At 45.0% G+C, this 49,354-nt stretch carries 46 protein-coding genes, 1 pseudogene and 1 riboswitch; of the genes and pseudogenes, 9 read left to right on the top strand and 38 right to left on the bottom strand.

Annotated features, from left to right (window positions below):
• Positions 1–107 precede the first annotated feature (107 nt).
• From FYJ57_RS16320 to ilvD, 5 genes are all read right to left on the bottom strand, one after another.
• Positions 108–197 (bottom strand): DUF6783 domain-containing protein, encoded by a 90-nt coding sequence (locus FYJ57_RS16320; protein ID WP_408636470.1) that lies wholly within the window; start codon positions 195–197, stop codon positions 108–110.
• 158 nt (positions 198–355) lie between these two features.
• Positions 356–772: a helix-turn-helix domain-containing protein gene (locus FYJ57_RS11020; protein ID WP_118316314.1), complete on the bottom strand. Its 417-nt coding sequence runs from the start codon at positions 770–772 to the stop codon at positions 356–358.
• On the bottom strand, positions 765–1,853 hold the full coding sequence (locus FYJ57_RS11015; protein ID WP_235904561.1) for an acyltransferase family protein: 1,089 nt from the start codon (positions 1,851–1,853) through the stop codon (positions 765–767). Before FYJ57_RS11015 ends, FYJ57_RS11020 begins: the two co-directional genes overlap by 8 nt.
• Before the next feature lie 126 nt (positions 1,854–1,979).
• A complete protein-coding gene (locus FYJ57_RS16315) occupies positions 1,980–2,081 on the bottom strand; it encodes a TetR family transcriptional regulator (protein ID WP_154432676.1) in 102 nt (33 codons plus the stop codon).
• 297 nt (positions 2,082–2,378) lie between these two features.
• Positions 2,379–4,124: a dihydroxy-acid dehydratase gene (gene ilvD, locus FYJ57_RS11005; protein ID WP_154432675.1), complete on the bottom strand. Its 1,746-nt coding sequence runs from the start codon at positions 4,122–4,124 to the stop codon at positions 2,379–2,381.
• 370 nt (positions 4,125–4,494) lie between these two features.
• Between ilvD and FYJ57_RS11000 the strand changes: the two genes are divergently transcribed.
• On the top strand, positions 4,495–5,136 hold the full coding sequence (locus FYJ57_RS11000; RefSeq protein ID WP_328597475.1) for a FadR/GntR family transcriptional regulator: 642 nt from the start codon (positions 4,495–4,497) through the stop codon (positions 5,134–5,136).
• A gap of 84 nt (positions 5,137–5,220) precedes the next feature.
• Here the strand turns inward: FYJ57_RS11000 and FYJ57_RS10995 are convergent, their stop codons facing one another.
• From FYJ57_RS10995 to FYJ57_RS10955, 9 genes are all read right to left on the bottom strand, one after another.
• Positions 5,221–5,670: a DUF3592 domain-containing protein gene (locus FYJ57_RS10995; protein WP_154432673.1), complete on the bottom strand. Its 450-nt coding sequence runs from the start codon at positions 5,668–5,670 to the stop codon at positions 5,221–5,223.
• Between the two features lie 595 nt (positions 5,671–6,265).
• Positions 6,266–8,080, bottom strand: coding sequence for a Na/Pi cotransporter family protein (locus tag FYJ57_RS10990; protein WP_118568114.1), 1,815 nt, complete (start codon positions 8,078–8,080; stop codon positions 6,266–6,268).
• Positions 8,081–8,494: 414 nt separating this feature from the next.
• Positions 8,495–8,929, bottom strand: coding sequence for a hypothetical protein (locus FYJ57_RS10985; RefSeq protein WP_117525696.1), 435 nt, complete (start codon positions 8,927–8,929; stop codon positions 8,495–8,497).
• A 130-nt stretch (positions 8,930–9,059) separates the two neighbouring features.
• Positions 9,060–9,557 (bottom strand): DNA-deoxyinosine glycosylase, encoded by a 498-nt coding sequence (locus FYJ57_RS10980; RefSeq protein WP_106492830.1) that lies wholly within the window; start codon positions 9,555–9,557, stop codon positions 9,060–9,062.
• Between the two features lie 84 nt (positions 9,558–9,641).
• Complete coding sequence (locus tag FYJ57_RS10975; RefSeq protein WP_154432672.1) at positions 9,642–10,826, bottom strand: MFS transporter; 1,185 nt, start codon at positions 10,824–10,826, stop codon at positions 9,642–9,644.
• 43 nt (positions 10,827–10,869) lie between these two features.
• Entirely contained in the window at positions 10,870–11,310 is a 441-nt protein-coding gene (locus tag FYJ57_RS10970) for a GNAT family N-acetyltransferase (RefSeq protein ID WP_154432671.1), read from the bottom strand.
• Between the two features lie 175 nt (positions 11,311–11,485).
• Positions 11,486–12,418 (bottom strand): GTP-binding protein, encoded by a 933-nt coding sequence (locus tag FYJ57_RS10965; protein ID WP_154432670.1) that lies wholly within the window; start codon positions 12,416–12,418, stop codon positions 11,486–11,488.
• Positions 12,419–12,501: 83 nt separating this feature from the next.
• Positions 12,502–13,002, bottom strand: coding sequence for a nitroreductase family protein (locus tag FYJ57_RS10960; RefSeq protein WP_106492834.1), 501 nt, complete (start codon positions 13,000–13,002; stop codon positions 12,502–12,504).
• 276 nt (positions 13,003–13,278) lie between these two features.
• Positions 13,279–14,679, bottom strand: coding sequence for a sodium-dependent transporter (locus tag FYJ57_RS10955; RefSeq protein WP_154432669.1), 1,401 nt, complete (start codon positions 14,677–14,679; stop codon positions 13,279–13,281).
• Between the two features lie 308 nt (positions 14,680–14,987).
• Here FYJ57_RS10955 and FYJ57_RS10950 point away from each other — a divergent pair, with 308 nt between their 5' ends.
• Entirely contained in the window at positions 14,988–16,115 is a 1,128-nt protein-coding gene (locus tag FYJ57_RS10950; protein WP_154432668.1) for an ROK family protein, read from the top strand.
• Positions 16,116–16,281: 166 nt separating this feature from the next.
• Here FYJ57_RS10950 and FYJ57_RS10945 read toward each other — a convergent pair whose 3' ends face one another.
• The 6 genes from FYJ57_RS10945 to FYJ57_RS10920 form a co-directional block, all read right to left on the bottom strand.
• A complete protein-coding gene (locus FYJ57_RS10945) occupies positions 16,282–17,160 on the bottom strand; it encodes a serine hydrolase domain-containing protein (RefSeq protein ID WP_154432667.1) in 879 nt (292 codons plus the stop codon).
• Between the two features lie 32 nt (positions 17,161–17,192).
• Positions 17,193–17,975 (bottom strand): alpha/beta hydrolase, encoded by a 783-nt coding sequence (locus tag FYJ57_RS10940; RefSeq protein WP_154432666.1) that lies wholly within the window; start codon positions 17,973–17,975, stop codon positions 17,193–17,195.
• Between the two features lie 20 nt (positions 17,976–17,995).
• On the bottom strand, positions 17,996–19,024 hold the full coding sequence (locus FYJ57_RS10935) for a LacI family DNA-binding transcriptional regulator (RefSeq protein ID WP_154432665.1): 1,029 nt from the start codon (positions 19,022–19,024) through the stop codon (positions 17,996–17,998).
• Positions 19,025–19,344: 320 nt separating this feature from the next.
• On the bottom strand, positions 19,345–20,199 hold the full coding sequence (locus FYJ57_RS10930; RefSeq protein WP_117525691.1) for a carbohydrate ABC transporter permease: 855 nt from the start codon (positions 20,197–20,199) through the stop codon (positions 19,345–19,347).
• Entirely contained in the window at positions 20,199–21,086 is an 888-nt protein-coding gene (locus tag FYJ57_RS10925) for a carbohydrate ABC transporter permease (RefSeq protein ID WP_154432664.1), read from the bottom strand. Before FYJ57_RS10925 ends, FYJ57_RS10930 begins: the two co-directional genes overlap by 1 nt.
• Positions 21,087–21,192: 106 nt before the next feature.
• A complete protein-coding gene (locus tag FYJ57_RS10920) occupies positions 21,193–22,563 on the bottom strand; it encodes an ABC transporter substrate-binding protein (protein WP_205839962.1) in 1,371 nt (456 codons plus the stop codon).
• A 497-nt stretch (positions 22,564–23,060) separates the two neighbouring features.
• On the opposite strand from FYJ57_RS10920, the gene FYJ57_RS10915 reads away from it, so the two are divergent.
• On the top strand, positions 23,061–24,368 hold the full coding sequence (locus FYJ57_RS10915; RefSeq protein WP_154432662.1) for a carboxylesterase/lipase family protein: 1,308 nt from the start codon (positions 23,061–23,063) through the stop codon (positions 24,366–24,368).
• 498 nt (positions 24,369–24,866) lie between these two features.
• On the opposite strand, the gene uxuA is transcribed toward FYJ57_RS10915, so the two are convergent.
• From uxuA to FYJ57_RS10880, 7 genes and pseudogenes are all read right to left on the bottom strand, one after another.
• Positions 24,867–25,943: a mannonate dehydratase gene (gene uxuA, locus FYJ57_RS10910; protein WP_154432661.1), complete on the bottom strand. Its 1,077-nt coding sequence runs from the start codon at positions 25,941–25,943 to the stop codon at positions 24,867–24,869.
• Positions 25,944–25,960: 17 nt separating this feature from the next.
• A complete protein-coding gene (locus tag FYJ57_RS10905) occupies positions 25,961–28,069 on the bottom strand; it encodes a glycoside hydrolase family 3 C-terminal domain-containing protein (protein WP_154432660.1) in 2,109 nt (702 codons plus the stop codon).
• A 201-nt stretch (positions 28,070–28,270) separates the two neighbouring features.
• Positions 28,271–29,071, bottom strand: coding sequence for a DUF3169 family protein (locus FYJ57_RS10900; RefSeq protein WP_154432659.1), 801 nt, complete (start codon positions 29,069–29,071; stop codon positions 28,271–28,273).
• Complete coding sequence (locus FYJ57_RS10895; RefSeq protein ID WP_022170760.1) at positions 29,061–29,276, bottom strand: helix-turn-helix transcriptional regulator; 216 nt, start codon at positions 29,274–29,276, stop codon at positions 29,061–29,063. Before FYJ57_RS10895 ends, FYJ57_RS10900 begins: the two co-directional genes overlap by 11 nt.
• Positions 29,277–29,471: 195 nt before the next feature.
• Positions 29,472–30,845, bottom strand: a complete 1,374-nt coding sequence (locus FYJ57_RS10890) for a sodium-dependent transporter (protein ID WP_154432658.1) — start codon at positions 30,843–30,845, stop codon at positions 29,472–29,474.
• Positions 30,846–31,019: 174 nt separating this feature from the next.
• Positions 31,020–33,029 carry an ABC transporter permease gene (locus FYJ57_RS10885; RefSeq protein ID WP_154432657.1) on the bottom strand — a complete coding sequence of 670 codons (2,010 nt, stop codon included), beginning with the start codon at positions 33,027–33,029 and terminating at the stop codon, positions 31,020–31,022.
• Positions 33,022–33,788, bottom strand: a pseudogene (locus FYJ57_RS10880) (ABC transporter ATP-binding protein). Before FYJ57_RS10880 ends, FYJ57_RS10885 begins: the two are co-directional and overlap by 8 nt.
• Between FYJ57_RS10880 and FYJ57_RS16310 the strand changes: the two are divergent.
• Positions 33,752–34,207 (top strand): DUF6783 domain-containing protein, encoded by a 456-nt coding sequence (locus FYJ57_RS16310; protein ID WP_408636469.1) that lies wholly within the window; start codon positions 33,752–33,754, stop codon positions 34,205–34,207. The pseudogene FYJ57_RS10880 and the gene FYJ57_RS16310 sit on opposite strands and share 37 nt — an antisense overlap.
• Positions 34,208–34,218: 11 nt before the next feature.
• Here FYJ57_RS16310 and FYJ57_RS10875 read toward each other — a convergent pair whose 3' ends face one another.
• From FYJ57_RS10875 to FYJ57_RS10840, 8 genes are all read right to left on the bottom strand, one after another.
• Entirely contained in the window at positions 34,219–35,208 is a 990-nt protein-coding gene (locus FYJ57_RS10875) for a sensor histidine kinase (protein ID WP_328597473.1), read from the bottom strand.
• Positions 35,209–35,303: 95 nt separating this feature from the next.
• On the bottom strand, positions 35,304–35,975 hold the full coding sequence (locus FYJ57_RS10870) for a response regulator transcription factor (RefSeq protein ID WP_154432656.1): 672 nt from the start codon (positions 35,973–35,975) through the stop codon (positions 35,304–35,306).
• A gap of 268 nt (positions 35,976–36,243) precedes the next feature.
• On the bottom strand, positions 36,244–36,765 hold the full coding sequence (locus FYJ57_RS10865; RefSeq protein ID WP_022170766.1) for a nitroreductase family protein: 522 nt from the start codon (positions 36,763–36,765) through the stop codon (positions 36,244–36,246).
• A gap of 194 nt (positions 36,766–36,959) precedes the next feature.
• The gene (locus FYJ57_RS10860) at positions 36,960–38,549 is read right to left on the bottom strand and encodes an AAA family ATPase (protein WP_154432655.1); all 1,590 of its coding nucleotides are present in this window, start codon (positions 38,547–38,549) and stop codon (positions 36,960–36,962) included.
• 44 nt (positions 38,550–38,593) lie between these two features.
• Positions 38,594–40,186 carry an AAA family ATPase gene (locus tag FYJ57_RS10855; protein WP_154432654.1) on the bottom strand — a complete coding sequence of 531 codons (1,593 nt, stop codon included), beginning with the start codon at positions 40,184–40,186 and terminating at the stop codon, positions 38,594–38,596.
• A 157-nt stretch (positions 40,187–40,343) separates the two neighbouring features.
• Positions 40,344–40,763 (bottom strand): hypothetical protein, encoded by a 420-nt coding sequence (locus FYJ57_RS10850; RefSeq protein ID WP_227338771.1) that lies wholly within the window; start codon positions 40,761–40,763, stop codon positions 40,344–40,346.
• Entirely contained in the window at positions 40,760–41,203 is a 444-nt protein-coding gene (locus tag FYJ57_RS10845) for a GNAT family N-acetyltransferase (protein WP_154432653.1), read from the bottom strand. Before FYJ57_RS10845 ends, FYJ57_RS10850 begins: the two co-directional genes overlap by 4 nt.
• A gap of 65 nt (positions 41,204–41,268) precedes the next feature.
• Positions 41,269–42,225, bottom strand: a complete 957-nt coding sequence (locus tag FYJ57_RS10840; protein WP_154432652.1) for a ketopantoate reductase family protein — start codon at positions 42,223–42,225, stop codon at positions 41,269–41,271.
• A gap of 367 nt (positions 42,226–42,592) precedes the next feature.
• Between FYJ57_RS10840 and FYJ57_RS10835 the strand changes: the two genes are divergently transcribed.
• From FYJ57_RS10835 to folK, 5 genes are all read left to right on the top strand, one after another.
• Positions 42,593–43,729 carry an ROK family transcriptional regulator gene (locus FYJ57_RS10835; protein ID WP_154432651.1) on the top strand — a complete coding sequence of 379 codons (1,137 nt, stop codon included), beginning with the start codon at positions 42,593–42,595 and terminating at the stop codon, positions 43,727–43,729.
• A gap of 209 nt (positions 43,730–43,938) precedes the next feature.
• Positions 43,939–44,051: riboswitch (THF riboswitch) on the top strand.
• Between the two features lie 221 nt (positions 44,052–44,272).
• On the top strand, positions 44,273–44,830 hold the full coding sequence (gene folE / locus FYJ57_RS10830; protein ID WP_022171856.1) for a GTP cyclohydrolase I FolE: 558 nt from the start codon (positions 44,273–44,275) through the stop codon (positions 44,828–44,830).
• Between the two features lie 7 nt (positions 44,831–44,837).
• Positions 44,838–45,338, top strand: a complete 501-nt coding sequence (locus FYJ57_RS10825) for an HD domain-containing protein (protein ID WP_235904560.1) — start codon at positions 44,838–44,840, stop codon at positions 45,336–45,338.
• Positions 45,339–45,376: 38 nt separating this feature from the next.
• Complete coding sequence (gene folP / locus FYJ57_RS10820) at positions 45,377–46,183, top strand: dihydropteroate synthase (protein ID WP_154432650.1); 807 nt, start codon at positions 45,377–45,379, stop codon at positions 46,181–46,183.
• Between the two features lie 10 nt (positions 46,184–46,193).
• Positions 46,194–47,021, top strand: coding sequence for a 2-amino-4-hydroxy-6-hydroxymethyldihydropteridine diphosphokinase (folK, locus tag FYJ57_RS10815; protein WP_154432649.1), 828 nt, complete (start codon positions 46,194–46,196; stop codon positions 47,019–47,021).
• A gap of 46 nt (positions 47,022–47,067) precedes the next feature.
• On the opposite strand, the gene FYJ57_RS10810 is transcribed toward folK, so the two are convergent.
• The 3 genes from FYJ57_RS10810 to FYJ57_RS15125 are packed head-to-tail and all read right to left on the bottom strand — an operon-like array spanning position 47,068 to position 48,782.
• Positions 47,068–47,409 (bottom strand): hypothetical protein, encoded by a 342-nt coding sequence (locus FYJ57_RS10810; RefSeq protein ID WP_205839961.1) that lies wholly within the window; start codon positions 47,407–47,409, stop codon positions 47,068–47,070.
• Between the two features lie 6 nt (positions 47,410–47,415).
• Positions 47,416–47,868 (bottom strand): carbohydrate-binding domain-containing protein, encoded by a 453-nt coding sequence (locus tag FYJ57_RS10805; RefSeq protein WP_154432647.1) that lies wholly within the window; start codon positions 47,866–47,868, stop codon positions 47,416–47,418.
• Positions 47,817–48,782 (bottom strand): polyphosphate polymerase domain-containing protein, encoded by a 966-nt coding sequence (locus tag FYJ57_RS15125; RefSeq protein ID WP_205839960.1) that lies wholly within the window; start codon positions 48,780–48,782, stop codon positions 47,817–47,819. Before FYJ57_RS15125 ends, FYJ57_RS10805 begins: the two co-directional genes overlap by 52 nt.
• Between the last annotated feature and the right edge of the window lie 572 nt (positions 48,783–49,354).

Raw genomic sequence — 49,354 nt, 5'->3', positions numbered from 1 at the left:
AGATAATTGAACTCTATTTTTCTTAGGGCGTGCCATAATAATAACCTCCATAGACATATTTTATCATCTATGGCAATTATATCAAGAAAAGAACATTAATTCAAATATCAACGTGTCAGTACACTAGAGCGTGTCTGAAAAAGGCTTTTCGTGAGCTGCGAGTCCCAGTTTGTGGGAGATTTTATCCGAATGAGGATAACATATACCGCAAACTGGGGCTTGCAGATTGCGGAAATGATTTTTCAGACACGCTCTAATTTCGCCTAGAAGTTTCTGACAGTATTCCGGGGACTTCATGCGGATTGCTTCATAGAAAAATTGTGAGCTTTTTAGTACCCTTTATATTTCAGTGCTCTTATTCCTTTCCGTTTAATATCTCCACCAGTCTTTTTTCTTTGATAATAGCAATTCCCTGACTTTCATCGCCCAATATGATCAGATTATCACCTGGCTGAATATCAAATATTTTTCTTGCTTTTGCCGGTATCACAATCTGACCTTTCTCTCCCACTTTCGTGATTCCAAAAACATGCTTTCCCTTTGGCGGAACACCAAGACCAAGATTATTGCTGTTTTCTCTGTCATAATTTACAAGATCATCCAGACTTACATCCAATACTTCTGCCAGAAGTTTGCCCTTCTCAATATCCGGTAGGGATTCTCCTGTTTCGTATTTTGAAAGTGTCTGTCTACTTACACCAATCTTTTCAGCCAGTTCATCCTGCGAAAAGCCATGCATTTTACGTGCGGATACAAGGTTGTCTTTAAACATGTTTTCCCTCCTTTTTCAGACCCAATACACACCAGCGGATAATCGGTATCCTGCTGATGATTTCGTATAAAAGCAATGCACCTGCAAATGCACTGATTCCCACGACTATATATACAATCCCTGCCGGAAGTTCTGAAGCAAAACACCTCAGATAATAAGCTACACAAGCTAATGGAAGATAATGAAAAACATAAATTCCCCAGGATTTTTTTGACATCCATCTTGATACTTTGTTTTCCAAGTTTCCATATTTTTTCATAAATGCCAAAATTGCAAGAATTGAAAACCAACAATAAATACAGGCAGACATATTATTAAGTACAGGCTCTACCGCATAGTTTTCGCCATAATAATATATCGTGTAGAATATTCCTGTTGCACCGGCTGCGATCAGAAAAATCGCCCACCATTTACTTAAGCACTCAACAACCGCATCATGCGAAAAAATGAAATAACCTGTAAAAAAACAGAACCCGTAAATTCCAAACCGGTACACAGTTACTATCGGCGTATTAAGAACTTGTGCGAATCCATATACACAGACAGTTAACAAAATCAGCAACCAGACTGGTGTTTTTTCTCCTCTTTTCCAGATACGATCCCTTTCAAATTTTCTCACTAGTAACAGAAGCATCGAAAAAATCCATAACACTTGTATATACCACAGAACACCGATTCCTGATATAGCCATGACCACATACCGAACTATTCCCGGAACTGATTCAAAACTTTCAAAAGCACCGCTGATTTTCATATTATAATATCCTAGTATCCATTGAAATACAAAAAGTCCAATGGTGGAAGGAACCAACAGCTTGCGTGTTTTATCTCGAATACATTCTTTTAAATTATGCTTTTCCAGGTAATATCTGACTGTCATACCTGACACCGTAAATAACAATGCCATCATCCATGGATATACGAGATATTGGAAAGCATCCTGCAACTGTTCTTCTTTAAACGGACCGATTACTCCAAACGGCTGGACACCATTGTACATATAAATCACATGGTAAATAACAACAATACAAACCGTAATCCAGCGAATATTATCCAGATATATTCTTCTTGTGTTATCCATACTTTTCCCACCTTTGCAATTATTTTTAACATATTTTACCATAAAAAATGTGGTCTTACGACCAACTCCCCTTAACATTTTCTGCTGAATTTTGTTAAAAATCGTTGCATTATGCTATACCTTCGTTTACGACTCATTTTCATAATGTCTGTATAGCGATCCCTTAGTCATTCCAAGGGTCCCTACAATCCGACTCACAGATACAGCTTCATATCCTTGTAAACACAATAGATTTGACTGATGGTATGCTCTATAACTGTGATATGCATAATTTCTATGCTATCATAGACCTTGTTAAATTTGTTCGGTATATAATTCATTTTTTGCGCTTATTATACTTTTACATAAAAATATCCCTCAGGGCTTCAAACCCTGAGGGGCATCTCCATTCAACTTAAAGACACTACTTTTATTTACATCGCCCTCTTCGTGATTCTTTTCATTTTTCCGGAGATGATAGGGTTCGATTCCAAACAGGACATCGATATACGGAAGACACAGTGTACAGAAATCTCTGTTTCGTCATCAATACTCCAGGTAAGCCCCCTTCATCGGACTTGCTGCATGCTGACTGAAAAGTCTCAGCACACCTTTTTTATATTTTGCTTCTACCGGTTTCCAGTTTTTCCGTCTTTCGGCAAGAATCTGGTCAATTTCCTCCATCGACTTACGCTCTCCTGCAACTCCGATGATATTCAGTTTTCTTTCCATAACATCAATTTCAATCAGATCACCTTCTTCTACAAGTGCGATCGGACCGCCGTCAACCGCCTCAGGACTGCAATGACCGATAACCGGACCTGTGGATGCGCCGGAAAAACGGCCATCTGTAATCAGCGCAATACTCTTTCCAAGCTCTTTATCACTGCTGATTGCCTCTGATGTATAGAACATCTCCGGCATTCCGCTTCCTTTTGGTCCCTCATAGCGGATGAAAACGGCGTCTCCCTTCTGAACTTTATGCTTCAGGACAGCATCCAGGCATTCTTCTTCGCTGTCGAACGGTCTGGCACGGAGCACAGCTTTAAACATCTCTTTCGGACATGCCGTATGCTTGATCACGGCTCCTTCCGGTGCAAGATTTCCACGGAGAACGGCAATACTTCCATCGGTTCCGATCGCCTTCTCATACGGACGGATAATATCTTCTTTTGTGAGGTTTACCTGATACCGTCTGTTGAATTCCTGAAGCCATTTTTCACATTTTTCATAGAATCCGTTCCGCTTCAGCTCTTCCAGATTTTCTCCTAATGTCTTTCCTGTAACAGTCATTACATCCAGATGGAGATGTTCCTTGATTTCTTCCATGATAGCCGGTACACCGCCTGCATAGTAGAAGCACTCTGCCGGCCAGCGTCCTGCAGGACGTACATCCAGAAGATATCTGGCATTTCTGTGCAGTCTGTCAAAGGTATCTCCGGTAATCTCAATACCAAATTCATGTGCAATTGCCGGAAGATGAAGCAGGCAGTTGGTGCTTCCTGAAATTGCCGCATGTACGAGAATTGCATTTTCAAAGCTTTCCATCGTCACAATATCTGAAGGACGCATATGTTCCATCTTTGCCAGTCTTACCGCCTGTCTTCCAGCCTCTCTTGCAAATACAAGGAGATCCGGGCTGGTTGCCGGCATCAGTGCTGTTCCCGGAAGTGCAAGACCAAGCGCCTCTGCCATGATCTGCATCGTAGAAGCTGTTCCGATAAAAGAACATGCACCGCAGCTCGGGCAGGCATTGCATTTCGCCCAGTCAAGTTTTTCTTCATCAATCTCGCCGCGCTCAAACTTTGCACTGTACATTCCGAGCTGCTCCAGTGTCAGCATTTCCGGACCCGCATTCATGGTTCCACCCGGAACAAACACGGACGGAATATCGACTCTGGCAAGTCCGATCAGATTTCCCGGCACTCCTTTGTCGCAGCTGGAAAGATAGACACCGGCATCAAACGGAGTCGCATTTGCATGAATTTCGATCATATTTGCAATCATTTCACGGCTGGCCAGGCTGTAATTGATTCCGTCTGTTCCCTGGCTTTCGCCGTCACAGATATCGGTGCAGTGATAGCGTGCACCAAATCCGCCTTCCTCTGCAATTCCTTTCCGTACCTCTTCCTCCAGGATATTCAGGTGGCCGCTGCCCGGATGACTGTCACCATACGTGCTTTCCACTATGACCTGAACCTTTCCCAGATCTTCTTTCGTCCATCCGGTTCCGATGCGCAGCGGATCCAGCTCCGGCGCAAGTTTTCTCATTTTCTGACTTTTTAACTGCATTATCTTTTCCTCCCTGTACCTTTTATGTGCTTTCGGAATCTTTCTACACTTTCTTTTGCGGCTGATTTTCCGGCAGTTGCAATCATCAGCCGCATTGGATCCGCCGCAAACGTTGTTCCTTCCAGTCTTCTGTCTTCTCCTAATTCATCTGATGTTTTTTCACATCACACACCAGCATTTCCTGCTATTTTCTTGTGTTACACGAATATCTTTTGTTGTGCAGCCTTGAATTCATCCGATGTGTTTATCGTATAATCATCTTATTTAAAAATCAATATTGGAATTTTATCTAAAAAAACATTTTTGTTTTTGTGTGTTTTGATACTTTGACTTCGATCTATAAAGATATTATGATAAGAAGTAATAAGACATCATCGCGCTTATTTTAGAGGAAAATTTGAAGCCGGGAGACAAACTCCCCAATGAAACCATTCTCTCGCAGCGCCTGGATGTGGGAAGAAGTTCTCTCCGGGAAGCCATGAAGCTTCTGGCCTCCCGAAACATTGTCACCGTCCGCCAGGGATCCGGAACCTATATCGCCGCGTCTCCTGGTATGGTAGAAGATCCCCTTGGATTTATTTTCATTGACAATAAACAGAAGCTGGTTCAGGATCTTCTGGAGGTTCGTTTTCTGCTCGAACCTTCGATTGCTGCCATGGCTGCCACACGCGCAGATGAAAAAGACATCAAAAAAATCACTGCACTCTGCGATGAAGTAGAAACGCTCTTAAAAAATCATGAAGATCACACACAAAAAGATATTGATTTTCACACAGCTATCGCTTTAAGCAGCAAAAACGTTGTTGTACCAAGGCTGATACCTGTGATCAACAATTCCATTCCTCTGTTTGTGGAGACAACCGGGGGAATCCTTCGCAGGGAAACCATAGAAAGCCACCGTGAAATTGCCGATGCGATTGCCTGCCACGATCCGCTCCACGCACAGGATGCCATGTATCTCCATCTTGTCTATAACCGCAAATGGATCTGCAGCATCTCGCAGAAGCAATGAATTATACAAAAAGCCCGGGCACTTGGCTCCGGGCTTTTTTCGTTTAAACAAGCAAGCACAAAATACGGAAAGGTGTAAATATCATCACCATAACGAATTCCGAAGCACAACAACTCCAAAAATCAGTAATACCACTCCCGTGATAAAAAAGAGGACACCCCCAAGTACCGGTTTTTGCGGCTGATATTCTGTGATATTTTTTGGATTGGATGGTTCATAATAGCCGGTACGCTGCATGCCGGGCTTTTGCACGGTGTCAGATCCATGACGGCTCGTATAGTGATAGACCTCTCCGTTTACTGTGTACTCATAGGTCGGCAGATAACAAATATCCGTGACCAGTTCCTGATTGCCGTCACCCTTGTCTTCCCATCGCTGGGTTTCTGATTTCGTCTGTTTGATCAGCGTCATAGTTGTGGTGGCTGTGTACTTTTGGCTGTCATCCTCATACTCGGCATAAACCTTTTTCCGATGCCGGGTTCCCAGCCAAAACAGAAGTATTGCTCCCAAAAGTAACCCAATTGCCGGACCCATACATTTCCCCCTTCCTGTCTGCTTTCTTTTGTAAGTATTGATTTATAGTAACTATTCAGTAGCCACTGTCCCGCGAGGTGTTTTGACATGAATATGTCAAAATCCCGAGACATACAAGCCAAAATGCCATCACCGAAGGTGATTTACGCGAGCAACGAGTCAAAGTCCGTGCTTGCACGGAACCTTGAGGAGTGCCGCGATAACGATAAAAACTCGCAAAACGTGTTTTTATCGTTTAAATGCATTTTAGCTCGTAACTGTGAAGGTACTGAACAGTTACGATTTATAAAATAATTTTCGTCAACGCTTTCTTCTGTTTTTATTATAACAGAACCCTTCTTTCCGCACTACTATATTATTCATCTGTGCAAAAAGATTGTTACTGGTTACTGTCCACTCCGTTCTCAGCAACACGCCTTGCAGAATATCATCAGTGAACAGCAACAAAGGATTCCGTAAAAATAATTTCATGTAAACTATGAGAAACACACTGCGCATCCTCGCAGAGCGTTTTTTACTTTACAGGAAAGCAATTTCCTGTAGAGTAAAAAAGCTTCCCGGGAAAATCCCGGGAAGCTTTCTGAATTTATATTTTTTATTCTATTTCTTCCGGCTCCATGCTCAGCACATGCTCTTCACTTTTATCAGTGATATCATATTTCTTTTTGTACTCGCTGAAGTATGTGTAATATTCGAAACTGTCCGTTGGATAGATCTTACTGTCGCGGATATGCATATCCGGGTCTTGTTCGCCACTCTTCATCAGGGCTACCATGGCACTTGCACAATGGGATGCAATTCGCCCAAAGCTATTCAGGATGTCGTTAAATACAGTTCCCTCTTCCAGCCCGCAATTGCCATTGCTCAATCGTTCCACATGGTGCATCTTCAGCTCGTCACACAGATGTGTGATGACCACACCGAGAGGAGCCACCCTCTGTGCTGCCTCTTTATCATCATTCAGAAAAGCGTTGCAGGTAATGTTGATTTCTTCGCGTACCGCTTCCATAACGATATTCAGCTCATTCCATGCTGCCGGTGAAAAGTCTGTGTGATTGTCATGCATCTCGTTGGACATATGCGCAATATAAGAAGCATGGTCTCCGATACGCTCAAAGTCACCGATCGTGTGCAGATACAGAGATACCTGACGGGTCTGTACCGTGTTCATCTCACGCTTTGTCAGCTGAATCAGATATTCTCCCAGACGGCTTTCATATTTGTCAATCAGATCTTCTTTTCTCTGTACTTTGTCAAACTTATCCTGCTGATATTCATTCAACAGATTCATGGCTCTGTTGACATTCTTGCGAAGTTTCTTTGCCATGCCGTTCATCGCACGGTGACACTGTGCAATTGCCAGTGCCGGATAGTTCAGCAGACGTTCCTCTAACAGATCAAAATCTGCTTCGTCTTCCAGTTCTTCCGCACTGTCTTTTACCAGAATACATACCAGCTTCTCGAGTTTCGGAATAAACGGGAACAGTACTACTACAGTTGCCACACGGAATACTGTATTTAACAGTGCGATAGATACCGGTGTCATCACCATATCTGTAAAGGTAAAGTGAACAAATGCATTGGCTGTATAAAAGATAACAGACCACATGATCAGTCCGAACAGGTCGTTCAGCAGATAGACCAGTGCAGTTCTCTTTCCATTTTTATTGGCGCCGATCGCAGAGATCAGAACCGGACAGGCCGCACCAACACCGATTCCCAGTACGATAGGGAAAGCACTTGCAAATGTTAAGAGACCGGTAACAGAAAGTGCCTGCAGCACACCAACGGTGGCAGATGCACTCTGTAAAACTGCTGTAAACAGGATACCTACCAGAATACCTGCCAGCGGGTTGGAAAACATCGTCAGCATCTTGATAAAGGTAGGATTTTCACGCAGCGGAGAAACTGCTCCACTCATCATCTGCATACCTGTCATCAAAATGGCAAAACCAAGCATGATATTTCCAATATTCTTATGTACGGAACGTTTGCAGAACATACGGAAAATAATGCCAATTACAGCTACAACGGCAGAAATCGTCGCAGTAGAAAAGATACTTGCGATTCCGCCACCGCTTCCTCCAATATAAGAAAGACACAGGATCCAGCCGGTAATACTGGTTCCGATGTTGGCACCCATGATGATACCGATCGCCTGCTTCAGTTTCATCATACCGGAGTTTACAAAACCGATGACCATGACCGTCGTGGCGGATGATGACTGAATCACACTGGTAACACCCGTACCAAGAGCTACTCCTTTCAACGGTGTATTTGTCATTCGATATAAGAAGGCTTCCAGTTTGTTACCTGCCACCATCTTCAGGCCATCGCCCATCAAAGACATTCCAAACAAAAATAATGCTACACCGCATAGCAAAGACAAAATCATTGAAAAAATTGCCATATGTTTCTCCTCTGTTGTCTGACATCCCGGATCTGTTTCCGGAATGGACACATTCTAAATTTGGTTTCTTTTTACTTTTGTTTTACTTCTTATTTTCTTTTTCTTAACATTTCCTTTCTTATTATGCCATGTTGCCGTCATGATTACAATGTTTGATTGTTTTCCTACGTGATTTTTATCATCCCGTCAAAAATGCGCCGTTTTTTTGTGTAAATTTCAGCAATTTTCCAACTATTTTCTCTATTGACATGCTTGTGCGTACCTTTATGTCAATTTCGACTTTTCTGTTAAATTTTTAACGTCGCAGTATGGCTCTCCGTAGAATGTTTTTTCATTTACGGGAAGAAAATTGGCCGGAAACAAAAAAACGATGTCTCATCCCCTGTTCAGAAGTTATGAAACATCGTCTTACTTTTACAGATACGAACGAATATCCACCGTAAGTTTTTCTTCTATATTAATCAGCCGTTTGGCAATATCCTTTGCCTTTTCGTCAGCCTCTGCATACTGGTTCAGACAGCGGTGCAGCGACTTGATTCCCATATTGCATCCATCCGTCATCAGATCGGCGATCGTTGCGTCAGACTCATCCAGCACCAGTTTTCCTTTCGTCTTCATCCAGAACATGCCTTTTGCCATCAGGTTCGGTTCTTTCCTCTCATCCCGGTTAACTTCCAGTTTCTGCCGGATCTCCTCCTGCAGTTTTTCATGTTTATCCCTGCATCCAAGTAACAGCTGCCGGAATTTTTCTTCTTTTACATACGGAAGTACCTCCTGAATCGAAGCAATTCCCATCTGTACACCGGCGTCACACTCCTGTAACAGCCGGATTGTCTCTTCCTGTCCCATCATTTCTTACTGCCTCCTTTTTTTGTTACATGCAGATATAGTATGACGTTTGAAAAAGACTTTTATGCGAATATTTTTGTTTTTCTGAAAGCCTCATGCATGATTGACGTAACATGTTTTGATGTATTTTTCAGACTTCCACGATTGCTCTGCTCCAGATTTCCGTCAGTTTTTCCAGGGAATACGCTGCATTGGCAGGGCTTGTGGACGGCAGTTCTTCCATCGGAAGGTTCAGTTCCTTATCCTGATACTTTCTGTAAAGTTTTCCTGCTGTTTTTCCGTTGGTGTAAACTTTCCGGATCTGCGATGCTTCCACGATTATCCCAAGATTAGCCGGAACCACATCTTTGATACTACTGTCACTGGATCCTATGATACTGCACTGTTCAATCACATCATACACAGCAACACCACGTCTGAGAAGCATCTCCTTTTTCTCTTCCACCGTTTCCGGCTCATCCTCCTTCAATACCGCCGCCAGTACTTTCCAGAAGCGATTCCGCGGATGCCCGTAAAAAAATGCCTGTTCCCTTGATTTCACAGATGGGAAACTTCCCAGAATCAGAATCCGTGATTCTCTGTTATACACCGGCCCAAAGCCGTGGCTGATGTTTTGATACTCTTTCATATATCTACTCCTTTTTTAAACCGCCTAAAAATAAGGGAATCTCCACCAAGCAAGGCGAATCTTCCCTTATTTTCTCATTATTTTTTATTTCACTGCCCGTTTCTTCCCGGACAACACTGTTCCTGCAATCAGTAACACCGGAAAAACAATCGCTGCAAGGATTCCTTTTTTCAGATCTTCGGAAAACATGCTGGATACATAGCCGACCAGTGTCGGACCGCCGGAGCAGCCGAGGTCACCGCCGAGGGCTAACAATGCAAACATAGCGGTTCCACCGTTTCGCATGACAGCAGATGCCTTGCTGAAGCTTCCCGGCCACATAATTCCTACGGACAGACCGCAGATCGCACATCCCAGCAGGGACAGCTGTGGAAGCGGAGACAGGGAAATCAGCAGATAAGAGCCTATACAAAGCAGCCCGCTGCCCACCATGAACTTGTCAAGATCGATTTTATCACCGAATTTTCCATAAAACGCTCTGGCACTTCCCATCAGGATGGCGAAAGCCATCGGTCCTGCCAGATCGCCGATCGATTTGCTTACTCCCAGACCTTTTTCCGCGAAAGTGGACGCCCACTGGCTGACCGCCTGCTCGCTGGCTCCGGCGCAAACCATCATCAATAACAGGATCCAGAACATTTTCTCCCTGCACAGGTCAAGAATTGTCATTCCCGTTTCTCCTTCTTCTACCAGAGGAGCAATCGGTGCTTTTGTAAAAATCAGTCCGTTCACAATCGGGATGATCGCCCAGACACACGCAAGGATCTTCCAGTTTTCAATCCCGAAAATTTTAAAAAAGCAGGTGGAGATCAGTGCAACTGCCACATGTCCCCAGCAGTAAAATGAATGCAACAGACTCATCGCTTTTTCTTTGTTGTCTGTCGGGCAGCTCTCCATGATCGGACTGATCAGTACTTCGATCAGACCGCCGCCGATCGCATAGATCATAACAGACAATAGAATTCCTGTATACGCATCCGGTAAAAGGTTTGGCAGTACGACCAGTCCGATCAGTCCCAGCGCGGATGCCGCATGTGCGATCACGATCGATACCCTGTAGCCGATCTTATCGACAAATCCGGCAGATAGCAGATCCACGATCAGCTGAACACCAAAGTTGAGTGTGATCAGCATGGTAATCTTACTCAACGGAATCCCATATGTTTTTTCAAAGGTTAAAAATAGCAACGGTACAAAGTTATTGACCACCGCCTGCACCACATAGCCGATAAAACAGGCATATATGGTTTTCTGATACTTATCTTTCATCACTTTCCTCCCATGTGCGCCCCGTTTTCCGGAGCTTATACGGTTATAAAAACATTTCAAAACCATAGCAGGATTTTTCGAATCCATAATGTTCATAGAATCCATGGGCCGCCGTTCTGGGAAGACCGGAATCCAAAGTAATCGCTTTACACCCTCTCTCCCGTGCCTCTTTGCTTACAAAATCCAATAATTTTTTCCCATATCCTTTTCCCCTGTCTTCTTCTCTGGTGATCAGAGTGGATACATAGCAGGTCAGTCCGGACATCCAGAAGGTCTGAAAATAATCCCCATGACAAAATCCCCTGCAGACCCCGTTTTCTTCATATAACCATGCGAAACTATTCTCATCATCCAGTACTTTTTGATATACCTGCCTGACGGTTGCTTCCTCATATGTATTATACGTCCACAACGCTTTCACGAATTCATAAACTACCGGGAAGTCTCTCTCTGTTGCTTTTCTGATATGTTCTTTCTGTGTCATATCCTCCACTCCTTCTTCTTTACCTGTAAACCTGATATTTCTGCGGATCCTCTGACACTTTTCTTACACATATTCCCTCATTATACTTCCGGACTGCTTCTTTTGTTATTCATTCGTAACTATTCATTCCCCTCACAGTTACGCTACCTGCTGAATAGTTACATTCATTCATCCTTTAGCTGAGATACTTTCTGATTGCAGCCTCCTGCAACCCTTCCCCGATCACGATCAGGATCTCCTGTCCTTCTTTGATCGGCTGTTTTTTCAGTTCATGGCGAGTTGCATTGACCTCGATCCAGCTGCCATTTTCCTCCTGCATAAATCCTTTGATCCGGAAGACTGCCCCACAGGACGGATCTACAAAGATTTTTTTCATTCCAGCAAGAATTTTCTCCACCGGCATCTGACGTTCCATCACATACACCGTGTCAAAACTGTTTTCTTCTGTAAAATCCATTTTCTGATAATTTTCCTGCACATAACCGCATTGCTGAAGCTTTGCAAAATCCTCATCCGTGAGCGCCAGACTGCCTTTTCGGATAATTTCCTGATCCAGTCTGCGACCGCAGCTTACCTTTTCCAATGCTCTGTTCAGATGTGTGATCGTTGCCTTGATCTCTTCCTTCGTTGCCTCTTCTGCTCGGCTCAACACAACCGCACCCGCATGTGCCGCCTCCGAAGCCAGCAGATACTCAGACATGTCCGAAAGTTCCGACTCCAGCTTTGTGTTGACTACGGTAATGACATTTCCAATCTGATACCACCGATCCAGTGGTTCATCCCGCAGCACATCAAAGAATTCATCCACATCGTATACACCGGATGGTTCCACCAGTACCCGATCATACCCGCACATTCCCATCGCGATCAGCTTCGTGCGAAATCTCCTCCGGTGTGTTTCCCTGTCGCATCCACCAGCGATCATCTCCAACTCGCACTTATCCCCCATCAGTTCCTGCAATAATAACATATCCACATTGACCGCGCCAAAATCATTTTCCAGAATCCCGATGTTCATTCCCTGATCCATCAGATATTTTGCATAGTGTTTGATAAATGTCGTTTTTCCCGAACCTAAGAATCCGGTGATAAGATCAATTGTAACCATATTTTCTCACCTCACGTTGTTTCCATATCATTCTGTCAGTTTTACATGACTACATTATGTTCGGTATTACTCCTGTTCTCACCTTACCCTCTTGTCACACGATGGATCCGGGTTTCATCATAACGATCCTGCTGGGTTCTCTCTTCTGCCGGATATCCCAGCGCAAAGATACCGAAGGCTCGCTGACTTTCCGGAATACCGATGATTTTTTCTACTTTTTCCATCCTGTCCTCTAACGGCGCGATTCCCATCCAGACACCGCCAAGTCCCACTTCATCGGTGGCAAGCCACATATTTTCCATACAGATACTCAGGTCAATCTGTGCGTACGCCGGTACGGTACATTCTTTCCGGTAAGCGGTAACGATTGCCACCGGTGCTTTCGCAGTGAGTTTTGCGTATGGTGTTGTCTCAGAAAGTTCTTCTAAAATCTCCGGATCTTCCACGATGTAGAATTCCCACGGCTGCTGGTTACAGGCAGATGGTGCTGCCATGGACGCCCTCAGAATATAATCCAGTTTTTCCGGTTCTACCTTTTTCTCCTGATACTTTCGAATACTGACTCTGTGAAATAAATCTGCCATTGTTTTGCCTCCTTACATTTTTATATCTGCTATCTTATCATTTTTTCACAAAACTTCCAATCTATTTCTTCATACAGCTGCTTCTGACATTATTTCCGATTACTGTTCAGTACACCCACAGTTACGGGTAAAATCCATTCCAGGTCTTCTGTCATTCTTAAACATAAAAAATTCGAATCCATCTGTTGTACAACAACTTATGAATTCGAACTTTTTATGTTTTTGATACTGAATTGTTCTGTACTTCGTACTCGCCCAATCCTTTTCAGGTATTCCCTACAGGCTGAACACACCCAGTGACTGCAGAAGCAGTGCTGCCAGCAGAACCGGCGCGACGAATTTTACCATAACAATATACAGTTTCTTTCTTCCGAACTTATAGCCGCCAATCGTTACTTCATCGATAATGGTCTGTGGTTTTACCACCCAGCCGATCAGGATACAGCTGAGCAGTGCAACAGTCGGCATCAGCAGGTTGTTGCTCAGGTAATCCATCAGATCCAGAATCTGTGCAACCGCACCATTCGGAAGTTTCAGTTCAAAGTACAGGACATTGTATCCCAGACACACGATCACTCCGACAATACATGCATAGATTGTTACCAGAACCGTTCCTTTCTTTCTGCTCACATGGAACCGGTCAATAATGTTAGATACAATCGATTCCATGACAGATACGGAAGATGTTAACGCTGCAAAAGATACCATCAGGAAGAAAATCGTTCCGATGACCGGACCGGCTGCTCCCATCGCCTCAAAAATCTTCGGCAGTGATACAAACATCAGTCCCGGACCGGCGGACATTCCCTCCGTTCCCATGAACGTATACACGGCCGGAACGATCATCAGACCGGCCAGCAGAGCCACCGCGGTATCAAACCATTCAATCTGATTAATAGACCGCATCAGATTGGTCTCTTTCTTTACGTAAGATCCATAAGTTACCATAATACCCATCGCCACACTGATCGAGAAGAACAGCTGTCCCAGTGCATCGACAAATACGATCACAAAGTCTTTCAGTGTCATACCACTGAAATTTGGTACCAGATAAACTTTCAGCCCCTGCAGACCGCTTCTTGTCACACCGTCCGCATCGCTGTGAGACAACGTCATCGAAAAGATGGATATACCAACGATCATTACCAGAAGAATCGGCATCAGGATCCTGCTGTAATTTTCAACTCCTTTGTTTACTCCCCTGTAAACAACAAATGCGGTCAGGAACAGGTAGATAAACAGCCAGATGATCGGCTGCCACACGCTTGTGATATAGCCGGTAAAATAACCGTCCTGTGCGGCTTCCACCCCATGTCCGGTGATAAAGGTTCCCAGATATTTCAGTACCCATCCACCGATGGAACAGTAATAGGGCAGAATCACAACCGGAATGATACACGCCAGAATGCCAAGACCGCCCCATTTGGGGTGAATCATCCGGTACGCATTCAACGGACTCTGTCCGGTTTTTCTTCCGATGGCTACATCTGTGGTCAACAGCGTAAAACCAAAGGTCAGTGCCAGAATAATGTAAACCAGAATGAAGGTTCCTCCTCCATCCTTCGCTGCCAGATACGGAAATCTCCAGATATTTCCCAGTCCGACAGCACTTCCTGCTGCTGCAAGTACGAATCCAATAGATCCGGTAAAATTTCCTCGTTTGTTTCCTTTCTCCATACGTTACTCACTTTCTAAAATTTTTGTACCTTACTACTGTACCCTGATTTCAGAATCTTGTCTAGCATTTTCCTGATTTTTTTTGGTTTTTTATAATCCTTCAGCAGATAGGATCCCGTGAGGTGTTCCGGCATGAAAATGGTTACCGTTCACTCCGTTCCCAGTAACACGCTTTGCGATGCACAGAATTTATACTAATCGCATAAGCAGATATTTTTAACATTTCTCGCAAAATCATGTTATAATTTAATCTGATACGAATGAAACTTACTATTTTTCAGAATATATAAGAATAAATGGAGGGGACTATGGAGCATCAACGACTGACAAATAAAGAAGTGAAAAAGAAAAACCGGAATCAGATTTTCCGTTATATTTGTACCCATGGAACGGTATCCAATCCGGATATTGTCTCCGACCTGCACCTGAGTCTCCCAACCGTGACCAACACCACCAGAGAACTTCTCGAATCGGGGCTTCTGCGGGATCTCGGAGAGATGCAGTCCACCGGTGGCCGCAGAGCCAGAGCGCTGTGTGCCGCTTCGGATTATCGGTTTTCCATCGGACTGGATATCACCCGAAATCATCTTGGCATCCTTCTTTTGAATCTGACCGGCGACATTATAAAATATGAAAGAATGCAGCTTGGTTTTTCCAGAAGTTCCGCCTATTTCTCCGAAGTCTGTCAGAAAATTGATGATTTTCTCCTGGAAACGGAGATTTCCGGAGAACAGATCCTCGGTCTTGGCATCTCTCTTCCAGGAATCGTCGATCCGGTGCAGAAAATGATCACTTATTCCCATGCCCTCGGTGTGCGGGATCTGCCTTTTGGGGAAATACAATCGTCTTTCTCATGGCACTGTACCTTTTTAAATGATGCAAATGCAGGGGCTTTTGCGGAAGGCATCGGTTCGGATCTGCCTTCCTCCTTCTTTTATCTTTCTCTGAGTAACACCGTGGGCGGTGCCATCTTTCACGATGGAAATCTGCTTCCAGGCGATGCTTTCCGCTGTGGAGAAGCCGGTCACATGACTCTGATTCCCGATGGAAAACCGTGTTACTGCGGAAAAACCGGCTGCGTCGATGCCTACTGTTCCGCCAGACTCCTCTCGGATCTGTCCGGCGGACGGCTGGAAGATTTCTTTCTCGGACTGCAGCAGAACAACCCGGACTATCGTTCTGTCTGGGACACCTATCTGAAACATCTGGCTGTCGTCATCAACAACCTGCATATGCTCCTCGACTACGATATCGTCCTCGGCGGTTATGTAGGAAGCTTTCTCACCCCCTGGCTCGATACGATCCGCCACCTGGTTGCTGAACGCAATACTTTCGAAGACGATGGCAGCTTTGTAAAACTGTGTACCTACCAGACCGGAGCGGCGGCTTATGGGGCGGCGATGGATGTGATGGAAGGTTTTTTGCGAACAGTATGACCTGTGAATCCGCAAAGTAAATGTATCATTGCCGGTTTTATAATTTTAGAATGCCAGATAGGCATTTCAGGTTTTCGCTGACCCACATGCAAAAGAAGCAGAAATCCGAAAATAGATTTCTGCTTCTTTTGTATTATATGATATCATTATATGTTTCATTATCCGTTTATACCTGCGGAAATACCTCAGTAAACACCGCATCCATCAGTTCCGGGCTTCTGCGGCATTCTGCAACAACGGTGACGACTGCGTTTTTCTCGCGACTGATGATGGACCACTGGCAGTATTTTCCGTCGGCACGGAAGGTGTTTTCTCTGCCGCCCCAGAACAGATAACCGTAACCGAAGCTGTCTACATCATTTTCAACCTGTTTGCTGGTAGCTGCTTTTACCCAGCTTTCCGGTACCAGTTGTTTTCCGTTCCAGTTTCCGTTCTGCAGATAGAGAAGTCCCAGTTTGTGGAGTTCATCCATTGTCAGGTAAAGTCCGCCGGCACCGAAGACATGACCATAGGGATCCAGTTCCCAGGTCGGACGGGCGATGCCCAGCGGTTTGAACAGTCGCGGATACAGGTAGGATACCAGATCACATCCGGCTCTCCGTTCTACCAGAACACCTGCAAGATACGGACCTACGTTATTGTATACAAACTTTGTTCCCGGCTCGTAGACAAACGGGAGGGCAAGACTCATCTTCACCCAGTCCTCTTCCTCATAAACCGGGCGCTGTGCACCCATCAGTTCCGCTTTTTCCTGTCCGAGGCACATGGTCAGAAGGTCTTTTACCGTAGCCTTTGCAAGGTTCTCACTGACAGTTTCCGGAAGATCTTCGTCAAAACAGTCCACCAGTTTTTCATCCAGGGATAGCAGACCTTCTTTTACTGCAATTCCCACAGCTGTGGAAGTGAAACTTTTGCTGGCAGAATATACATTTCTTCTGCACTGTTCATCCCACAGTTTCTTTCCGATTTCTTTGCCGTCCTTCGTCACAACGATCCCCAGCACACCCAGATCTTTGACTTTTTTCTCAAATGCATCAAAATTCATAAAAAATCCCCTTTTGCACTCGCATATATAATTTACATTTTATGTTTTCCCATCTTCGCATAGCTGTCTGTTCTCGGCAGCCAGTCCAGGAACTTTGGAAGTTCCAGTTCCCAGAATCTCCATTCGTGTTCATAACCGTCCACACGGTCAAAACGGTGCTCAATTTTCAAAGAATTCAGATATTCCTCGAACTGGTCCACCGATTCAATCAGGAAATCATCATTTCCCACACAGAAGAAAATATCCGGCAGCTTTTTGCCTGCATCCAGATCGTCTTTGATCGTCTGATAGAGATCCATCGCATCCGGATATTGATGTCCGACTTTTTCTTCCATCTCTTTCGACCAGACCGTAGCCGGTGAAAATGCACCAACCGCGCGATATTGTTCTGTGTCTGTCATCGCATGGATCAGCGCACCATATCCGCCCATGGAAGCTCCTGCAATATAGGTATCCTCCGGACGATCTGAAATCGGGAAGTATGCTTTTACGAATTCAGGAAGTTCTTTTCCAATAAAATCGTAAAATTTTTCTCCGTAGATCGTATCCATATACAGAGAATTTCCCACGGATGCAGAAACTACCGCGATCCGGTACTCTTCCGCATAACGGCTGACGCATGTAAAACGTTCCCAGGAAAGATAATCATTTCCATGACCGTGTAACAGGTATAATACCGGGAATTTTTCCGGCATCTGATGCGTCAGTAACACCGGATCATCCATATCACAGGGACTTACTCCCGGCAGCGTGATTGTAAGATCTGCTCCGTGACCCAGAGCGTAAGAAAAAAAATTGCAATGCATCTGTGGCATGGTACATTCCTCCTTTATTGTTATTCACTTATTGTTTCCAGTGGTTTTGTCGTCGATCCTTCATGAAACGTTACCGGAATGTTCGTGACATCCTCTGCTTTTCCGTTTTCAATCATATCTGTGAGACTCTTCACCGCCTGTTTTGCAATCTCGTGCAACGGCTGCGCGATGCTCGATACGATTGGTTTCCCCTGATTTAAGAACTGCAGACCATCGTATCCGATAATCTGGATATCTTCCGGAACCCGTTTTCCCATCTCTTCGAGTTCTTCCCGTACAATCGTTGCGAGGTGATCCGAACTGGTAAAGATTCCATCGATGGAATGTTCTCCCATGGAAGGGGAAATATAAGCCCGCAGCATATTGTGGATCAGTTTTCTGGATCCGTAGGATTCATAGACCGAAACAATCTGTTTTTCTGACATTTCCACACTATTACAGGAAAGATCATGTTCCATACAATATTCAGTAAAACCGACTCTTCTTTTTCGTACTTCACTGTCTACGGATGACATTGTCATAAAGCACAACAGGTTGGTGGATCCTCTTTTATGCAGATTCTCTGCTGCAAGCCAGCCGCCCTGCCAGTTATCTCCTGCCACACATGGGATGTGTGATTTGTAATGACGGTCGATGGAAACAAAAGCCATGTTTTCGATCCGTTCCTCTTCTACCTTACTGTAAGTCACACCAATGATTCCGTCAACTTTATTTTGTTTTGCCATATCCATAAATGCCACTTCCCGTTCGGCATTATCACCGGACAGGCATAGCAGTACCTGTTTTCCGACTGCTGACAATTCGCTTTCCAGGGCATCCAGCAACAGTGCAAAATACGGATTGATCAGATTCGGCAGAATGACAACCACATAATCGGTCTTCTGCATCCGCATTCCCTTTGCCAGAGTATTCACCTGATACCCCAGTTTTTCTATGGACGCTTCTACCAGCTTTCTCCTCGCTTCACTGACACGTCCTCCATTCAGTACGTTCGACACAGTTCCCACCGATACACCGGCATCCCGTGCAACGTCTTTGATTGTTACCATTTGATTTTCCTCCTCCACACCATCCTATCAGATACTCAAGTTCGACACTGCAAGTTTCTGACATGACGCGTCCTTCATCGGAACCTGAAAAGGCTATATTTATTTTTATTATAGAATTATTTTCTCGTATTGTCTATGTATTGTTGTGCACTTTATTTTCTATGATACCAGGATCGTGAGAGTACGAAGTACGGATCAATCCGGTATCAAAGGGGGGTAAAATACCTTTTGACCCCAACATCTTTCCGTTCATATAAGAAAAGGTGAGTGTATCTTTTCTTTATCAGATTCAGATACACTCACCTTTCAGTACCGCTTTATTATGATTTTACTGCACCGGCAACTACACCAGCGATAATATATTTCTGTAATGCGATATACAGGATGATTACCGGGATGATTGCCATAACCAGTGCCGCCATCAGAAGATCCATATCATTGCTGTATGTTCCCTGGAACAGCTTGGTTGCGATCGGGATCGTGTACAGAGATTTATCTGTCAGGATCAGGCTCGGCAGCAGGTAATCGTTCCACAGAGACAGGGCATACAGGATAACCAGTGTTGCTGTGGTCGGTTTTAACAGAGGGAACACAATCTGAAAGAATGTTCTCAATCTTCCTGCTCCGTCAATCTGTGCTGCCTCTTCCAGTGAGATCGGTACACCGCCTTTGATAAATCCATGGAACATGAATACCGCCATAGATACCGAGAAGCCCAGATGCATGAATATCAATGTTGCTCTGTGGTTCAGGATTCCAAATGTTCCACCGTAGATAGAGATCAGCGGGATCATAACTACCTGGAACGGGATTACCATGGAAAACAGCATTACCATGAAGATGATCTGATTGATCTTCCATGCTTTTCTTACGAAGATGTAAGCTGCCATGGAGGAGAACAGAATGATCAGGAACACACTCACACAGGTAATGATCAGGGAGTTCTTCAGGATGTTCATGAAGTTCATCTGCTGGAAAGCATCTACAAAGTTATCTGTTGTAAAACCTTTTTTACCACCCCAGCTCAGTGGCATTTTGATAATATCACGTTTGTGTTTGAAGGCATTCAGCACGATCATGTAGAACGGGAACATATAGATGATAAACAGCACTACAGTTACCAGTGTTTTCAGGAACGTTTTGATGCCTCTTACTGTCTTTTCCTGTCCTTCCATTATGCTTCAACCTCCTTCCGTTTGTTGATGATTGTCTGAGATACTGCAATAATCGCTGTAAAGATAAACAGGATGATTGCTTCTGTCTGTCCGACACCATACTGTTTTGCAGAAAAGGCTTTCTGATATACATACATGGCAGCCATAACAGTAGATCCGTAAGGACCACCTTCTGTCAGGGACAGGTTCACATCGTAGATCATGAAACATCTGGTGATGGTCAGGAACATACAGATCGTGAAAGATGCTCTCATCAGCGGAAGTACGATATATCTTGTTGTCTGAGATTCGTTACAGCCATCGATCTTGGCTGCTTCTTTCAGGTCTTCGGATACACCGGTCAGACCTGCGATATAAATTAACATCATGTAACCGGAGAACTGCCATATTGTTACCAGTACCAGTGCTGCGAATGCAGAGGCACTTCCTGACAGCATGGATTTCTGCAGAACTGTAACGTTCAGTGCATCACCAAAGTAAACAATAACTTTGTTAAATACGAACTGCCAGATATAACCAAGGATGATACCACCGATCAGGTTCGGGGTAAAGAATCCGGCACGGAAGAAATTCTTTCCTTTGATTTTTCCGGTTACCAGCAGTGCCAGTAAAAATCCGATCACGTTTACCAGTATTACGGAAACTACCACATACAGCAGTGTCAGTCCCAGGGACTGCCAGAAGCTACTGTCTGCAACTACTGCCGCATAGTTTTTCAGTCCTACAAAAGGTTTGTTGCTGGATACGCCGTCCCAGCTTGTAAATGTCAGATATACACCATATAAGAATGGTACGATTACCACGGCCAGGAATGCGAAGGTTGCAGGACCTGCAAATACCAAGAACGTGGAAACTTTGCTCCATAAGCTTTCTTTTTTACTATTCATCTCGTTGCCTTTCTTTCCCTCTTTTAGTAGCAGTTGCCGGGTCAGTGTTCATTACTCTGCCCGGCAACTTCTTAACTAGCAACCAATTATGTATCTGCCTTTTTGATTATTCGGAAAGGTTTGTCCAGTAATCCTGAACTTCTTTTGCGAATTCGGCACGGTCGATCTGTTTGTCAAGATATTTCTGCATGATCGCACCAACTTCTGACCAGTGATCTCCAGGATAATTAGAAGGCTGATCAAACAGTTTTCCTTCTACTGTGTATCTCTGGATACTCTGTCCCAGCATATTTGTAGCTTCTTCTGTGATGTTGGAGAATGCAGGTACTAAAGAGCAATCATCAACCAGTACTTTGTTTCCTTCAGCTGTGTTTGCCAGCCAGTCAAGGAAATCTTTTGCTGCTGCCTGCTGTTTTTCATCGTTACATTCTTTATCAATCATAACCTGTTTGGTAGCACCACCACAGATGTAATCATTTACGTTAGCATTTCCTTCTGTTCCGTTCTGCGGTACCGGCATGATTCCGATTTCAGTATCGTCTTCAATGTAATCAGAAATCTCTGCCCATGCCCAGTTTCCGTTGAACCAGAATGCCACATCACCTTCTGCCAGATCTGCAGCGTTTTCATCGTAATCAGCAGCCAGCGGATCTGCTTTATTGATGTTATATTCCATCAGCAGATCGTAGGTATCCATCAGAGAAGTAAATCTTTCGTTGGACATCAGATCTACGCTTCCGTTTCTCAGATCTTCCATAATCTTTTCTGTACCGGTCAGTGTTCCGTCCTGCTCTTCATATACCTGTGTGAAGTAATGTCCTGCATTGCTCCAGTCTTCCTGGTTCAGAGCCACCGGGCTTTCCATACCGTTGTCTACCAGTTTTTTCAGCAGTGCTTCGAAGTCATCCATGTTTGTTACAGAAGTCGGATCCCAGTCTTCTCCCAGAGTATCTTCGATTGCTGTTTTGTTGTAGATCATACCTCTGCCTTCGATACAGAATGGGAAGCTGTACAGTTTTCCGTCATTACCTGTGATACCATACTGTGTACCACCATTTGCTGCCCAGGATTCATCACTCAGATCTACGCCTTTTTCTTCGCAGATAGAAGCAACGTCCTGCGGGTCACACATGATCAGTGTCGGCGCATTCTTTGCTGCATATCTTGCAGATACTTCCTGAGAAGGTGTACCACTACCGATAGTGTAAACTTCCAGTTTTGCTCCTGTCAGTTCACCCCACTGTTCAGCGGCAGCTTCCAGCTGAGATTCGATCTCACTCTTTGTGTTCAGCATGGTGATAGATACACCGCTGAAATCTTCACGCGCGCTGGCTGTGGAATCACTGCTTCCGCTTTCATCTGTTGTTGTGGTTTCGTTCTTGGAAGAAGAGTCATCGGAAGAAGAGCTTCCGCATCCTGCCAGCAGGCTTCCTGCCATTGCCATTGTTAATATTGCTGCAACTACTTTTCTTTTCATATCAGATATCCTCCTAAAATAGTTTATGCACTTTGCTACTTTGAAACGGTTCATTTTCGTTTCTTCGTAGTTCCTTTCGTTGTATTTACTATACTACAACATCTTGCACAAAGCAATTGTGATTTTTGATCAAAGTTACCGGTTACTTTTTGTGCATTTTTACCTTTCCATCAATTTTTCTATTTAGTTTTTATCTTCTTTATCTTTGAACCGTTTCATTTTATTTGAATCAATCAATAAAATCTATGGGTTTCAATTTGATTTTTTCGCATATCTCCAGGTATCAATATGTGTTCAAATTTTCATTCCTCTGCTGGCTAAATTATTTCACTATTCAATTGCCCCCTGTTTATACAGCTTTTTTCCCAATTCTCAATTTCTATCTTTGTGTATTTTTACTACTGGTACTTTTTGCGGATTTATCCTATGATTAATTTATATATTGAATCATTTCATTTTATAAAATAACGTAACGGAGATAACAAGGAGGTTATCCAATGGCAACTTTAACAACTGTATCAAGTAATTATGGAACTATTAACGGTATTCAGAAAGATGGATATTCTGTTTTTCGGGGCATTCCATTTGCAAAGGTTCCCACAGGTGCTCTTCGTTTTGCACCACCTCAAAAACCGGAAAGCTTCAAAGAAGCTTATGATGCGTTTACTTTCCGTTCCATCCCCATGCAGCATTTCACCGACCCGGACGGTTTATATCAGAAAGAATTCTATGATAACCCGGACTTTCATTTTCCGATTTCTGAAGACTGTCTGTATCTGAACATCTGGACGCCGGCACATACTGCTTCTGAAAAACTTCCGGTAGCAGTATGGATTCACGGGGGTGGCTTTGAACATGGGTTTTCCACAGAACTGGAGTTTGATGGGGAAGCTTATGCAAAAAAAGGTGTGATCCTGGCGACTATTTCTTACCGCGTCAACGTGTTTGGTTTCCTTTATGATCAGAAACAGGAAGAGGAACTTGGTTTCAGCGGCAACCAGGGACTGCTCGACCAGATTGCCGCACTGGAGTGGATCTCTGAAAATATCGCTGCCTTCGGTGGGAATCCGGATAACATCACAATCATGGGCCAGTCCGCCGGAGCCATGAGTTCACATGTACTCACATTTTCTCCGCTGGCCACACCGATGATCCATCAGGCTATCCTTCAGAGCGGAAGCATTGCCTGTTTTCCGTCTCCAATGGTATTTACCAAAGCACAGGCGCAGGCGGTAACGGATAAGTTCTATGAACTGTGCGGTGTTTCTTCTATCGAAGAGTTACGCAGACTCCCCGCAGAAGACCTTCTGGACAAATCCGATGAACTGATGGCTCTGTACCCATCCCTTCCGTTTCGTCCGGTCGTCGACGGTCATGTACTTCCGGATACTCCGGATGTTCTGACAAAAGAAGGGGGCATGGCCCATATCCCCTATCTGATGGGTGTTACCAAGGATGATCTGTTTATTCCGGAGGGTGCTTCCCACAGAGAGGGTGGTTTCTTCACTGCTGCCGTCTCTTTTGCAAATGCCTGCCGGAAGCAGAATCTTCCGGTATATCTCTATGAATTCTGCCATGATCTGCCGGGTAGTGATGACGGTGCTTTCCACTCTTCGGAACTGTGGTACACTTTCGGAACTCTGAACCGTTGCTGGCGCCCGATGACCGCTGAGGATCATGCACTGGCTGAGGAAATGGTGACCTGCTGGACGAGCTTTATGAAGCAGGGAGATCCGAATGAAGATGTGAAGGAAGAATGGAAGGCCTGGACAGAGGATGGAGGCTTTATTAAAACCTTTGCTTAATCGTTGAACGCTTCGCGAATTTGACTCGTTGGCGCGGCAGTCGTCAAGATCTCATGCAATGCAAAAAAATGGAACCAGGCATTCATTTTTTGAATTCTCAGGTTCCATTTTTATTTTTCAATATATATTTTTCTTTTATACGAAATATCAGAATCAAAAACATAAGTAAGTAGCCATTCTCCAAAGTAAAACTTGCATATTACAAATGTTTTTGAGCGTTACAGGTATATAGAACAGCCATACGTAACTATTCAGTATCCACTGTCTCGCGAGGTGTTTTGACATGAATATGTCAAAATCCCGAGACATACAAGCCAAAATGCCATCACCGAAGGTGATTTACGCGAGCAACGAGTCAAAGTCCGTGCTTGCACGGAACCTTGAGGAGTGCCGAAAAACTCGCAAAGCGTGTTTTTATCGTTTAAATGCATTTTGGCTCGTAACTGTGAAGGTACTGAACAGTTACAGCCATACAATATTTGACTGTTTTCGGTTACCTCAGATTTTTCCACCCAATCGTTCCAGCATATCCCAACATCCCCACAGATACATGATTCCCAGTGCCCGGTCATACAGTCCGTAGCCCGGTCGGCAATGGCCTTCTTCTCCCCAGAGATGTCTTCCGTGATCCGGGCGTACATAGCCGGTATAACCACAGTCGTGATAGGCTCGCATAATTTCCAGAATCCCGGTATCACCGTCACAGTCTCTGTGGGAAACTTCTGAAAAATCTCCGTTCGGGTAGTGTCGGAGGTTTCGGATATGGGCAAAAGCGATCCGGTCACAGTAGGTTCGAATGATATCTGCCACATTATTTTTCATATTCGCACCCAGCGATCCGGAACACAGACACAGACAGTTGTATTCATCATCTACCATATGAAGAAACCTTCCTATAGATTCTTTATCACAAAGCAGTCTCGGAATCCCGAAAATATCCCATGGGGGATCATCCTGATGGATCGCCATCTTGATCCCGGTCTCATGGCAGGTCGGCATAATGGCTTCCAGAAAATACTGCAGGTTTTCCCAGAGTTTTTCCTTCGTCACCGGGCGGTACGCCTCAAAAAGTTCATCCAGTTTCGCCATCCGCTCCGGCTCCCAGCCCGGAAATGTTTTCCCGTGCAGATTTTTCAGGATATACTCCGCCATCTCCTTATAATCATCCTGTATCTTGCTTTTTTCATAATATAACGCATTGGATCCATCCTCCAGCGGATGAAAAAGATCCGTCCGTGTCCAGTCAAAGATCGGCATAAAATTGTAAGTCACTACTTTGACACCGAATTTTGCAAGGTTTTTCAATGTTGTCTTATAATTTTCAATATACTGATCCCGTGTGGGCAGACCGATCTTAATATCGTCATGGACGTTGACACTCTCCACCACATCCATGTGAAAACCTGCACCCTCGATGCGCGCTCGCACTTTCTCAATCTCTTCCACTGTCCAGATCTCTCCCGGCTGCTTGTCGTGAAGTGCCCAGACAAGTCCGCCCACGCCCGGAATCTGCCGGATCATCTCCGGTGTAATATCATCATTTCCATCTCCATACCAGCGAAATGTCATCTGCATCCCGACACCTCCATCTGCTATGCAAACACTACCCGCAGTTCCACCGCTTCGTGTCCCGTCAGTGCCGTACTTCTGGCATCCGGCTGAGTGGTTGCTACATACAGAGAGAATTTGTTGCTATCGACATAACGTTTTCCCTCTTCGTCCACGATGGTAAATGCCCGCGGATCGATGGTAAGTTCTGTCTCGATACTCTCTCCCGCCTTCACCCTCACGCGCCGGAATCCGCACAGGCTGTGATTTCGGACTGCATATTTTGACTTCCAGTCTTTGATGTAAACCTGAACAACCTCTTCTGTATCCCATTTTCCCGTATTTGTCACCGTACAGCGAATCTTTACCGGTTTTTCTTTTTCCGGCTGTTCAGCAAATTCTGCTGCTGACACCTTCACATTCCCATAAGTCAGACCAAAGCCAAACGGATACAACGCTTCCTGTTCCATATAACGGTAAGTTCTGTTTTTCATGGAATAATCGGTAAATTCCGGTAGATCGGAGGTATCCTTATAGAAGGTCACCGGCAGTTTTCCGCTCGGCGATACTCTGCCAAAAAGGACATCCGCCACAGCAGTTCCACCCTCTGCTCCCGGATACCATGCCTGTAAGATGGCATTCGTATGGGCATCCGCATACCGAAGATCCATGGCGCTTCCGGAGAGAACAACAGTGATCACCGGTTTTCCCACAGCAGTAACTGCCTCGAGGAGTCTCTGCTGGCAGCCCGGGAATTCCAGAGAGGCTTTGTCTCCTGCCTGTCCACGGTTGCTCTGATCCGGCTCTTCTCCTTCCATCAGTTCATCAAGACCCAGTACCACGATCGTCACATCACACTGTTTCGCCGTGATCACCGCTTCCGAGATCCTGTCATCCTTCCAGGCCAGATTTTCCATCGTATCTTTATACATATGTGATCCTTCTGCATAATATACCCGGCAGTCGTCTTCCACTTCTTTCTGGATACCTTCCAACACCGTTACGTAACGGGAAGAAGTTCCATGATAATTCCCCTGCAGTGCGATCCGGTTGTTGGCATTCGGTCCCACAACGCCAATCGTACGGATTTTCCGTTTATCCAACGGCAGGATACCGTCATTTTTCAAAAGTACCATTCCCTTGTGCGCCGCTTCCACAGCCAGGTTTCGATGTTCCTTACACTCCACAACCTCATATGGAATATCATCGTATTCACTTCCGTCGAACATTCCCAGAAGAAAACGGGTGGTAAACACACGGATACAGGATTCGGTGATCTGTTCTTCCGTCACCAGTCCGTCCTGCAGTGCAGCCATGATATATGCATAGGTGCATCCACAGTTCAGGTCACATCCCGCTTCCAGTGCCATCTGTGCGGACTCTTTCGGTCCGTTTGTAACCTTATGGAACTGGTGAAAATCCTGGATTGCCCAGCAGTCCGATACCACATGTCCCTCAAATCCCCAGTCTTCCCGAAGAATTTTTTTCAGTAACGTCTTGCTTCCGCAGCTTGGTTCTCCATTGGTCCGGTTATATCCTCCCATCACTGCTTCCACACCACCTTCTTTAACTGCCGCCTCAAAAGCCGGAAGATAAGTCTCATACAGGTCTTTTTGTGAAACTACCGCATCAAACTCATGACGGATCGCCTCCGGACCGGAATGTACGGCAAAATGCTTTGCACATGCCGCCACTTTCATCGTCTCACCATCTCCCTGTAAGCCCTTGATAAATGCCACACCGAGTCTCGCGGTCAGAAACGGATCTTCTCCATACGTTTCATGCCCGCGTCCCCACCTCGGATCACGGAAAATATTGATGTTCGGTGACCAGAAAGTCAGTCCTTTGTAAATATCTCTGTCTTCTTCTTTGGAAAATGCATTATACTTGGCTCTGCCCTCTTCTGCAATCACATCAGCGATCTTCTGCATCTCCTCTTCATCAAACATGGCCGCACAACCGATTGCCTGTGGAAATACCGTTGCAGTACCTGCACGTGCCACTCCGTGAAGTGCCTCATTCCACCAGTTATAAGTCGGAATTCCCAGCCGTTCAATCGCCGGGGCATCGTATTTGAGCTGTCCAGCCCGCTCCTCGATGGTCATTTTTGCTACCAGGGCTTCTGCTTTTTTTCTTGCCTGCGCTCTGTCCATATTTTTTCTTCTCCTCCTTGATATGTTGCTGTTAAAAATCCCCTTCTGTGCCAAATATCATTTTCTTTTTTTGCACAGAATTCCTCACTGCAAATTTTACCATATTTTTCTGTATCTGTGTTTAATTTCAGTATTTTTACACAAAAAAATCCTGTACGGAAAAAACGCTTTCCATTCTCTCCGTACAGGATGTTATCTTTTTTATTTGCTCAGTTTTTCTCCCTTGTTCTGCAGACACGCTCTACAGTATGTCACCGATGTTACCAGCCAGATCACTGACGGCATCACGATGGCAAGGATCCCCGTATCAAAAAACATATGCAGGATCAGCGCCACAAACGTCAGGATCGGCGCCCATTTCATCACGGTCTGATAGCCTTTGTAACTTGCCTGGTAGATACATTCCTTTTCTGCCTCATCACAGCTTTCCAGCCACTGCTTCGGGAATTTTAAAGAAGTCGGATCTCCTTTTTTGTCCGGATAGATCTTCTGTATCACGCGGACATAGCGAATCTGCCATACATTCAGATACACTTCCAGTGCAATAAATGTAAGAATTTCAAGCAGAAACCACATTATCCCAGAACCGTTCAGACTTTCAATATATTTTGTGGAATATCCGGTTGCGAGAAGCAGAATCATCGCAATACTTCCGGCAAAGCTTACGATCATTCCCCTACTTCCCGCAGCTTCCAGCTCGTAATCCAGCCGTTCATACGCTTCATCTTCTGCCTGTTCCATGGCTTCGCCCGCTCTTTTCAGTCTGCCCATATACTGCTCACAAAGTACCAGCGCTATCACTCCACAGATTGCCATAAGCGGAAGCATCCAGTTGCGGACACTGTTCAGGAAGAATTGCATTCCCTCCTGAATACCTGTCAGAACTCCATGCACTTGTCCCATTTCCATGACACCCCCCAGAATTCCTCCCAGCGCACCGCTGATACACATGATTACCGCATATTTTACATATACATTTTTCTTTTTTGTTTTATTCATCATTCTCTTCCTCCGTATAGCTGAAAATATCTTCCACGGTTACCTGACAGATCTTTGCCAGCTTCAGCGCCAGCGTTACCGACGGTGAATAATCCCCCCGCTCGATCAGACTGATCGTCTGCCGGGACACTCCTGCCCGTTTTCCCATATCCGCCTGATTGATGCCAAGTCTGGCGCGATGTTCCTTTAACCTGTTTTCCAGCGGCATATCTGCTTCTCCTTTCTTGTTTCTGTTTTGACTTGTATTCTTGTCATTTTGACAACTTTATTTGTCATTCAACTTGTGTTTATTCTATCATTGACAACTATAGTTGTCAACACATACTTTCAGAAAAAGTAAAAAGCCGCTGTTCTCAGAAAAATACTGAGAACAACGACTTTTCACTTTTTCATTCATCCATTTTTACATAGCTATCCATCCAAATGCATTTGCCACGGAACTTGCCAGAATGATCAGGGCAAAGATCGGGCACAGATACTTGATCATAACTACAAAGATTTTCTTTCTTCGGAAAGCACTCTCGCCGTGGCGGATCTCTTCTTCGATCTTATCCACACCGATCACACGGGATACCAGAAGGCTGGTCATCAGGGCTGCGATTGGCATCATGACGGAGTTTGTCAGGAAGTCAAAGAAATCCAAAAACTGCATGCCGATGATCTTTACAAAATCCAGCGGACCATATCCCAGACAGGACAGGGTTCCCAGGGCGATCATGATCACACCGGTCAGAACGGTTGCTTTCTTTCTCCCCCAGCCAAGTTCGTCCTCGAAAGTAGATACCGCACTTTCTGTCAGGGCGATAGAACTTGTCACTGCTGCAAACAACACCAACACGAAGAACAGGATACCGACTGCGGTTCCGAATCCCATGTTGGCAAATACTTTCGGGATCGTGATAAACATCAGAGACGGACCTGCCTGCAGGGTATCCGGATCGCCACCGGAGAATGCGAAGACCGCTGGGATGATCATCAGACCTGCCATCATCGCAATCGCGGTATCAAAGATTTCCACGTTTCTTGTGGAATCTTCGATGGAGGTATCTTTTCTCATATAAGAACCAAAGGTTACCAGGATACCCATGGCGATGGACAGGGAATAGAACATCTGTCCCATGGCTGCCACTACCGTCATCCAGGAGAAGTTTTTCACATTCGGTACGAGGAAATATTTCACACCTTCGATGGCTCCCGGTCTTGTGACCGAATAAATCGCAATGATTACGGACAGAACAATCAGAATCGGCATCATGATCTTTGACACACGTTCGATACCATTCTGTACACCTGCGTAGATGATCACCAGGGTGAACATACAGAAGATCACAAAACAGATTTCTGTAGCACCTCCGTTTGAGATAAAACCGGAGAAGTATCCGTCTTCCGCCAGTTTGCTGCCATTTCCTCTGATATACTCAAACAGATATTTGACTACCCATCCACCGATTACAGAATAATACGGTACGATCAGTACCGGGATGATCGCGTTGATCCAGCCGCCGAAGCTGAGCCAGCCCACTTTTTTTCCCTTTGCAAAGCTTCGAAATGCCCCAACCGGACTTTTTCTTGTCATACGTCCAAGGGCGGACTCCGCAACGATCATCGTATACCCGAAGGTCAGTGCCAGTATGATATACACCAGCAGGAAAATTCCTCCTCCATACTTCGCCGCCAGATACGGGAATCTCCAGATATTTCCCAGTCCGACAGACGCACCGGCCGCCGACAGGACATAGCCGATTTTCCCTGAAAATGCGCTTCTTTTCTTATTCATCTGCGTCTTTTCCACTCTCTTTCTTTTAACTTTTCCGACATTTTCTCTCAAAATGCCCTGCGGGACTCCTCACCCACAGAATACTTGTTATTCTACCACGCTTACCGGATAAAGTCACGCCTAACAGAAAAAAACGCAAAAAGATTGTTTTACTTTTCTACAAAATATTTCCGGTTATTCCACGATCTTATAATATGCCTTTGCCGTGATTGTATACACGATCAGGTACACAATAGCGAACGCCACAATCGTCACTGCAGTGGCTACCAGAAAAATACCACTGTCCGGGAAATTCATCATCGTCATCAGCTGTCTCGTCACCGGAAATGCCACTACGGTGTGCAGAATAGCCACTACAAGCGGCAGGAAAAATACGGTAACAACCTGTGACCGTATGGTCTGGCGGACTTCCTGACGGCTCATGCCTACTTTCTGCATGATCTGAAAACGCTTCCGGTCATCAAATCCTTCGGAAATCTGTTTGTAGTAAATGATCATCACTGCACCCATAAGGAACAAAGTACCGACAAAAATTCCAAGGAACATGATGGAGCCGTACATCTGATAAAGGCTGGCCTTGTTATTTTCCCGTACTTCCACATAGCCGTCACATTGCGCCTGGTTCACAAGCTTCTCAATTTCCTGTCCGATCCGCGTCTCCAGCTTCGTATCCCCAATCAGATCTATCTGATACTTCCAGCTGTATCCGGCAGGTGTTCTTCCGGTCATTGCCACATATGCTGCCTGTGCTTCTTCTTCGTCTGCAAATACGATAATTCTGGTATCATACATTACATTCGTGGTTTCCACCATATCTTCCTGTGTATTTTCCGTATGTTTTACCTCACAGCTGATCGTATCTCCGAACTGTATCGTATCATATTTGTATGGTTCCTCTTTTCTGGTAAATACAAGTACCTGGCCCGGTTTCAGATCTGTAGATTTTCCGGTCATCCGTTCATATTCCGAAGCTTCCATGAATTCGATCATGCTGCGACCGTCCTCAAACCCTTTCAGTTCCTGCGTCAGGCCTACCCAGTTTTCTTTGTTTTCTGCCACTGCTAACCAGTAGGTTGCATCCCGTTCAAATCGTTTTGACACCTGCTGCTCCTCCAGATAGTTGTTAATCTGTTCCCGCACAGAACTGATTTCTTCTTTTGTCAGCGCAGTACCGTCACCATTGGCCGACATAAGAGTGTCGTTGACTTCCACCGCTATCTGATGGGGAAATCTTGTCTGGATAATTTCCTGCATGCCAAACCACAGACAACTGGTGGTGGAGATTACCAGAAGCACACCGTTAGACAGGATACAGATGTTGGCAAGTCCCATCGCATTCTGTTTCATCCGGTATAACATCCCGGAGATACTAGTGAAGTGTCTCGTCTGGTAATAATATCTTTTGTTGCTTTTTAACAGTTTCAGCAGTGCGATACTACCTGCCGAAAACAGACAGTAGGTTCCCGCCATGACCAGAAGCACCGCACCGAAAAACTTGCCCAGAGCCTCCATAGGTTTCTGACAGGTCAGTGCCATATAATAACCGAGTCCCAGACAAATCAGTCCGATCCATGCGGTAAGAAGCTTCGTTTTTGGCTCCCGCTCTCCCTCCTGTTCACCATGAAGCAGTTCTATCGGCTGAGCTGCGTGGATCTGGTGGAGGCTTTTCAGATAATTGATCAGAAAAATCACGGCAAATAAAACCACCGTGTTTCCTGCAGCCTTCCAGTGAAAAGTAAAATGGATTGTTCCCTGAAACCGGGTCAATTTTAACAGCACCAGAAACAGCAGCTTGTAACACAGGATTCCAAGCAGAATCCCACCTCCAACCGACAGGATCCACAGATACAGACTTTCAAAAAACAGAATCTTTGCAAGATGTTTCTTTTCCATGCCAAGGATCTGAAACAGTCCAAATTCTTTTTTCCTGCGTTTTGCCAGAAAACTGTTGCTGTAGATCAGAAAGATCACAGCAAAAAGTCCGATGATATATACGCCAAACTGCATTACTATCTGAATCGTGGCTTCCCCCATCATTTTTTTAAGACCTTCACTCAAAGACAGAGTACTCATAATATAAAACATTATAACCGTACCGATACACGACAACCAATAAGGAAGAATATTCTGTCTGTTCTTACTGAGATTTGTTTTTGCAAGTTTTGCATACAGCAGACTATTCATGACGCTCACCACCTGTCGCAATAATGGTCAGCGTATCCGAGATCTTCTGATACATCTCATCCCGTCCCAGATTTCCCGGTACAGCTGGTGAAAAACTTCTCCGTCTTTGATAAAAAGAACCCGTTTTGCAGCACAGGCCGCCTTCACGCTGTGAGTGACCATCGCAATAGTCTGTCCCTCCTGATTGATTTCCTCAAACAGCTGCATCAGTGCATCTGCCGCATGGGAATCCAGAGCTCCGCTCGGCTCATCTGCCAGCACCAGCCGTGGATCCGTGATCAGGGCACGCGCCACCGCAGCCCGCTGTTTTTGTCCGCCGGACACTTCGTACGGATATTTTTCCAGCAAATTACTGATTCCCAGTTTTTTGACAATAGAATCTGCTTTTTGTTTCATTTCCCGGTAATGTTTTCTTTCCAGTACCAGCGGAAGAAAAATATTATCTTTCAGTGAAAAGGTATCCAGCAGGTTAAAATCCTGAAAGACAAATCCCAGATTTTCTCTTCGGAATGCCGCGATCTCTTTTTCTTTCAGATCTCCCAGATTTTTTCCATTTAACCGGATCTGACCACCGGTCGGTTTATCAAGTGTCGCCAGGAGATTTAGCAGTGTGGTCTTACCGCTTCCGGACTCTCCCATGATTGCCACAAATTCGCCCTGTTCCACATTGAAATTAACGTCCCGTAACGCTTCCACCCGGTTGCTTCCGAGGCGGGTCGTATATGTTTTTTTCAGATGTTCTACTTCCAGAATTACCATTTATTTTTCTGTCCTTTCTGTACTGTGTTTTCCAGAACCCGCTATTTCCTGTTTCTTTATCGAAATCTGTCGGTTCTGTTCCTATTTGCAGGCTTATTATAGCAATCCATTCTTCCGGCTGCCTTAACCTCTGCTTACAAAAATACCGGAAACCTTACATTCGTGTAAGGTTCCCGGTAGCATTCTCATTTTATCGCGCTAGAGCGTGTCTGAAAAAGGCTTTTCGTGAGCTGCGAGTCTTAGTTTGTGGGAGATTTTATCCGAATGAGGGCGTCGTAGCGGGCTACGGCAACCGAATAAGGGTAAAATATACCGCAAAGTGGGGCCTGCAGATTGCGGAAATGATTTTTCAGACACGCTCCTGGACCTTTCTGCTCCATTTTTTGCATACTTTGCTTTTCGTCCTGATCCTCTTATAATTCCACCGTATCTAGCCCAGGATACACCCGCGTTCCCACACCCATCTCCGATTCGATCCGGATCGTGTGGGAAAGCCGGTCCATGATCTGTCTGCACAGGTACAGACCGATATACCTGTGGATCGTTTGTCCGTGCGACCGTTATAGCCGGTATACCCGCGCTCAAAGACCCACGGAAGATCTTCCGGTGCTATCCCGATACCGGTATCTTCGATCACCAGCGTCTTAGGGCTTTGTGGATCCATATAAATTTTTATCTTTCCCTTCCTGGTGTATTTCAGGGCGTTCGAGAGAACCTGTTCAAGGACAAATTCCAGCCATTTTTCATCGGTAAGTATCTGACAATGGACATCCTCATATTGCAATGCGATCTTTCGACGGATAAACAGAGGTGCGTATTTTCGAACTGCCTGATGGATCAGAGCGTCCAGTTCCTGTTTTTCAAATACCAGATCCGTGTTCATCCTTTCCATCCGCAAATACTGTAGTGCCATCTGCACATACTGTTCCACCTGAAAAAGTTCCCCCTGTAATTCTTTGGAAACCGGTGTTTCTTCTTCCTGTAATAGCAGGTGCATGGCAGCGATCGGCGTTTTGATCTGGTGGGTCCACATCGTATAATACTCCACCATCTCCCGGTATCTGTCATCCATCTGCTGTTCTTCTTTTCGCAGTTCCCGCTCATATTGCCCGATGATCTGCCGGTACAGTTTCTCCGACAGAGTGTCCGGATTCGGGAACGCTTCTATCTTGTCTCTGGGATCCTTTGTCAGCAGTTCCAGTGTCTTACAGCGCTTCCGATAGCGGATGAAGCGAACGATCAATACTGCGATACCGGTAAAAGAGGCAAGTTGCAATGTGTAAATGGTGACATCCTGTGGAATATCTTCCAGGAAACACAAAAGCCAAAAAATTCCGATAAAAAACACCACCCAGAGAAGGATCCCCGCCTCTTCCCGCAAAAATGCAAGGATAATTCTTTTTCTTCCCTTTTCCTGCATCGTTCTTCTCCGTTTTTCTACTTCCTTCTCTCAGAATCCTCTTTTCAAAAGAGTAACACTGTGAAAATCTCCTGAACCATATGATAAATCCCATATTATGTCAACAGATATCCCACACCTTTTTTCGTCTGAATATAATCCGAAAGCCCGATTTCTTCCAGTTTTCTTCTAAGTCTCGTCACATTCACAGTCAGTGTATTGTCATCGATAAAGCTGTCCGACTCCCACAACCGCATCATCAGCGTGTCTCTGCTCACCGCTTTTCCCTTGTGTTCCATTAAGACCTGCAGGATCCGCCACTCATTTTTCGTAAGTTCGATCTTTTCTCCCTGATACGTCAGAATCCCGTTTTCTTTATTCAGGATTGCTCCTTTGTGCTCCAACAGATTCGCAGTTCCGGCAAATTCATAGGTTCTTCGAAGAAGCGCCTGTACCTTGGCAGTAAGCACATTCAGGTCAGATGGTTTTGCGATAAAATCATCACCGCCCATGTTGACTGCCATGATGATGCTCATATTATCAGAAGCGGAAGAAAGGAAAAGCACCGGTACTTTCGACACTTTCCGGATCTCCTGGCACCAGTGGTAACCGTTAAAAAAGGGAAGATGAATGTCCATCAGCACCGGTTGCGGACCGGTTGCGGCAAATTCTGTCAACACATCGGAAAAATCCTGCACACAGAACGCCTCCATGCCCCACGAAACCAGGTGTTGCCGGATCGCATTTGCAATCACTTCATCATCTTCCACGATCATAATTCGATACATATATTCCTCATTTTCTAAATCTTCCCATGAACAGGTCATCAGGAAGATTCCTGGTTTGAACTTTTATAAAACGGGCTGTATACCTTTTGTGACACACAGAAACATTCTATATAAGCTCTCCCGTTTCTGTCCGCTTCAGGACACAGCCCGTTTTCTGTTTTTCTTATCTTTTTATTTTCGCACTGACTGTTCATGTTCGGAGCAGTTACGTTACGTTTTTATGAAAGTTCGTAACTGTTCAGTACCTTCACAGTTACGAAAGCTCTTCCTATACTCTGACAATATAGTTCGCTTTTCTTTCTTTTGCTTCCGGGTATTCACAGTCACGATATCCAAGGATGCAGTGTCCGATGCCGACCAGATTTTCCGGAAGTCCCCACTCTTTTAAGAGTTCTTTTCCCTCTGCACTCTCAAATTCTTCTTTTGCCCGGTGGATCCAGCAGGAATCCACACCTACCGCATGAGCTGCCAGCATCAGATTGCCCATAACCAGGGAACCGTCCTCATGATAGGTTCCAATCTCCGGATCTGCGAGTACGATCAGAACCGTCGGTGCACCGTAAAACGGATCATTGCTGCTTCCCATCACAGCTGCGTTCATCTTCGAAAGTTTTGCGATCAGTTCCGGTTTCTGCACTACCACGATCACCGGAGACTGTTTTCCCATTCCGGTAGCCGCATACGTTCCGGCTTCCAGGATCGCATCCAGCTGCTCGTCTGTGATCTGCTCCGGTTTGTATTTGCGGATGCTTCTGCGGGTTTTCATTGCTTTCAATACTTCATTGTTCATGGTAAAATCCTCCTTTGTCCCATTTTCATCGTTTTTTTCTGATACCTATTATAGTACAGATTTCTGTGAATCTCAACGCCAGACGAATACCTGTCTGCAGCCATTTTCAAATTCAGGTTATCGCCATTACCCTTTGGTAAAAAGCCTCATATCCACACCCTTATGGTGCGGACACGAGACTTCTGTTTTTATTTTCAGTGTTTTCCGTATTTTTCAATCCGGCATTCATGTTCCTTGGTTTTTTCATTATAATTAATGCCAACCATTAAAAGCTCTCCCGCATAACATGCAACAGAATCCGGATATTTTCTGTCTTTGATCTGATCCAGGGCGGTTTTAACATCTTTATTCCACTTCAGCTCCACGACAAGTGCCGGATAGAACTTTTGAAACTCCGGCTTGGGAATAAATACAAAATCAGCAAATCCACGCCCTGCCAGGAATTCGCGAATTGGTTTGAAGTAATATTGCATTGCGCTCAGATACGCAATGGACAGTACACTGCTGAGTGAATTTTCATTATTATACTGAATCACTGAAACATATTCTCTGTGAATTTTTTCTATTTCTTTTGCTACCGCATCTCCATCCATCTGAAGGGTATCCCTCAAAAGCTGTTCGGATTCTTTCTGGAATGAAATCAGTTCATTCCATTTTTTTCTTTTTGTTGCCAGAATCATTTCCTGACGGATTTCCTCATTTGGGATGAATGCAGTTTTAAATGTCCGGTCATAGGCAAGGTAGCCAAGATGAATCAGATATGTCAATACATCATCTTTATTGGCAAAACTGACCGTGTCATTCTGAAAAGAAGTGATATCGATCGGAACATGATCTCCCGACAACATTTCAATCACTGCGCCTCTCAGTCCATCAAAGTCCATATTGATCAGCGGAACAATCGCCTCATAAGATGCTGTTCCTGACCAGTAACTTTGGAATTCACCTTCCAGCATCAGGTTCACCACTGCATTTGGATTGTATACATGATATGTTCCAATCTGGTAGCCGTCATACCATCGTTTGACCTCTTCAAATTCATGTCCATATTCTTCGCACAGTTTCTGAACCTCTGCTTCTGTAAATCCAACATATGGCGCGATCGGACCGGCGTGCAACATCGAATAATCTTTAAAATTGTTTAACGCAGACTGTGTTTTTTCTTTTTTTACAGGCAGAATACCTGTCAGATATGCCAGCTGAATATATTTCGTCGGCTCTGTCCCTTTAAACATAGCCCGCAGAAAATTGATATATTCTTCCTGTGTTCTGACATCCGATGCTTCATCACGAATCAGAACATCCCATTCATCAATAATCACTATAAATTTTGTTCCTGTTGCTGCATTGATCCGTGACAGAGACTCCGGCAGCGAACGGATTTTTTCCGGTAAAATATGTGGATAATATTCTTTCAACTCCGAAATCGTTTGTTCTGAAATATAAGAAACGATTTTTTCCGGACCACCTGCCGGTTCCATACACCATTGGATATCCCAGTGCAATACATCGTACTGATTCAGGTGTTTTTCAAAGCCTTCTGCTTTACTGATACCCAGATTGGAAAACATTTCTCTGGAACTACAGCCTTTGCTGTAATACGCCGTGAGCATATTGGCCGTGATCGATTTTCCAAACCGTCGCGGGCGGCTGTTGCAGATATATCCCTGCAGAGTATTCATAACCTTATTCGTATAAGTAAGAAGCTCTGTTTTATCTACATAAATCTCCGAATTTAATGCAACCGCAAATGCTTCATTCCCCGGATTTACAAATACTCCCATCTTCTCACACCTTTCTTTTTCTGCACGCATTGTTATCTGTAATTTTATTTTTGCATGGTTTCAATCACGCATTCATGTTTTTTAGTCATCTTATTATAATTAATTCCTACAAGCAACAACTTCCCCTGATATTCTTTCAATGCATCTCCATACTGTTTTTCTTTGATCTGCTCTATCGCTCCACCGGCGCTCTTATCCCATTTCAGTTCGATCACGACAGCCGGCTTGTCAGGATGCTTCTTTCTCGGAATCATACATACGTCGGCAAATCCCTTTCCCGCAGGTAATTCCCGAATTATGGTATAGTATTCCCGCGCAAAGTAAAAGGCAAGCTGAATGGTACAACTTAAAGAGTTTTCATCGTTATACTGAAGAATAGAAATTTCCTCATGTGCTTTCTCGATTCCCTCTGCAACCGCATCTGCATCCATGTTCCACAGTGCTTCCAGTAATTTACGGGAGGATTCCACGGACTCTGCCACGCCATGCCAGTTCATGGTGCTGATGGCATTTACATATTCCCTGGAAACCTCTTTATTTGGTATACTTACGGTTCCATCCACACTGTCATAGGTCAGATATCCCAGATGCACCAGCAGAGTCAGCACATCGTCTTTCGTTGCAAAGGTAGTCATATCGTTGCTGAATGTTCCGATATTAATGGGGACAGATTCTCCCGCAAGCATGCGAACCACGGAGTCCTTTAAGCCGTCCATATCCATCTGGATATAGATTTTTAGTGCTTCATATGTCTCCGTCTGGTTCCAGTAGGTTCCGAACTTATGACGCAGCATGGCTTCCACAACCGACTTGGGGCTGTACATGGAATAGCATTCATTTCCCGTCTGTCGATGGGCAATTAATCGATAGCCATCATACCATGTTTTTACATCTTCAAAATTCATCTCATATTTTTCACAGAGAACTGACACTTCCTGTTCGGTAAAGCCAAAATACTCTGCCAGCTCACCGGGATCCGTCATGGAATATTCTGTAAACATATTTAATGCCGAATGAGAACCATATTTCTTGATCGGCAGAATACCAGTCATGTAAGCCAGTGCAACATAATCTTTATCCTTGAGCCATGCTCGTAAAAAGTCCAGATACTTTTTCTGTGCTTCTCTATCCTGTTTATATTCCCGGAACAGACAATCCCACTCATCAATCAAAATTACAAAAGGACATCTGGTATAAGAAAATACATCTTTCATTACCTGAATCAGATTTTTTTCATCCCGAAAACGCACTTGCGGATAAGTTTCCTCAAAATCCAATACAATATATTTTTTCAGCATTTCCAGCATCTCTTCCATTGTCCCTGACATACTCAAAAATTCCTGCATATTAATTTTGATCACATCGTATTGATTCAGATTTTCTTTGTAGGAACTATCTTTGCTGATTGCAAGATTCCGAAACAGTTCTTCTATATTTTCACTGCGATCATAGTATGCAGCAAGCATATTCGCTGCCATTGATTTGCCAAATCTTCTCGGACGGCTCACACAGATATACCTCTGTTCTGTGCAAAGAGCTTCATTTGTCTTTGCGATCAATTCACTTTTGTCTACATATATTTTCGAACGAAGACTTCCACGAAATGAAAAATTCCCCGGATTCAGATAACTGCCCATGCAAATTCCTCCCCGTCAAGATTTTATAAGATATATTATACTGGATTCCTCTGATAATCACAACAGCAGGATTTCAGTTCCCAATCTGTTCCATATTTCTACTTATTTACAGTGGCTACTGAATAGTTACATTGATTCTTATTTTTTCAGTATCTTTTTAATACTCCCAATCAAATTCATCTATACTGTTCTTAATCTCCGAAGAAACCGACCTGTCATTTTTCAACTTTTTTATAAGTTCAGCAAACTTTTCACGTTTCGGATTTTCCGTATCATTATAGCAGCGATGCACCATCCAGATATTATGCGGTGTTGGATGGTTTCTTACTGAAGCAATCAGTAATTCTTCATATCCGTGTTTATAAAACTGCTCCACAAAATGAACCAGATCCCCTGGCATGCCAAAATCGACCCGTGGATTGGTAGCTATAATTTCCAATATTGGGTCTACTAGTTCAAAAGGTTCTGGATATTGGTTGATAGCGTCTATCAAATCATCCTCTATAAAATACTCCTCTTCCGGTTTTATTGTAGCTTTCAATCCTGTAATGATTTCTTCTTTTGTCATAGATTTCATTGTTCTTCCTCCCTGAAATTCCGCTGCCAGATCATCACATAATCTTTTTCACCGGTAAGTTTGTCCAAACCTTCGCATTGGATTTGGAAGCCTTCTCTTCGATAAAAATTAATAGCCCGTACATTCTTTTGATACGCATTTAAAAGTAATTTTTCTTTTTTACTTTTCACATAATCCAGCAGCATTTTTCCGATCCCATGCGACTGCATCTCATCAGAAACAAAAATGCCTTCTATATACTCGCCGTTTAATCCTGTAAATCCCTGTATGTTCCGGTCGTTCTCATATACATAGACTTCCGCCTGTGACAGCATTTCTTTCACTAATCCAAAATTACTTTTCCAGTATTGCGCTGGAATAAAATAATGTGCTTTCAGATTGCTGTCTAACCATATCTCAGCAACTCTGTCTATATCCGCTTCCTGTAACACTCTAATCATAAACATTGTTCTCCTTAAAAAGCCCCATACCTGCTGTCTTTGTCACGCAGATATGCAATCCCCTATTATCGCGAGCAGGTCACGCTTTCATCATCTTTCTGATAATCAAATTTCCCGTCATTTTTTTCTTCCAGGGCTTTTATAATATGGTATGTGTATTCGTTATATGGTGTTGGGATTCCCAGTTCTTTGCCCATACGGATCAGCGCACCTGAGAACATATCGATTTCTGTGTGACGTCCTGCATCCAGATCCTGAAGGGTAGAATATCTTGCGGATGGCGGAACGGCACTTCCGTGACTGGATGAATCATCTGCCTTACGGATGTCGATTCCTTTTGCTGCTGCAATCGCTTCCAGTTCCTCCCGGAGTTTATTACTGATTTCTTTCATATGCACACTGTCCCGATAACAGCCTACACCTGTGCCGAGAACCGCCTGTGGAAGGTTGTTACCGACATTCAGACGGAATTTGCACCACATTTCTTCTTTGATATATTCTGTGGCGCGGTAATGCAGCCCGGTATCTGCAAAAAGATCCTCGATCGCCTGTACACGTTCGCTCTGATACGGTGCTGCCAGTTCACCGAAAATAATTCCGATCGTCGTTTCCGGGTTGAAACAGTAGCCGTTTCCTTCTTTATGAGAAGCCACCTTGATCAGCGCGTGCAGAATATGAGCAGCCCCGATCTCTTTTGCAATAATCTCTTCACTGTCTACGCCGTTCATAAGACTCATAACAGTGGTATGTTCTCCGGTGATCGTGCGGATGCTCTCCAATGCACCCGGTAATGCCCCGTATTTTAAAGCCACAAATAACAGATCTGTCCCATTTGCTTCCTGCGGGGTCCATACTTCCGGATGATAGGTGATGCCGTTAATGATGCATCCTTTTTTCATTCTTTCTGCGCGTTCCCCTTCTGCGATCACGCCCAACCGGATATCTTTCCGGTTTGAGAGTCCCCATATCACATACGATCCAACTGCTCCTGCGCCAAGAACTGCAACTGTTTTTATCTTCATGCTCTTTCTTTCCTTCCACCAGAATAACTTATTGAACAGAATACTGTCTGCTGCATATTTGCTTTTGTTCTTTCAACGAGATAAAATACACTTCACAAATTTGGCTCGTTGCCCGCATATCCATAATTGATCCGGTGGATCAATTTTGATTCTCGCGGCAGTCACCAAGGTCTCATACAAGCATGGACTTTGGCTCGTTGCCCGCATAAATTACTGTAAATATATCATATTTGCCGAAAGATTGCCACTGCCCAGCCTGACAGTGCAAAATGCAAATCCCTCTCTGTCCCTTCCGTTGCTTTTTTCTTTTGGTTGTATTACAATCATAAGTAACAATTGTCAGATTATCAAAGGAGCAGCCGCCGTTATGGATAAAAAAAGTGTGACAACTCTCACGTTAAAACAAATCAACAAACATACCGTCTATCAGTACATCTACCGCCAGCGGGAAACTTCCAAATTTCAGATCGTACAGGATCTGAACATGGGACTTTCCACGGTCAGTCAGAATCTGACCACATTGGAAAAAGAAGGGCTGATCGAACGAAACGGGTATTTTGCCTCTACCGGAGGACGGAAAGCACAGATTATCCGGATCGTACCGGATCTCAGGATCGCCATCGGGATCGGAATTTTAAAGACCATGTTTCATCTCGTTGCGGTGGATCTGTACGGGGAGGCCGTCGCGAGGGAGACGATTCCACTTGCCTACGAGGACACGCCGGAATATTACGACACATTTGCCGGCGAAGTGCTTCATTTTATTGAAAAAAATGAATACCCCACGGAAAAAATCTCAGGGATCTCCATTGCCACACAGGGGATCATTTCCCCGAATGGTTCGTCCGTGACTTACGGTGCTATTATGGGAAATACGCGGATGCAGCTTTCTGATTTTGCTTCCCGGCTTCCTTTTCCGTGTCATCTGGTTCACGACTCCAAGGCGGCCGCGGATCTGGAACTCTGGAATCATCCGAAACTGGACAGCGCTCTTGTCTTCTTATTAAATCGAAATCTCGGCGGTGCAGTAATCACCAATCACAGCGTTCATCAGGGTTTTTCCATGCACAGCGGTTCTCTGGAACACATCTGTGTGGAACCGGATGGTCCAGTCTGTTACTGCGGGAATCGCGGCTGCCTGGAAACCTTCTGTTCCGCCAGTGCACTGGAACTGCGCAGCGGACTTTCAGTAAAAGAATTTTTCCTTAAATTGCGGGATCCGGATAACTCAGGGGAACATTTACAGGACATCTGGCAGGACTATCTGCGGCATCTGGCTTTCGCCATCCGTAATCTCAACCTGCTGATCGACTGTCCGGTGATCCTGAGTGGATATCTTGCACCTTATTTTCTCCCGGAGGATCTGGATCAGCTGCTTGCTCTGATCAATGAGCATACACCGTTTCCTCTGGCGAAAGATTCGCTTCTTACCGGCACCCACGGACAGTATACACCGGCAATTGGGGCAGCGCTGTTTTACGTGAAAAATTTTCTGGATACATAGACATAGCCATGGTACTTTCTCCTTGCGCTGTTTCGTTCTTATGTAAACTAACAGGGGGGGGATGATAATTCAATGTTACCGGCCACGGAATGAACAGCAACAATTTCATATATTTTCCGGTATTCTCTTGCACCCTCTTTCCATGAGTGCTATAATCCTTTCAAACAGCAGAGAAACCCTATGTGTCTGCTGTTTCGATTGAAATACTATGCAAAATAGGTTTCCATGCGTCAAGTGTTTTGTGGATGGGGAGTTGCCACAGAAACGAAAAGTCGGTTCGCCTGCGGACCGGACTTACGATATGGTTACCGCACCCGTTGCAACAACCAGATGTTTAACATCCGATTGTGAAGGGATATACTCATAGTTATTTTTCAGTAGCTTTATTTTCTTCACATCAGGGTGTTTTTTTCTTACATATTATTCTGTACATCTATGCAGAACATCCTGATGCATATTTTTGTATGCTCAGAATCTTTCTATGTCCGATTTTACAGGAAGTTTCTCAGTATACAGCATTATTTACACAGGAGGTTTTGTACCATGATGGATCACGAAAAAATCAAAGAAGGCGTTCGTCTGATGCTGGAAGGTATCGGCGAAGACGTCAATCGAGAAGGTTTACTCGAAACACCCGACCGTATCGCCAGAATGTGCGAGCAGATCTACGGCGGGCTCTATGAAGATGCCGGTGTGCATCTGTCCAAACAATTTCACGCTACCAATAACAATATCGTTCTGGAAAAAGATATCACCTTTTATTCCACCTGCGAACATCATCTGCTGCCCTTCTACGGAAAAGCTCATGTGGCTTATATCCCGGATCAGCGCGTGGCAGGTTTAAGCAAACTGGCCCGCACGGTAGAAGTCTATGCAAGACGCCCGCAGATCCAGGAAAATATGACCGCACAGATTGCGGACGCTCTCGAAGAACATCTGCAGCCGAAGGGTGTGATGGTCATGATCGAGGCAGAACATATGTGTATGACCATGCGCGGTGTTCAGAAACCAGGCAGCAAAACTGTGACCACCATCGTGCGTGGAGCCTTTGCGGAAGATTTTTCCCTGCAGCAGACCTTTTTACAGATGGTAAAGGCTTAAATCTGTCATGGAACGGCGAATTATTATGAAACGCATCGATCAGATTTTATCCCACCCTGTCTTTCGAGAGCAGTTTGCACTGTTACAGGAAGCAGAAAAAGACCGGATCTTCTGCCGTCACACGATGGAGCATTTTCTGGATGTGGCGCGGCTGATGTATATTTATAATCTGGAAGATCAGGCTGGCTTTTCCAAGGAAATGATCTACGCCGCCGGACTTCTTCACGATATCGGCCGTTATGAACAGATGGAAAAGGGTACTCCTCACCATCTGGCAGGGGCAAGACTGGCGGAACGCATCCTTACGGACTGTGATTTTTCTCTTACTGAGCAGAAATCGATTCTTGCTGCGATCCGAAGCCACCGGGTAAAAGATACTGCGGAAACTCCCTTATTTTCCCGCTATCTCTACCGTGCGGACAAACAGTCACGAAACTGTTTGTACTGTCCTGCAAGAAATGCATGCAACTGGCCGGAGGAGAAGATGAATCTGACGATTTGTTATTAATTTTAAACTTATGTAAACTTCAAGAGGAGAAAACATGTATGAGAATTGGTAATCGTGAATTTGATACAAAGAATGAAACTTATATTATGGGAATCCTGAACGTGACTCCCGACTCTTTTTCCGATGGTGGAAAATTCAATCATATGGATGCTGCTCTCGCTCACGCCGAGCAGATGATCCGGGACGGCGCAGACATTATCGATATCGGCGGTGAATCCACCCGTCCGGGACATACCGTGATCTCTGACGAGGAAGAAATCGCAAGAGTAACGCCGGTCATCGAGGCGGTCAAATCACATTTTGATGTTCCGGTTTCCATCGACACTTACAAAGGAAATGTCGCAGCGGCCGCTCTTCAGGCCGGTGCGGATCTGGTCAATGATATCTGGGGATTCAAGTTCGACTATAAAACCGCCGAGGTGACCGCCCGTTACCACGCTGCCTGCTGCCTGATGCACAACCGAAACGAAGCCATATATCAGAATTTTCTGGAAGACATGGTCGCCGATATGAAAGAATGCGTCGCTATCGCACACAAAGCAGGTGTTCCGGACGATAAAATCATGCTGGATCCGGGTGTTGGCTTTGGGAAAACGTATGAGCAGAATCTGGAAGCCATCAATCATGTAGATGTCTTGCAGGAACTCGGACTCCCGATTCTTCTCGGCACTTCCAGAAAATCTGTCATCGGTAACACCCTGGATCTGCCGGTAGATCAGCGCGTAGAAGGAACACTTGCCACCACCGTGATCGGCATGCTCCGCGGATGCTCCTTTGTCCGGGTACACGATATCAAAGAAAACCACCGGATCATTCAGATGACGAAAGCGATCCTGTCCTGCTAGGAGGAAATTTATGGATAAAATAAGAATTGAGAATCTGGAAATCTTTGCAAAGCATGGAGTATTTCCGGAAGAGAATTTTTTAGGACAAAAGTTTGTACTCTCCGCCGTTTTGCATACCGACACCAGAAAAGCCGGGCTCACCGATGAGCTTTCTTATTCGGTACATTACGGTGAAGTCAGCCATCTGATCAAAAAAGTAGTCGAAGAAAATACCTGGAAACTGCTGGAGACGGTGGCGGAGGCGACCGCAAAAGCGATTCTGCTCTCCTACCCGATGGTCTCTCAGGTAGATCTTACCATCAAAAAACCGTGGGCGCCCATCGGTCTGCCTCTGGATACCGTATCGGTGGAGATCAGCCGCGGCTGGCATACCGCTTATATCGCGCTCGGCTCCAATATGGGGGACAAGGAAAAATACCTGATCGAGGCAGTTGAAAAACTACAGCAGACTTCAGACTGCCAGGTGCTGAAAGTGTCTGATTTTCTGGTGACTGCACCCTACGGCGGTGTGGAGCAGGATGACTTTTTAAACGGTGCACTGGCACTCAAAACACTGCTGACACCGCAGGAACTGCTCGAGCGCCTCCATGAGATCGAACAGGAAGCGCACCGGGAGCGCCTGATCCACTGGGGACCGCGGACGCTGGATCTGGATATCTTACTGTATGACGATCTGGTACTGGACACCCCGGATCTGATCATTCCTCATGTGGAGATGCATCTGCGGGACTTCGTCCTGATCCCGCTGGCACAGATTGCTCCGTGGAAACGCCACCCGGTACTGGGACTTACCGTTTCACAGATGCTGGCAGATCTACAGGCGAAGCAGGAATCCTGATCTGCTATACAGATTCCTCATTCTGGTAATTATGTAAACCATTCTGCTATTTCTGACCGTCAGATTCCTCCTTCGTCTGCTCATTTGACGAATCCCCCGGATTGCCCTGTGGCACGTCCCCCTGCGGGCGTTCCCCGTTTTGCGTATCCGGTGGATTTCCCTGTCCCTGCGGCAGGGTCGGACGGTCTGAGTTATCCAAATTGCCAGCATCGCCACTATTATCTCCCATCGGACCACCCTGCGGTTTCTGTCCTCCACTCTGTCCCGGCGTATTCGTCACTTCTCCGTCGGTGTATACCAGACCTTCCATGGTTACTTCCTGGCTGTTCTCCCCTGTGTGTATCGTATAGGTACTTCCATCGCTTAATTCTGCGCAGCTGATGACCACGGAATTCTATTCACGCATCGGTGTATAACTTACCAACGTATTGCCATCCGCATCTTCCAGTGTGATCTCCCCGCTCTGGTTATCCGTCAGGTTCATCATCAGTGAGCCCTGTGTGGAATCGGAACCGAAATTCTGTTCCATGCCGCTCATACCGGCTGCTACCAGCGTTCCCCCGGTGATCGTCGCCGTTCCATTGTAATCCAGAGCACCATTTCCGTTATCGCTCGGGCCGGAAACAAAGATGTTTCCTCCGCTGACGGTCAGATCCCCATTGCTGTCAATGCCGTCTCCGGTGGCATCGATCGTGACAGTTCCACCGGAAATCGTGATCCAGGCATCCTCGTCTGCCGAGAACATATCCTCACCAAATCCGCCCATACCGCTCTGGTCATTTCCACCGGCTGCATTCAATCCGTCATCGCTGGCTGTGATATCGATGGTTCCATCGGAGATTTCCATATTCTGTCCTTCGATTCCTTCGTAACACGTTTTGATCGTAATCTCTCCGCATATACCTGATCTGCCCCATCCGCATGCATGCCATCATCTCCAGTGCTGAGTGTGTAAGTTCCTCCGCAGATGGACAAATTGCCGTTGGTATGCAAACTGTCATCGCAGGAATCTATCATAAAGGTTCCATCTTTTAACAGCAGATCACCACCCGTCTTGATTCCTTTTGTGCTGATGTCTTCTGTCGTGCTGCTGTTCAGTGTTTCACTATTTCCACCATTCTCTGTTCCTGCATCCTGCGGTGGCTGCATATCCGACATTCCCGGACCGCCCTGACCGACTTTGATCTCCATCAGCGTCTGATTTTTTTCCAGCAGCGGCCGTCCGTAGACCGGTGCGGAAAGATCCAGCTGTGTGGTACGCCAGAGGATATTCTGGTCAAAGGTGATCCGAAGTTCGTGATCGTCCCTTCCATAAAAAGCCTCCCGCTCATAGGAGAGATACACGGCCGGGCGAATCCCCTGATACATCTGCATCGCATAATCCAGTTCCCGCCGAATCTGGCTGTGTTCGATGGAATCCTCTCCCTGGCAGAGGTATCGAACCGCATCCGCATATTCGGTCCGTACTCTTCGTTTGTAGACCACTTTTTTGTATTTCTTTTTCAACTCGATAAAGGCTTCGCTGTCATGCTGTGCCCGTCCATAGGTACGCAGCCGGATCTTTTCTTTGTACACCTTTCCTTCGATCGATCTTCGGATCAGAAGATAATCCGGCGTATGAAAATACAGGTTACAGATGGTATTGCGTCCGAATGTATCCGGTTTCATATACGTTTCCATATAAGCCTGCAGGTCTTTTTTCTGATCTGCGGTAAGCAGATATTTGTATTCATATCGTTTAAAAATTGTCTGATTTGCCATCTCGGTTCCTCCTTATGGATGTGATTGTATCGGAGAAACCTTAAATGAAGTTTAAAGAAACATAGAAAACACAGAATCTACACATTTATTCAAAACAAGGAATATACTTTCTCACTCTCGCGAATTTTACTCGTTGCATTGCATATCAATAATTGATCCAGTGGAGCAATTTTGATTATCGCGACAGTCGCAAGGTCTCGTGCAAGTACAAACTTTGACTCGTTGCTCGCGTAAATTAAAAAACAGAACCCGCATAAAATCCTTATGCAAAGTTCTGTTTTTTATATGACTTTATATAAATTTTATCGTAACTGTTCAGTACCTTCACAGTTACGAGCCAAAATGCATAAAAAATCACCTTCGGTGATGGCATTTTGGCTTGTATGTCTCGGGATTTTGACATATTCATGTCAAAACACCTCGCGGGACAGTGGCTACTGAATAGTGATATTGTCAATATTGGTTGACACATTTATCTCAAAGATATCACTGCCTATGCAGCCAGTCCCAGAGATTCGTAGTATCTCTGGCGCTTGATCATCGGAGGAAGCCCACCGTTAGCAGAGCAGATC

Origin of the sequence: Oliverpabstia intestinalis (assembly GCF_009696065.1) — a bacterium.
GTDB lineage: Bacteria > Bacillota > Clostridia > Lachnospirales > Lachnospiraceae > Oliverpabstia > Oliverpabstia intestinalis.
This window is presented reverse-complemented; position numbering and strand designations above follow the sequence as displayed.

Excerpts from the sequence above, each read along its gene's own strand:
- FYJ57_RS11020 (WP_118316314.1), bottom strand. The coding sequence starts at position 772 with ATGTTTAAAGACAACCTTGTATCCGCACGTAAAATGCATGGCTTTTCG.
- FYJ57_RS11015 (WP_235904561.1), bottom strand. The coding sequence starts at position 1,853 with ATGGATAACACAAGAAGAATATATCTGGATAATATTCGCTGGATTACG.
- ilvD (WP_154432675.1), bottom strand. The coding sequence starts at position 4,124 with ATGCAGTTAAAAAGTCAGAAAATGAGAAAACTTGCGCCGGAGCTGGAT.
- FYJ57_RS10995 (WP_154432673.1), bottom strand. The coding sequence starts at position 5,670 with ATGGGTCCGGCAATTGGGTTACTTTTGGGAGCAATACTTCTGTTTTGG.
- FYJ57_RS10990 (WP_118568114.1), bottom strand. The coding sequence starts at position 8,080 with ATGGCAATTTTTTCAATGATTTTGTCTTTGCTATGCGGTGTAGCATTA.
- FYJ57_RS10985 (WP_117525696.1), bottom strand. The coding sequence starts at position 8,929 with ATGGGACAGGAAGAGACAATCCGGCTGTTACAGGAGTGTGACGCCGGT.
- FYJ57_RS10980 (WP_106492830.1), bottom strand. The coding sequence starts at position 9,557 with ATGAAAGAGTATCAAAACATCAGCCACGGCTTTGGGCCGGTGTATAAC.
- FYJ57_RS10975 (WP_154432672.1), bottom strand. The coding sequence starts at position 10,826 with ATGAAAGATAAGTATCAGAAAACCATATATGCCTGTTTTATCGGCTAT.
- FYJ57_RS10970 (WP_154432671.1), bottom strand. The coding sequence starts at position 11,310 with ATGACACAGAAAGAACATATCAGAAAAGCAACAGAGAGAGACTTCCCG.
- FYJ57_RS10965 (WP_154432670.1), bottom strand. The coding sequence starts at position 12,418 with ATGGTTACAATTGATCTTATCACCGGATTCTTAGGTTCGGGAAAAACG.
- FYJ57_RS10960 (WP_106492834.1), bottom strand. The coding sequence starts at position 13,002 with ATGGCAGATTTATTTCACAGAGTCAGTATTCGAAAGTATCAGGAGAAA.
- FYJ57_RS10955 (WP_154432669.1), bottom strand. The coding sequence starts at position 14,679 with ATGGAGAAAGGAAACAAACGAGGAAATTTTACCGGATCTATTGGATTC.
- FYJ57_RS10950 (WP_154432668.1), top strand. The coding sequence starts at position 14,988 with ATGGAGCATCAACGACTGACAAATAAAGAAGTGAAAAAGAAAAACCGG.
- FYJ57_RS10945 (WP_154432667.1), bottom strand. The coding sequence starts at position 17,160 with ATGAATTTTGATGCATTTGAGAAAAAAGTCAAAGATCTGGGTGTGCTG.
- FYJ57_RS10940 (WP_154432666.1), bottom strand. The coding sequence starts at position 17,975 with ATGCCACAGATGCATTGCAATTTTTTTTCTTACGCTCTGGGTCACGGA.
- FYJ57_RS10935 (WP_154432665.1), bottom strand. The coding sequence starts at position 19,024 with ATGGTAACAATCAAAGACGTTGCACGGGATGCCGGTGTATCGGTGGGA.
- FYJ57_RS10930 (WP_117525691.1), bottom strand. The coding sequence starts at position 20,199 with ATGGAAGGACAGGAAAAGACAGTAAGAGGCATCAAAACGTTCCTGAAA.
- FYJ57_RS10925 (WP_154432664.1), bottom strand. The coding sequence starts at position 21,086 with ATGAATAGTAAAAAAGAAAGCTTATGGAGCAAAGTTTCCACGTTCTTG.
- FYJ57_RS10920 (WP_205839962.1), bottom strand. The coding sequence starts at position 22,563 with ATGAAAAGAAAAGTAGTTGCAGCAATATTAACAATGGCAATGGCAGGA.
- FYJ57_RS10915 (WP_154432662.1), top strand. The coding sequence starts at position 23,061 with ATGGCAACTTTAACAACTGTATCAAGTAATTATGGAACTATTAACGGT.
- uxuA (WP_154432661.1), bottom strand. The coding sequence starts at position 25,943 with ATGCAGATGACATTTCGCTGGTATGGAGATGGAAATGATGATATTACA.
- FYJ57_RS10905 (WP_154432660.1), bottom strand. The coding sequence starts at position 28,069 with ATGGACAGAGCGCAGGCAAGAAAAAAAGCAGAAGCCCTGGTAGCAAAA.
- FYJ57_RS10900 (WP_154432659.1), bottom strand. The coding sequence starts at position 29,071 with ATGATGAATAAAACAAAAAAGAAAAATGTATATGTAAAATATGCGGTA.
- FYJ57_RS10895 (WP_022170760.1), bottom strand. The coding sequence starts at position 29,276 with ATGCCGCTGGAAAACAGGTTAAAGGAACATCGCGCCAGACTTGGCATC.
- FYJ57_RS10890 (WP_154432658.1), bottom strand. The coding sequence starts at position 30,845 with ATGAATAAGAAAAGAAGCGCATTTTCAGGGAAAATCGGCTATGTCCTG.
- FYJ57_RS10885 (WP_154432657.1), bottom strand. The coding sequence starts at position 33,029 with ATGAATAGTCTGCTGTATGCAAAACTTGCAAAAACAAATCTCAGTAAG.
- FYJ57_RS16310 (WP_408636469.1), top strand. The coding sequence starts at position 33,752 with ATGTTTTTTTCAGATGTTCTACTTCCAGAATTACCATTTATTTTTCTG.
- FYJ57_RS10875 (WP_328597473.1), bottom strand. The coding sequence starts at position 35,208 with ATGCAGGAAAAGGGAAGAAAAAGAATTATCCTTGCATTTTTGCGGGAA.
- FYJ57_RS10870 (WP_154432656.1), bottom strand. The coding sequence starts at position 35,975 with ATGTATCGAATTATGATCGTGGAAGATGATGAAGTGATTGCAAATGCG.
- FYJ57_RS10865 (WP_022170766.1), bottom strand. The coding sequence starts at position 36,765 with ATGAACAATGAAGTATTGAAAGCAATGAAAACCCGCAGAAGCATCCGC.
- FYJ57_RS10860 (WP_154432655.1), bottom strand. The coding sequence starts at position 38,549 with ATGGGAGTATTTGTAAATCCGGGGAATGAAGCATTTGCGGTTGCATTA.
- FYJ57_RS10855 (WP_154432654.1), bottom strand. The coding sequence starts at position 40,186 with ATGGGCAGTTATCTGAATCCGGGGAATTTTTCATTTCGTGGAAGTCTT.
- FYJ57_RS10850 (WP_227338771.1), bottom strand. The coding sequence starts at position 40,763 with ATGAAATCTATGACAAAAGAAGAAATCATTACAGGATTGAAAGCTACA.
- FYJ57_RS10845 (WP_154432653.1), bottom strand. The coding sequence starts at position 41,203 with ATGATTAGAGTGTTACAGGAAGCGGATATAGACAGAGTTGCTGAGATA.
- FYJ57_RS10840 (WP_154432652.1), bottom strand. The coding sequence starts at position 42,225 with ATGAAGATAAAAACAGTTGCAGTTCTTGGCGCAGGAGCAGTTGGATCG.
- FYJ57_RS10835 (WP_154432651.1), top strand. The coding sequence starts at position 42,593 with ATGGATAAAAAAAGTGTGACAACTCTCACGTTAAAACAAATCAACAAA.
- folE (WP_022171856.1), top strand. The coding sequence starts at position 44,273 with ATGATGGATCACGAAAAAATCAAAGAAGGCGTTCGTCTGATGCTGGAA.
- FYJ57_RS10825 (WP_235904560.1), top strand. The coding sequence starts at position 44,838 with ATGGAACGGCGAATTATTATGAAACGCATCGATCAGATTTTATCCCAC.
- folP (WP_154432650.1), top strand. The coding sequence starts at position 45,377 with ATGAGAATTGGTAATCGTGAATTTGATACAAAGAATGAAACTTATATT.
- folK (WP_154432649.1), top strand. The coding sequence starts at position 46,194 with ATGGATAAAATAAGAATTGAGAATCTGGAAATCTTTGCAAAGCATGGA.
- FYJ57_RS10805 (WP_154432647.1), bottom strand. The coding sequence starts at position 47,868 with ATGGAAATCTCCGATGGAACCATCGATATCACAGCCAGCGATGACGGA.
- FYJ57_RS15125 (WP_205839960.1), bottom strand. The coding sequence starts at position 48,782 with ATGGCAAATCAGACAATTTTTAAACGATATGAATACAAATATCTGCTT.